The sequence below is a fragment of the Prauserella cavernicola genome, from assembly GCF_016595675.1.
Classification (GTDB): domain Bacteria; phylum Actinomycetota; class Actinomycetes; order Mycobacteriales; family Pseudonocardiaceae; genus Prauserella_A; species Prauserella_A cavernicola.
Map to the genome: position 1 here is coordinate 677,542 of NZ_JAENJH010000003.1, position 55,602 is coordinate 733,143.

60 protein-coding genes, 1 tRNA gene and 1 pseudogene (2 of these 62 cut by a window edge) are annotated in these 55,602 nt (G+C 66.9%); 29 read left to right on the forward strand and 33 right to left on the reverse strand.

The window, feature by feature from the left end; genetic code table 11:
• The 9 genes from JHE00_RS16590 to JHE00_RS16630 form a co-directional block, all read left to right on the forward strand.
• Positions 1–605, forward strand: the 3' portion of a protein-coding gene (locus JHE00_RS16590) for an NADH:ubiquinone reductase (Na(+)-transporting) subunit F (RefSeq protein ID WP_200318947.1). 445 nt of this gene lie to the left of the window's left edge; the window shows 605 of its 1,050 coding nt (coding positions 446–1,050); its start codon lies off the left edge, out of view; its stop codon occupies positions 603–605.
• Complete coding sequence (locus JHE00_RS16595; RefSeq protein ID WP_200318948.1) at positions 602–1,771, forward strand: ferritin family protein; 1,170 nt, start codon at positions 602–604, stop codon at positions 1,769–1,771. The genes JHE00_RS16590 and JHE00_RS16595 overlap by 4 nt, the downstream gene beginning before the upstream one ends.
• Positions 1,768–2,139, forward strand: a complete 372-nt coding sequence (mimD, locus tag JHE00_RS16600; RefSeq protein ID WP_200318949.1) for a propane 2-monooxygenase effector subunit MimD — start codon at positions 1,768–1,770, stop codon at positions 2,137–2,139. The genes JHE00_RS16595 and mimD overlap by 4 nt, the downstream gene beginning before the upstream one ends.
• Before the next feature lie 10 nt (positions 2,140–2,149).
• Positions 2,150–3,187, forward strand: coding sequence for an amidohydrolase family protein (locus tag JHE00_RS16605; RefSeq protein ID WP_200318950.1), 1,038 nt, complete (start codon positions 2,150–2,152; stop codon positions 3,185–3,187).
• Positions 3,184–3,924: a metal-sulfur cluster assembly factor gene (locus JHE00_RS16610; protein WP_200318951.1), complete on the forward strand. Its 741-nt coding sequence runs from the start codon at positions 3,184–3,186 to the stop codon at positions 3,922–3,924. Before JHE00_RS16605 ends, JHE00_RS16610 begins: the two co-directional genes overlap by 4 nt.
• Positions 3,921–4,946: an NAD(P)-dependent alcohol dehydrogenase gene (locus JHE00_RS16615; RefSeq protein WP_200318952.1), complete on the forward strand. Its 1,026-nt coding sequence runs from the start codon at positions 3,921–3,923 to the stop codon at positions 4,944–4,946. Before JHE00_RS16610 ends, JHE00_RS16615 begins: the two co-directional genes overlap by 4 nt.
• A 25-nt stretch (positions 4,947–4,971) precedes the next feature.
• Positions 4,972–6,663: a chaperonin GroEL gene (gene groL, locus JHE00_RS16620; RefSeq protein ID WP_200318953.1), complete on the forward strand. Its 1,692-nt coding sequence runs from the start codon at positions 4,972–4,974 to the stop codon at positions 6,661–6,663.
• 33 nt (positions 6,664–6,696) lie between these two features.
• Positions 6,697–7,395, forward strand: a complete 699-nt coding sequence (locus JHE00_RS16625) for a GPR1/FUN34/YaaH family transporter (protein WP_200318954.1) — start codon at positions 6,697–6,699, stop codon at positions 7,393–7,395.
• A 68-nt stretch (positions 7,396–7,463) separates the two neighbouring features.
• Positions 7,464–8,279, forward strand: coding sequence for an endo alpha-1,4 polygalactosaminidase (locus JHE00_RS16630; RefSeq protein ID WP_307831966.1), 816 nt, complete (start codon positions 7,464–7,466; stop codon positions 8,277–8,279).
• Positions 8,280–8,287: 8 nt separating this feature from the next.
• Here the strand turns inward: JHE00_RS16630 and JHE00_RS16635 are convergent, their stop codons facing one another.
• A complete protein-coding gene (locus tag JHE00_RS16635; protein WP_200318955.1) occupies positions 8,288–8,860 on the reverse strand; it encodes a helix-turn-helix domain-containing protein in 573 nt (190 codons plus the stop codon).
• A gap of 49 nt (positions 8,861–8,909) precedes the next feature.
• Between JHE00_RS16635 and JHE00_RS16640 the strand changes: the two genes are divergently transcribed.
• Positions 8,910–9,749 (forward strand): class I SAM-dependent methyltransferase, encoded by an 840-nt coding sequence (locus JHE00_RS16640; RefSeq protein ID WP_200318956.1) that lies wholly within the window; start codon positions 8,910–8,912, stop codon positions 9,747–9,749.
• Here JHE00_RS16640 and JHE00_RS16645 read toward each other — a convergent pair.
• The 8 genes from JHE00_RS16645 to JHE00_RS16675 form a co-directional block, all read right to left on the reverse strand.
• Entirely contained in the window at positions 9,746–10,678 is a 933-nt protein-coding gene (locus tag JHE00_RS16645; protein ID WP_200318957.1) for a zinc-binding dehydrogenase, read from the reverse strand. The two genes, JHE00_RS16640 and JHE00_RS16645, sit on opposite strands and share 4 nt — an antisense overlap.
• Positions 10,679–10,690: 12 nt before the next feature.
• A complete protein-coding gene (gene hutI / locus JHE00_RS16650; protein WP_200318958.1) occupies positions 10,691–11,848 on the reverse strand; it encodes an imidazolonepropionase in 1,158 nt (385 codons plus the stop codon).
• Entirely contained in the window at positions 11,845–13,194 is a 1,350-nt protein-coding gene (locus JHE00_RS16655) for a formimidoylglutamate deiminase (protein WP_200318959.1), read from the reverse strand. The genes hutI and JHE00_RS16655 overlap by 4 nt, the downstream gene beginning before the upstream one ends.
• Positions 13,191–14,408, reverse strand: a complete 1,218-nt coding sequence (locus tag JHE00_RS16660; protein ID WP_200318960.1) for an allantoate amidohydrolase — start codon at positions 14,406–14,408, stop codon at positions 13,191–13,193. The genes JHE00_RS16655 and JHE00_RS16660 overlap by 4 nt, the downstream gene beginning before the upstream one ends.
• Positions 14,405–16,072, reverse strand: a complete 1,668-nt coding sequence (gene hutU / locus JHE00_RS16665) for a urocanate hydratase (RefSeq protein WP_200318961.1) — start codon at positions 16,070–16,072, stop codon at positions 14,405–14,407. Before hutU ends, JHE00_RS16660 begins: the two co-directional genes overlap by 4 nt.
• Positions 16,073–16,161: 89 nt before the next feature.
• A complete protein-coding gene (locus JHE00_RS16670; protein ID WP_200318962.1) occupies positions 16,162–16,494 on the reverse strand; it encodes a hypothetical protein in 333 nt (110 codons plus the stop codon).
• A 101-nt stretch (positions 16,495–16,595) separates the two neighbouring features.
• On the reverse strand, positions 16,596–16,727 hold the full coding sequence (locus tag JHE00_RS35575; RefSeq protein WP_268958287.1) for a hypothetical protein: 132 nt from the start codon (positions 16,725–16,727) through the stop codon (positions 16,596–16,598).
• 111 nt (positions 16,728–16,838) lie between these two features.
• Entirely contained in the window at positions 16,839–17,576 is a 738-nt protein-coding gene (locus tag JHE00_RS16675) for a hypothetical protein (protein WP_200318963.1), read from the reverse strand.
• Between the two features lie 286 nt (positions 17,577–17,862).
• Here JHE00_RS16675 and JHE00_RS16680 point away from each other — a divergent pair, with 286 nt between their 5' ends.
• On the forward strand, positions 17,863–19,719 hold the full coding sequence (locus JHE00_RS16680) for an alkaline phosphatase (RefSeq protein WP_200318964.1): 1,857 nt from the start codon (positions 17,863–17,865) through the stop codon (positions 19,717–19,719).
• Between the two features lie 100 nt (positions 19,720–19,819).
• On the forward strand, positions 19,820–20,824 hold the full coding sequence (locus JHE00_RS16685) for a COG1470 family protein (RefSeq protein WP_200318965.1): 1,005 nt from the start codon (positions 19,820–19,822) through the stop codon (positions 20,822–20,824).
• Between the two features lie 3 nt (positions 20,825–20,827).
• Here JHE00_RS16685 and JHE00_RS16690 read toward each other — a convergent pair whose 3' ends face one another.
• From JHE00_RS16690 to JHE00_RS16705, 4 genes are all read right to left on the reverse strand, one after another.
• Complete coding sequence (locus tag JHE00_RS16690) at positions 20,828–23,218, reverse strand: ATP-binding cassette domain-containing protein (RefSeq protein WP_200318966.1); 2,391 nt, start codon at positions 23,216–23,218, stop codon at positions 20,828–20,830.
• A 102-nt stretch (positions 23,219–23,320) separates the two neighbouring features.
• Complete coding sequence (locus JHE00_RS16695) at positions 23,321–23,731, reverse strand: VOC family protein (protein ID WP_200318967.1); 411 nt, start codon at positions 23,729–23,731, stop codon at positions 23,321–23,323.
• A gap of 10 nt (positions 23,732–23,741) precedes the next feature.
• On the reverse strand, positions 23,742–24,185 hold the full coding sequence (locus tag JHE00_RS16700; protein WP_200318968.1) for a helix-turn-helix transcriptional regulator: 444 nt from the start codon (positions 24,183–24,185) through the stop codon (positions 23,742–23,744).
• Positions 24,186–24,247: 62 nt separating this feature from the next.
• Complete coding sequence (locus JHE00_RS16705; protein WP_200318969.1) at positions 24,248–25,456, reverse strand: L,D-transpeptidase; 1,209 nt, start codon at positions 25,454–25,456, stop codon at positions 24,248–24,250.
• Between the two features lie 198 nt (positions 25,457–25,654).
• On the opposite strand from JHE00_RS16705, the gene JHE00_RS16710 reads away from it, so the two are divergent.
• Positions 25,655–25,730 (forward strand) — tRNA-Lys (locus JHE00_RS16710).
• Between the two features lie 18 nt (positions 25,731–25,748).
• On the opposite strand, the gene JHE00_RS36085 is transcribed toward JHE00_RS16710, so the two are convergent.
• The 7 genes from JHE00_RS36085 to JHE00_RS16745 form a co-directional block, all read right to left on the reverse strand.
• On the reverse strand, positions 25,749–26,135 hold the full coding sequence (locus JHE00_RS36085) for a tyrosine-type recombinase/integrase (RefSeq protein ID WP_372440465.1): 387 nt from the start codon (positions 26,133–26,135) through the stop codon (positions 25,749–25,751).
• Positions 26,136–26,974: 839 nt separating this feature from the next.
• The gene (locus JHE00_RS16720) at positions 26,975–27,127 is read right to left on the reverse strand and encodes a helix-turn-helix transcriptional regulator (RefSeq protein ID WP_372440456.1); all 153 of its coding nucleotides are present in this window, start codon (positions 27,125–27,127) and stop codon (positions 26,975–26,977) included.
• Positions 27,128–27,169: 42 nt separating this feature from the next.
• Positions 27,170–28,696, reverse strand: a complete 1,527-nt coding sequence (locus tag JHE00_RS16725; RefSeq protein WP_307831968.1) for a replication initiator — start codon at positions 28,694–28,696, stop codon at positions 27,170–27,172.
• 15 nt (positions 28,697–28,711) lie between these two features.
• Entirely contained in the window at positions 28,712–28,966 is a 255-nt protein-coding gene (locus JHE00_RS16730) for a hypothetical protein (RefSeq protein ID WP_200318972.1), read from the reverse strand.
• A 44-nt stretch (positions 28,967–29,010) separates the two neighbouring features.
• Entirely contained in the window at positions 29,011–29,841 is an 831-nt protein-coding gene (locus JHE00_RS16735; protein ID WP_200318973.1) for an FtsK/SpoIIIE domain-containing protein, read from the reverse strand.
• Positions 29,842–29,853: 12 nt separating this feature from the next.
• Entirely contained in the window at positions 29,854–30,588 is a 735-nt protein-coding gene (locus tag JHE00_RS16740; RefSeq protein ID WP_200319369.1) for a hypothetical protein, read from the reverse strand.
• Between the two features lie 225 nt (positions 30,589–30,813).
• On the reverse strand, positions 30,814–31,260 hold the full coding sequence (locus tag JHE00_RS16745) for a hypothetical protein (RefSeq protein WP_230424199.1): 447 nt from the start codon (positions 31,258–31,260) through the stop codon (positions 30,814–30,816).
• A 74-nt stretch (positions 31,261–31,334) separates the two neighbouring features.
• Here JHE00_RS16745 and JHE00_RS16750 point away from each other — a divergent pair, with 74 nt between their 5' ends.
• Positions 31,335–32,084, forward strand: coding sequence for a helix-turn-helix domain-containing protein (locus tag JHE00_RS16750; RefSeq protein WP_200318974.1), 750 nt, complete (start codon positions 31,335–31,337; stop codon positions 32,082–32,084).
• Positions 32,085–32,090: 6 nt separating this feature from the next.
• Positions 32,091–32,561, forward strand: coding sequence for an NUDIX domain-containing protein (locus tag JHE00_RS16755; RefSeq protein ID WP_200318975.1), 471 nt, complete (start codon positions 32,091–32,093; stop codon positions 32,559–32,561).
• Positions 32,562–33,752: 1,191 nt separating this feature from the next.
• On the opposite strand, the gene JHE00_RS16760 is transcribed toward JHE00_RS16755, so the two are convergent.
• Both JHE00_RS16760 and JHE00_RS16765 read right to left on the reverse strand, forming a co-directional pair.
• A complete protein-coding gene (locus JHE00_RS16760; protein WP_200318976.1) occupies positions 33,753–34,301 on the reverse strand; it encodes an HD domain-containing protein in 549 nt (182 codons plus the stop codon).
• Positions 34,302–34,329: 28 nt separating this feature from the next.
• Positions 34,330–35,457 (reverse strand): hypothetical protein, encoded by a 1,128-nt coding sequence (locus JHE00_RS16765; RefSeq protein WP_200318977.1) that lies wholly within the window; start codon positions 35,455–35,457, stop codon positions 34,330–34,332.
• A 325-nt stretch (positions 35,458–35,782) separates the two neighbouring features.
• Between JHE00_RS16765 and JHE00_RS16770 the strand changes: the two genes are divergently transcribed.
• Positions 35,783–36,019 carry a helix-turn-helix domain-containing protein gene (locus JHE00_RS16770; protein ID WP_200318978.1) on the forward strand — a complete coding sequence of 79 codons (237 nt, stop codon included), beginning with the start codon at positions 35,783–35,785 and terminating at the stop codon, positions 36,017–36,019.
• 14 nt (positions 36,020–36,033) lie between these two features.
• Here JHE00_RS16770 and JHE00_RS16775 read toward each other — a convergent pair whose 3' ends face one another.
• A complete protein-coding gene (locus JHE00_RS16775) occupies positions 36,034–39,846 on the reverse strand; it encodes an NACHT domain-containing protein (RefSeq protein WP_200318979.1) in 3,813 nt (1,270 codons plus the stop codon).
• A gap of 1,094 nt (positions 39,847–40,940) precedes the next feature.
• On the opposite strand from JHE00_RS16775, the gene JHE00_RS16780 reads away from it, so the two are divergent.
• The 5 genes and pseudogenes from JHE00_RS16780 (at position 40,941) to JHE00_RS16795 (ending at position 43,901) form a co-directional block, all read left to right on the forward strand.
• Positions 40,941–41,111 carry a hypothetical protein gene (locus JHE00_RS16780; RefSeq protein WP_200318980.1) on the forward strand — a complete coding sequence of 57 codons (171 nt, stop codon included), beginning with the start codon at positions 40,941–40,943 and terminating at the stop codon, positions 41,109–41,111.
• Between the two features lie 238 nt (positions 41,112–41,349).
• Entirely contained in the window at positions 41,350–41,673 is a 324-nt protein-coding gene (locus JHE00_RS16785; protein WP_200318981.1) for a transposase, read from the forward strand.
• A gap of 192 nt (positions 41,674–41,865) precedes the next feature.
• Positions 41,866–42,009: an IS110 family transposase gene (locus JHE00_RS35110; RefSeq protein WP_230424202.1), complete on the forward strand. Its 144-nt coding sequence runs from the start codon at positions 41,866–41,868 to the stop codon at positions 42,007–42,009.
• 18 nt (positions 42,010–42,027) lie between these two features.
• Positions 42,028–42,945, forward strand: a pseudogene (locus JHE00_RS16790) (IS110 family transposase); the annotation flags it as partial.
• Positions 42,946–43,175: 230 nt separating this feature from the next.
• The gene (locus JHE00_RS16795) at positions 43,176–43,901 is read left to right on the forward strand and encodes an IS3 family transposase (RefSeq protein ID WP_268958288.1); all 726 of its coding nucleotides are present in this window, start codon (positions 43,176–43,178) and stop codon (positions 43,899–43,901) included.
• A gap of 30 nt (positions 43,902–43,931) precedes the next feature.
• On the opposite strand, the gene JHE00_RS16800 is transcribed toward JHE00_RS16795, so the two are convergent.
• From JHE00_RS16800 to JHE00_RS16815, 4 genes are all read right to left on the reverse strand, one after another.
• Entirely contained in the window at positions 43,932–44,090 is a 159-nt protein-coding gene (locus tag JHE00_RS16800; protein ID WP_200318983.1) for a hypothetical protein, read from the reverse strand.
• A 142-nt stretch (positions 44,091–44,232) separates the two neighbouring features.
• The gene (locus JHE00_RS16805) at positions 44,233–45,024 is read right to left on the reverse strand and encodes a hypothetical protein (RefSeq protein WP_200318984.1); all 792 of its coding nucleotides are present in this window, start codon (positions 45,022–45,024) and stop codon (positions 44,233–44,235) included.
• Positions 45,005–45,610 (reverse strand): hypothetical protein, encoded by a 606-nt coding sequence (locus tag JHE00_RS16810; RefSeq protein WP_200318985.1) that lies wholly within the window; start codon positions 45,608–45,610, stop codon positions 45,005–45,007. The genes JHE00_RS16805 and JHE00_RS16810 overlap by 20 nt, the downstream gene beginning before the upstream one ends.
• Entirely contained in the window at positions 45,607–46,215 is a 609-nt protein-coding gene (locus tag JHE00_RS16815; protein WP_200318986.1) for a DNA cytosine methyltransferase, read from the reverse strand. The genes JHE00_RS16810 and JHE00_RS16815 overlap by 4 nt, the downstream gene beginning before the upstream one ends.
• Here JHE00_RS16815 and JHE00_RS16820 point away from each other — a divergent pair.
• Positions 46,169–46,414: a hypothetical protein gene (locus JHE00_RS16820; RefSeq protein ID WP_200319402.1), complete on the forward strand. Its 246-nt coding sequence runs from the start codon at positions 46,169–46,171 to the stop codon at positions 46,412–46,414. The two genes, JHE00_RS16815 and JHE00_RS16820, sit on opposite strands and share 47 nt — an antisense overlap.
• A gap of 12 nt (positions 46,415–46,426) precedes the next feature.
• Here JHE00_RS16820 and JHE00_RS16825 read toward each other — a convergent pair whose 3' ends face one another.
• The gene (locus JHE00_RS16825) at positions 46,427–47,167 is read right to left on the reverse strand and encodes an SDR family oxidoreductase (protein ID WP_200318987.1); all 741 of its coding nucleotides are present in this window, start codon (positions 47,165–47,167) and stop codon (positions 46,427–46,429) included.
• An 87-nt stretch (positions 47,168–47,254) separates the two neighbouring features.
• Here JHE00_RS16825 and JHE00_RS16830 point away from each other — a divergent pair, with 87 nt between their 5' ends.
• Positions 47,255–47,806 (forward strand): TetR/AcrR family transcriptional regulator, encoded by a 552-nt coding sequence (locus JHE00_RS16830; RefSeq protein ID WP_200318988.1) that lies wholly within the window; start codon positions 47,255–47,257, stop codon positions 47,804–47,806.
• Between the two features lie 438 nt (positions 47,807–48,244).
• Here JHE00_RS16830 and JHE00_RS16835 read toward each other — a convergent pair whose 3' ends face one another.
• The 3 genes from JHE00_RS16835 to JHE00_RS16840 form a co-directional block, all read right to left on the reverse strand.
• Positions 48,245–48,757: a site-specific integrase gene (locus tag JHE00_RS16835; RefSeq protein ID WP_230424207.1), complete on the reverse strand. Its 513-nt coding sequence runs from the start codon at positions 48,755–48,757 to the stop codon at positions 48,245–48,247.
• Positions 48,758–48,859: 102 nt separating this feature from the next.
• Positions 48,860–48,973, reverse strand: a complete 114-nt coding sequence (locus tag JHE00_RS35115; RefSeq protein ID WP_230424209.1) for a helix-turn-helix domain-containing protein — start codon at positions 48,971–48,973, stop codon at positions 48,860–48,862.
• 174 nt (positions 48,974–49,147) lie between these two features.
• Positions 49,148–49,369, reverse strand: a complete 222-nt coding sequence (locus JHE00_RS16840) for a hypothetical protein (protein ID WP_200318989.1) — start codon at positions 49,367–49,369, stop codon at positions 49,148–49,150.
• 77 nt (positions 49,370–49,446) lie between these two features.
• Between JHE00_RS16840 and JHE00_RS16845 the strand changes: the two genes are divergently transcribed.
• The 6 genes from JHE00_RS16845 to JHE00_RS16870 all read left to right on the forward strand — a co-directional run bounded on the left by JHE00_RS16845 (position 49,447) and on the right by JHE00_RS16870 (position 54,984).
• The gene (locus tag JHE00_RS16845) at positions 49,447–49,626 is read left to right on the forward strand and encodes a hypothetical protein (protein ID WP_200318990.1); all 180 of its coding nucleotides are present in this window, start codon (positions 49,447–49,449) and stop codon (positions 49,624–49,626) included.
• 451 nt (positions 49,627–50,077) lie between these two features.
• Entirely contained in the window at positions 50,078–51,364 is a 1,287-nt protein-coding gene (locus JHE00_RS16850; protein WP_200318991.1) for an Nramp family divalent metal transporter, read from the forward strand.
• A 61-nt stretch (positions 51,365–51,425) separates the two neighbouring features.
• Positions 51,426–52,559, forward strand: a complete 1,134-nt coding sequence (locus JHE00_RS16855; protein ID WP_200318992.1) for a mandelate racemase/muconate lactonizing enzyme family protein — start codon at positions 51,426–51,428, stop codon at positions 52,557–52,559.
• A gap of 15 nt (positions 52,560–52,574) precedes the next feature.
• The gene (locus JHE00_RS16860) at positions 52,575–53,273 is read left to right on the forward strand and encodes a GntR family transcriptional regulator (RefSeq protein ID WP_200318993.1); all 699 of its coding nucleotides are present in this window, start codon (positions 52,575–52,577) and stop codon (positions 53,271–53,273) included.
• A 77-nt stretch (positions 53,274–53,350) separates the two neighbouring features.
• A complete protein-coding gene (locus tag JHE00_RS16865; RefSeq protein WP_200318994.1) occupies positions 53,351–54,124 on the forward strand; it encodes an SDR family oxidoreductase in 774 nt (257 codons plus the stop codon).
• A gap of 17 nt (positions 54,125–54,141) precedes the next feature.
• The gene (locus JHE00_RS16870; RefSeq protein ID WP_200318995.1) at positions 54,142–54,984 is read left to right on the forward strand and encodes a fumarylacetoacetate hydrolase family protein; all 843 of its coding nucleotides are present in this window, start codon (positions 54,142–54,144) and stop codon (positions 54,982–54,984) included.
• A gap of 51 nt (positions 54,985–55,035) precedes the next feature.
• Here the strand turns inward: JHE00_RS16870 and JHE00_RS36090 are convergent, their stop codons facing one another.
• Positions 55,036–55,302, reverse strand: coding sequence for an aldo/keto reductase (locus JHE00_RS36090; protein WP_200318996.1), 267 nt, complete (start codon positions 55,300–55,302; stop codon positions 55,036–55,038).
• A 233-nt stretch (positions 55,303–55,535) separates the two neighbouring features.
• Positions 55,536–55,602, reverse strand: partial view of a DUF1801 domain-containing protein gene (locus JHE00_RS16880; protein WP_200318997.1) — the 3' end only. Its footprint extends 389 nt past the window's final position; the window shows 67 of its 456 coding nt (coding positions 390–456); its start codon lies off the right edge, out of view — the gene reads right to left on this strand; its stop codon occupies positions 55,536–55,538.

Below are 55,602 nucleotides of genomic sequence, written 5' to 3' on the forward strand. Positions count from 1 at the left end.
CCGGCACCGGCGAGACCCGCTCGTTCTCCATGGCCAACACCTCCAGCAGGGAAGGCGGCCTGCTGGAGTTCGTCATCAAGATCTACCCCGGCGGCCTGTTCTCCGGCTTCCTGGACACCGAGGTCGCGGTCGGTGACCGGCTGGAGATCAGCGGGCCGTTCGGGGTCTTCACCCTGCGCGACGCGCCCGACGCGCCGCTGGTCTTCGTCGGTGGTGGTGCCGGGATGGCGCCGATCCTGGCGTTGCTGCGGTCCATGGCCGAACGCGGCATCGACCGCAAGACGACCTTCTACTACGGCGCCCGCGGCCGCCGGGACCTCTGTTTCGACGAGGAACTGACGGCGCTGGAGGAGAAGCTGCCCGGCTTCCGTTACGTGCCCGCGTTGTCCGAGTCTGGCGACGACGACGGCTGGACCGGCGAGACCGGTCTGATCACCGACGTCGTGCGCAGGCTCGAGGGTGACCTGACGGGCATCGACGCGTACGTGTGCGGGCCTCCACCGATGGTCGAGGCCGCGCTCGAGCTGTTGCCGCAGTTGGGCGTCGCCGACAAACGCGTCTTCTACGACAAGTTCACGACTACCGCCGAAGGGACGACCCCATGACCACCACGCATGAACGCAGCGTGCCGAAGCCCGTCTTCACCGACGCGGAGGCGGGCGCGAAGGTGTTCCCGGACTCGGAGCTGCGCCGGTTCAACTACTTCACGCCGCAGAAGCGGAAGCAGAGCCACTACGAGGACGTCACCGTCGAGGTGCAGCCGGACCCGAGGCACTACCTCACCCAGGGCTGGCTCTACGCCTTCGCCGACGGCAGGGGCGGCTACCCGCTCGAGTGGACGGTGCTGAAGGCATGGGGATCGGACCGGCCGATACCGGAGCGCAGCCCCGGCTCGGGCGGCAAGGGCTACGACTGGCCCGCGCTCGGCTGGCACGAGTTCCGCGACCCCAACGAGGAGTGGGAGCTCACGCTCTACCGCTACAACGCCAACGTGGTGCGCCAGCTCAACCAGAACGTCGACGCCGCACGGCAGGCCAAGGCCTTCGACCAGTGGAACCGCAACTGGCGGAACTTCGTGGCACAGCACGTGGGCGCGTGGATGCACGTGGACCACGGGCTCGGCCTGTACCTGTTCGCCAACGCCAACCGCAGGGCGCCGACGAACATGCACAACAACGCGATCTCGGTGAACAGCATGCACCGGATCAGGGCCGCGCAGGACCTCGCGCTCTACAACCTCACTCTCTCCGAGGAGATGGAGGACTTCGACGGCGCCGCTCACCTGACCACGTGGAACGAGGACCCGGCGTGGCAGGGCGTGCGTGAGGTGACCGAGCAGCTCACCGCGATCGACGACTGGTGCGAGGCGATCTTCGCGGCCAACGTCGTGTTCGAGCCGCTGGTGGGGGAGCTGTTCCGCAGCAACCTCGTCCAGCAAGCGGCGCCTGCCAACGGTGACTTCGTCACGCCGACGCTCATCGGTGCGGAGGAGTTCGACTACTCGGAGCGCGACCTCCGGTACACGCGCGTGATGTTCGACCTGCTCGTGAACGACCGCGAGTTCGCCGACCACAACCGCGGCCTGCTCCAGCAGTGGCTGACGCGCTGGGTGCCGCGCTGCCTCTCCGCCGCGCGCACGATGCAGCCGCTGTGGTCGCAGCCCGATGCCAAGCCCCCACGGTTCGAGGACGGTCTCGACCGCGCCAAGAGCCGCTTCAGCGGAATCCTGTCCGATCTGGGACTGCAAGCACCGAAGGAGCTGGGCCAGTGACCACGTTCAAGACCGCCGAGAGCCCGTTCAAATCCGACAACACCGCGTCCAACCGGTGTGGGTTCACCTTGATGAACAACCAGGTCGGCGCGATCGTGGCGGAAGTGATGGAACAGCGGGACAACGTCACCATCACGCCGCTGCCCTCGATGATCCGCGTCGACGCCGACGGCCGCATGGACGTGATCTACAGCGAGGTCGACGAGGCCGCGGGCGAGGAGGAGGGCTGGTTCAACTCCGCCGAGTTCGAGGAGAGCATGTCGACCCACTACGGCCGCATGGTCCACCTCGACGACCGCACGATCATGTTCGCCAACCCCGAGGACGCTGCCGAGTACCTCGACTTCGACCTCAAACCGATCAGCTAGGGGTCAACATATGTACACAAAGGATGGTGAGAAGTACTTCGTCGTCGACGCTCACACGCACTTCTGGGACGCCAGCCCCGACAACTGGGTGCCAGGCCAGGAGGAGTACGCCAAGGGCTGGATCGAGTGCTTCCACGCCTACCAGGGCCTCGGCCCCGCTGAGACCCACTGGCCGCTGGACCGCTTCCAGAAGTACTCGGAAGAGCTGATGATGCACGACCTCTTCGACGAGGGACACGTGGACATCGCGATCTTCCAGCCGACCAACCTGCGGCAGTGGTACACCAACGGCTTCAACACCACCGAGGCCAACGCCGAGCTGTCCGAGCGCCACCCCGGCAAGTTCGTCGTCAACACCTACTTCGACCCTCGCGAGGGCGACGCGGGCATGCGGGCGTTCGAGGAACGGGTCAAGCGCTACGGCTGCAAGGGCGTCAAGCTCTACACCGCGGAGTGGATGGGTGACTCGCGCGGCTGGAGCCTGAAGGATCCCGAGGCCGCGAGGTACCTGGAGAAGTGCCAGGAGCTCGGCGTGCGCAACATCCACGTGCACAAGGGCCCGACGATCTGGCCGCTGGACAAGGACGCCTTCGACGTCTCCGACATCGACCACGTGGCGACCAACTTCCAGGAGCTCAACTTCATCGTCGAGCACGTGGGCCTGCCCCGGATCGAGGACTTCTGCTTCATGGCCACGCAGGAACGCAACGTGTACGCGGGCCTCGCCGTGGTCGTCGGCGGGCTCATGCACGCGAGGCCGAAGTTCTTCGCGAAGGTCATGGGCGAGCTGATGTTCTGGCTCGGCGAGGACAAGCTGATCTTCGGCGCCGACTACGCCATCTGGGAACCCAAGTGGCAGGTCGAGGGCTTCGTCGACTGGAACATGCCGAAGGACGAGGAACTGTCGGACTTCGCGCCGCTCACCACGGCGCAGAAGAAGAAGATCCTCGGTCTGAACGCGGCCAGGCTCTACGACATCGATGTGCCCGCCGACCTTCGGCTCGCCGAGCCGCCGGTCGTCGAGCCGGTCGGCGTGCCGGGACCATGACGGCAGTCGACCTCCCTGGGGCCCGCGCCGGCCGGACCGCCGCTGTCACCTCGGCGGTCTGGTCGGCGCTGGGCACCGTCCGGGATCCCGAACTGGACGAGCCACTCACCGACCTCGGGTTCGTGTCACGGGCCGAGGTGAGCCGAGCGGGCAGAGCCGTGGTGCGGCTGCGGCTGCCCACCTACTTCTGCGCACCGAACTTCGCCTTCCTCATGGTGGCCGACGCCTACGACGCGGTGTCAGCCGTGCCGGGGGTGCGAGAGGCCGACGTCGCGCTCGACGACCACTTCGCCGCCGATGCGATCAACCGCGGCGTTGCCGCGCGGGCGGGCTTCGTCGCGTCGTTCGAGGGGGAGGCGGTCGACGAGCTCGACAGCCTGCGCGCCGACTTCGTGCGCAAGGCCGTGCTCGCCGGCACCGACCGGGTGTGCAGGGCCGTGCTCGCGGCGGGCACCGACCGGGAACGGCTGACGGAGCTCACCCTCGGCGACGCGCCCGAAAGCCCTGACCGCGAACGCTTGCGCGACCGCAGGCGCGAGCTCGGCCTGCCATGCGCCGACGACGATCCGCTGCTCGTCGATCCGGTCTCCGGCTCCGCCGTCGAACCGGCGAACCTCACGCGGCATCTGGGGTTCGCCAGGCTCACGCGGACGAGCCAGGAGGCGAACTCCGGTGTCTGCCGAGGCATGTTGCACGCGCGCTATCCGCACAGCGAGGACCGGGAGGACACCAGATGAAGGCCGTCCGACTGCACTCCTACCACGAGCAACCCGTCATCGAAGAGGTGCCGGAGCCCACGGCAAAGGAACCGTTCGACGTCGTCGTCAAGATCGGGGGCGCCGGGGTCTGCCGCACCGATCTGCACATCATCGAGCAGCAGTGGGCCGAGAAGTCCGGGGTGACACTGCCCTACACGATCGGCCACGAGAACGCGGGCTGGGTGCACGAGGTCGGCCCGGCGGTGTCCAACGTGGAGGTCGGTGACACCGTGATCCTGCACCCGACGCCGACGTGCGGGCTGTGCCACGCGTGCAGGGCCGGCGACGACATGCACTGCGTCAACAGCTCCTTCCCCGGTATCAACGCCGACGGCGGCATGGCCGAGTACCTGCTGACGTCGGCGCGCGCGTGCATCAAGCTCGACCCGGAGACCAGGCCCGAGGACGTGGCGGCGCTGGCCGACGCGGGCATCACCGCCTACCACGCGGTGCGCAAGGCCGCGCCGCTGCTGTATCCGGGCACCGTGTGCGTCGTCAACGGCGCCGGAGGTCTCGGGCACATCGGCATCCAGTCGCTCAAGGCGCTCACCGCGGCCACCGTCGTGGTGGTGGACCGCAACGCCGACGCGCTCGAACTCGCGGGCACGCTCGGCGCCGACGAGACCGTACTCGCCGACGGCAAGCACGTGGACGCCGTGCTCGACCTCACCGGCGGCAACGGCGCCGAGGTGGTGCTGGACTTCGTCGCCGAGCAGGGCGCACAGCAGGACGCGTTCGCGATGACCCGCAGGGCGGGCTCGCACTTCGTGATCGGTTACGGCAGCAACATCGACATCCCGACAATCGACATCATCTCCACCGAACGCAACGTGGTGGGCAATCTGGTGGGTACCTACAACGACCTCGCGGAACTGATGGTGCTCGCCCAGGCGGGCAAGGTCACCCTGCACACCAAGAAGTATCCGCTCGACAACGCGCTCGACGCGCTGGCCGATCTGGACGCGGGCCGGGTCCGCGGCCGCGCGATCCTCACCCCCTGACGCTTCCCCCTCGAGGAGACTCACGATGGCCAAGGAACTTCGCTACGGCCCGCAAGCCCGCGAGCTGCTGCTGTCCGGTGTGGACAAGCTGGCCGACGCGGTGAAGTCGACCCTGGGACCCAAGGGCCGCAACGTGATCATCGAGAAGATCACCGGCTCGCCCGTGGTGACCAACGACGGCGTGACCATCGCCAGGGAGATCCACCTGAAGAACCAGTTCGAGAACATGGGGGCACAGCTGGTCAAGGAAGCCGCGATCAAGACCAACGACGTGGTGGGCGACGGCACCACCACGGCGACGGTGCTCGCCCAGGCCATCGTGCGCGAGGGCATGAAGGCCATCGGCGAGGGCGGAAACCCGGTGCTCGTCAAGCGCGGCATCGACCACGCCGTCGGCATGCTCGTGGAGCACCTGGAGAAGGCAGCACACCCCGTGGCGACCGAACACGACTACGCCAGGGTCGCCGCCATTTCGGCCAACGACGACGACGCCGTTGGCGCGGTGATCGCCAAGGCGCTGCACACCGTGGGCGAGGGCGGTGTCGTGACGGTGGAGGAGTCGCCGAAGATCGGCATGTCCGTGGAGTTCGTCGAGGGCTTCGAGTTCGACAACGGCTACCTCTCGCCGTACCTCGTCACCGACCCCGGAAGGCTCGAGGCGGTACTCGACGACCCCTACATCCTGCTGTGCGCCGAGAAGGTGACCAAGGTCCAGCAGCTGATGCCGGTGCTCGACAAGATCATGCGGGCGCCGCGGCCGCTGGTGCTGATCGCGGAGACCGTCGAGGGCCCGGCACTGAGCATGCTGGTGCACAACCACGTGAATGGCACGTTCCAGTCGGTGGCCGTGCGGGCGCCCGGTTTCGGCGACCGCAGGCTGCACAAGCTGGAGGACATCGCGGCCGTTGTGGGCGGATCTGTGCTGTCGAGGCAATCCGGGTTCACCATGGAGACGATGACTCTGGAACAGCTCGGCAGGGCCAAGCAGGTGCGGGTCAACGAGAACCTCACCACGATCGTCGGCGGCTCAGGCGCGGCGGACAAGGTGGAGTTCCGCGTTTCGCAGCTGCGGTCGGAGCTGTCCAGGGCGCAGTTCGGTATCGACGAGGACGTACTGACCGAACGCATCGGGGCGCTGACCGGCAAGGTCGCGATGATCCGCGTCGGCGCGGCCACGCCGGCCGAGTTGAAGGAACTGCAGCACCGGGTCGAGGACGCCCTGTCCGCGACGCGGGCCGCGATGGCGGAAGGCATCGTGGCGGGCGGCGGCGCTGCGCTGCTGCACGCCGAGAAGGTGCTCGCCACAACGGGACTGGACGGTGACTACGCCACCGGCGCCGACATCGTCCGGCGGGCGCTCGCCGAGCCCGCGTCGCTCATCGCGGGCAACGCGGGGTACGCGGCGAGTGAGGTGATCGAGCGGACCAGAGGACTTGGTGACGACGAAGGGTTCGACGCCCTGCTCGACCGCTACGGCAACATGATCGAGCTCGGCATCATCGATCCGTTGCGGGTCTGCCGCTCGGCGCTGCAGAACGGCGCCTCGGTGGCGGGACTGCTGCTGACCACGGACTCCCTGGTCGCCGAGGAACAGACGCCGTGGGGTGGCAGCGCGGCGTTGATGACCGAGTTCGGTCCGCTGGACGAGGGGCTGCACCAGCCGTCCCCCGATGCCAGTACCCCGCAGTCGCTAGGGATGGGGCCTTCGGTGGGCTGAGTCCCTTGTTTCCGGGAACAGAGGTTGATCGAAATGACACACATTGGGCACGAGAAGATCACGGTTCCCGAGTCGCCGGAGGCGCTCGGTCGTACCGGGGTGCCGCCTTCCGCTCCCGCGGAGCCGACTCCCACCGGGGTGGTCGTCGGCGCGGGCGGTGACCCGCTCATCGTCGGCTTGCCGATCTTCGCGGTCGGGTCGCTCGTGCTGGGGGTGGTGTTGATCGGCGCGGTGCTGCCCGCGACCGCACTCGGCGCGGTGGTGCCCATCGTGCTGGCCGCCACGGGACTCTTCCTGGTGGTCGTCACGGTGTGGGCGGCGATGCTCGGGCAGTCCATGGTCGCCGGTATCACCGGTACGTTCGCCGGGTTCTGGCTCAGTCTCGGCGCGCTGCTGCTGGGTCTGCAGCACAACTGGTACGGGATCGCGGCCGACCAGGTCGCGGGTACCCAGGAGATCTTCTTCATCGCCTGGGGCGCGCTGTTCCTGTTCCTGCTGATCCCGTCGTTGCGGCTACCCGCCATCTACCCGGCGATCGTGCTGCTCGTGGTGGCCGCGCTCGGGTTGGCCGCCGCGTCGGCGCACACCGGCAACACCACGGTGCTGGAGATCGCGGGCTACTTCGTTCTCGGATTCGCGTTCCTCGGCTTCTGCGCGTTCGTCAACGTCGCGCTCACGGCGTCGGGAGCGAAGAGAGCGTTCCCGCCGATCGGCAAGCCGATCATGTCCTGACAGTCGTCGACGAGGAGGGCCGGTGCGTGGTGGCACCGGCCCTCCTGACGTGCTCTAGCGTTGCGCACGTGATCAGACGCGTGCGGGGACTGCTCGCGACGGCGCTGCTGGGCGCCGTCGTGGCGTGCGGGGCGCCGACGGGACAGGCCGGACAGGCGTGGCCCGAGGGTGCCCGGTTCGACTACCAGCTCGGCGCGGCCTACCCGCCCGGCGACGGTGTGGGCCTGGTGGTGCGGGACAGCACCGCCGAGCCTGCCGAGGGCGCCTACAACGTCTGTTACGTCAACGGATTCCAGTCCCAGCCGCAGGATCGGGACCTGTGGCTCGAGGACAGGCGCGACCTGGTGCTCTCCGGCGATGACGGCGAACCGGTGACCGATCCCGCGTGGCCGGACGAGCTGATCCTCGACACCTCGACCCCGGCCAAGCGCGAGCGGCTCGCCGAGTTCGCGGGCGAGGTCGTCGCCCGCTGCGCGGACTCGGGGTTCCAGGCCATCGAGGTGGACAACCTGGACTCCTACACGCGCTCGGCCGGAGCCCTCGACGTCGAGGACAACCTCGCCCTGGCAGCGGAGCTGGCCCGCATCGCACACGAGCACGGTGTCCTCATCGGACAGAAGAACGCCGCCGAGCTCGGCGAGCGGGGACGCGACGAGGCCGGGTTCGACTTCGCGGTGGCCGAGGAGTGCGTGCGCTGGGACGAGTGCTCCGCCTACACCGACGTCTACGGCCAGGCGGTGCTCGACATCGAGTACACCGACGATCTGGAGGGCCCGTTCCGCGAGGCGTGCGAGCGGGTGCCGACGCCGCGCTCGACCATCCTGCGCGACCGCGACCTCGTGGGCCCTGACGAGCGGGGCTACACCTACGACGCCTGCCCGTAGGTCAGCCGTCAGTCCCGGTGCCGGTGGGCACGTTCGCCCTCGCGATCGAGGATGCTCAGCAGCTCCACCGGCCCGTCCACGGCGCTGATCGCGTGCGGCAGCATCGTCGAGAACTCCGCAGCGTTGCCCTCCTGCACCAGCACCGTCCGCTCGCCGAGGTGCAGCCGCGCGGTGCCCGACAGCACGGTGAACCATTCGCGGCCGGGGTGCACGCGCAGCTCCTCGGGGCCGGTCGGCCGGTCGGGGGTGATGCGCATCTTGGCCACCAGCACGCCGTGCGGGGCCCGCTCGCGCGAGAGCAGCCACGTCGTGACGCCCCGGGTGTGCTCGGGCTGGGGGCGAATCACCACGTCGTCGTCCTCTGCCGACTCGACGAGTGAGTCGAGTGTGGTGCCGAGCGCCTTCGCGATGGGCACCAGCTGGTCGAGGGCGATCCGGCGGTTGCCGGTCTCGATGCGGCTCAGCGTGGAGGGACTGAGGTGGCAGCGGGCGGCCAGCGAGTCCAGCGACCAGCCGCGGGCCACCCGCAGGCTGCGGATCCGGCTGCGGATCACGGCGTCCAGCGCGGCATCTTGCGTCATACGCAAGAGTATATGCCGATAGCGCAGGAGCGCGGTTACCGTCGAACGCATGACCCAGCACGCGCACTCGCACGGACACCAGCACGCACACCACGAGGAGCACCTCGCCGACCTGCTCGACCTGGACGCGGCACTGTTGCGCGGCTACCTCGACGAGGTCACCGCGTGGCTCGAATCGCACCTGCCTGGCGAACCGAGCGCCATCGCCGACCTCGGTGCCGGGACCGGGACCGGCAGCGTGGCGCTCGCCCGCCGCTTCCCCTCGGCACACGTGAGCGCGCTCGACCGCTCGGAGCTCATGCTCGACCGCGTCGCGACGGCCGTCCGCGAGCACGGCGTCGCCGAGCGCGTCAGTACCGTGCGCGCGGACCTCGACGACGGCCTGCCCGCGCTCGGCACGGTGGAGCTGGCCTGGGCCTCGTCGTCGCTGCACGAGGTCGCCGACCCCGGCCGCCTGCTGCGCGACGTCCACACCGCGCTTGCTCCTGGCGGTGTGCTGGTGGTGGTGGAGATGGACGGCATCCCGCGCTTCCTGCCCGACGACCTCGGTCTCGGCACGCCCGGTCTCGAGCGGCGCTGCCACGAGGCGGTGGCGCGCGCGGGCTGGAACGCCCACCCCGACTGGCGCTCGCACCTCGAGCGCGCCGGGTTCGAGGTGACCGGGCAGCGCCGGTTCGAGCTCGCGCCCGACCCGGCTGCCGAGGGGACGGTCCGCTACGCCCACGGCTATCTGAGCCGCATCCACCGGGCCCTGGAGTCCGAACTGGACACCGACGATCTCGGGGTGCTCGACCGGCTGCTGTCCGCCGACGACCCGGAGTCGCTCGCGCACCGCACCGACCTCGAGCCGCGCACCAGCCGCACCGCCTGGGTCGCGCGTCGGAACTAGGGCGCGGTCACCACGACCTTGCCGAACAGCTCCGGCGAGCTCAGCCTGGCGAACGCCGCCTCGGGCTCGGTCAGCGGGAACGTCGAGTCGACGAGCGGGCGCACCGGCAGCTCCGCCAGGTGGGGACGCACCGCGTCGGCCAGCCGTGCCAGCTCGGGCAGTGTCCTGCCGCGGAACGTGGTGCCGATGAGGCTGAGCCGGTTGCGGGCCAGCAGTTCCAGGTCCAATGTCGTCGTGGCGCCGCCGAGCCTGCCGATCTGCACCACGCGAGCACGCGGCGCGGCCAGCGGGAGCACGGCGGCCAGGGTGTCGCCGCCGACGTGGTCGAGCACCACGTCGAACCCGGCTCGCGTGGTGTCGCCCGGCAGCACGAGCACGTCGTCGGCGCCCGCCGCGAGCACCGCCGGGGCGCGTTCGGGCCGCCGCGTCGTGCCGGTCACCCGGCTGGCGCCGAGGTGCGCGGCGAGTCCCACCGCGAACAGCCCCACGCCGCTGGTCGCGCCCACCACGAGCACGGCGTCGCCCTCGCCGAACCCGCCCCGCGTGAGCGCGTCGTACTCGGTGAGCAGGGCGCTGGGCAGGGCCGCGGCCTCGGTCCAGGACCAGCCCGCCGGGCGTGGCAGCAGCAGGCGATGGTCGAGCGTGACGAACTCCGCGCACGTGCCGCCCGCCTGGCCCACCACGGCGTCGCCCGCCGCCCAGTCGCCCGTGGGCTCCACGACCTCGCCCGCGAACTCGAAGCCCACCCGGTCGGCGCCCACCGTCCAGCCCGCGTCGTCGGGCACGTAGCCGCCCTCGCGCATCAGCGCGTCCGCGCGATTCAGCCCGGCGGCGCGCACCCGCACCAGCACCTCACCCGGAGCCGGGACGGGCCGCGGCACCCGCGCGATCTCCCAGCGGGGTCCCGTCACCGTCAGTACCGCGCGCATGGCTCCAGTGGATCACACCGGGGTGACGACCTCGCGCACCAGCGGCACGCCGGGGCGGTAGGCAAGGTGCAGGTACGACGGCGCGTCGAGCAGCGCGAAGTCCGCCCGCCGTCCAGGGGCGAGCACGCCGACGTCGGGACGTCGCAAAGCCGCCGCGCCGCCCGCGGTCGCCGCCCACAGCGCCTCCGCGGGCGTGAGGCCCATGTCCCGCACGGCGAGCGCGATGCAGAACGCCATGCTGGAGGTGAACGAGCTGCCCGGGTTGCAGTCGGTGGCCAGCGCGACGGTGACCCCCGCGTCGAGCAGCCGTCGCGCGTCCGGCCACGGCGAGCGCGTCGAGAACTCCACGCCGGGCAGCAGCGTGGCCACGGTGTCGCCCGCCGCGAGCGCCTCCACGTCGTTGTCGGTGGTGTAGGTGCAGTGATCCACCGAGGCCGCGCCCAGCTCCACCGCCAGCCGGATGCCCGGCCCCGGGCCGAGCTGGCCCGCGTGCAGCCTCGGCGTGAGCCCGGCGGCCATCCCCGCCTCGAGCACGGTCCGTGCCTCGTCGACGTCGAACGCGCCCCGGTCGCAGAACACGTCCACCCAGCGGGCCAGCGGAGCGCACGCCCGCAGCATCGGCCCCGCCACCAGCTCCACGTACTCGTCGCGCCGGTCGCGGAACTCCGGCGGCACCACGTGCGCGCCCAGGAACGTCGTCTCCGGCGTGAGCGCGGACGCGACGGCCAGCGACCGCACCTCGTGCTCGACGGAGAGGCCGTAGCCGCTCTTGCACTCGAACGTCGTGATGCCGCCGCGCAGCATCTCCCTCGCCAGCCGGGCGGCTCCGTGCGCGAGGGTCGCGTCGTCGGCCTCGCGGGTGGCGGCGACCGTCGTGGCGATCCCGCCCGCGCCGTAGGGCGTCCCGCTCATCCGCGCGGCGAACTCGGCGGAGCGCTCGCCCGCGAACACGAGGTGCGCGTGGCTGTCGACGAACCCGGGGATCACGCTCGACCCCTCGCAGTCCACGCTCGTGTCCGCGGCGGGAGCGGAGCCGCGCTCGCCGACCCAGGAGATGGTGTCGCCCTCGACGGCCAGCGCCGCGTCCGTGACGACGCCGAGCGCGCTGCCGTCGCCCTGTGCGGGATCGTTGGTCACCAGCTCACCGATGCCGGTGTAGAGCACGCTCATGCCTCGAGCACCTCCCGGATCGCCGAGGCCAGCTCGCCGGCCGGATCCTCGATCGTCACGTGCCTGCGGTCGGCGACCACCGTGCGGCCACCCACCACCACGTCGGTGACATCGGCAGCCGAGGCCGCGAACACCACGTTCTCCACGGTCGCGCCACCGCCCGCGGTGCGCACCGAAGCACGGTCGACGGCCACGAGATCGGCGCGCATCCCCGGGGCCAGCTCGCCGCCGTCGGGCCTGCCGAGCGCGCGGTGACCGTCCACTGTGGCCGAGCGGAGCAGCCGGGCGGCCGGGATGACGCCACGTTCGCGGCGTGCCAGCCGCTCGTCGAGCTCGACGGCCCTTGCCTCCTCGAGCAGGTCGATCACCGCGTGGCTGTCGGAGCCGAGACTGAACCCGCCGCGGCCGGCGAGCAGCTCGGCCGCGGGACCGATGCCGTCGCCGAGATCGCGTTCGGTGGTGGGGCAGAAGCACACGCCCGTCGCGCTGCGATCGAGCTCGCGCACGTCCTCGGCGGTGAGGTGGGTGGCGTGCACGGCGGTGGTACGCGGCCCGAGCGCACCCGCGTCGCGCAACAGCGCGGTGGGCGTGCGCCCGTGCACGGCGCGGCACTGCTCCACCTCGGCGGTCTGCTCCGACGAGTGGACGTGCAGGGGTGCGTGGTGCCGCTCGGCCCACTCCACGACGTCGCCGAGGTGTTCGGGCGGCACCGCGCGCACCGAGTGCGCCGCCGCGCCGACGAGCACGCCGGGGTGTTCCTTCACCTGCCGGGCAAGCGCTTCCGCGCGTTCGGCCCAGCGGGCGCCGTCTCCGTCGCCGAACCTCCGTTGTGGACCGTCGGCCAGCGGTGCGCCGTCGACGCCCGCGGTCAGGTAACACGTGTCGAGCAGCGTCAGCCGCACGCCCGCGTCGGCGGCGGCCTCCACGAGCGCGAGCCCCATCGCGTTCGGGTCGGCGTAGGGGCGCCCGTCGTGGTCGTGGTGCAGGTAGTGGAACTCGCCGACCACCGTGACGCCGGCCATCGCCATCTCGGCGTAGACGGCGCGCGCGAGCCGCAGGTAGCTGCCGGGGTCGAGTCGCCCGGCCACGGCGTACATCAGCTCGCGCCACGTCCAGAACGAGCCGCGCCCGCGTTGCGTGTGCGAGCGCAGCGCCCGGTGGAACGCGTGCGAGTGCGTGTTGGCGAGTCCGGGCAGCACGACGCCGTTCAGCCGTAGCGCGGACGGCGGCCGGGCGACTCCCGTGCGGACACTCGTGATCAGGCCGTCCTCGGCCGAGACCAGCACGCCGTCGGCGACGGTGTCCCCGCCGAGCCAGGCGTGCTCGCACCACCACTGCGCCGTCATCGGGTGACCCAGTCGATCAGCACCTCCGCGAGCGCCCGCGCGCCGTGCTCGCAGTCGGCCTCCTCCGCGTGCTCGGCGGGGGAGTGCGAGATGCCGGTGGGGTTGCGCACGAACAGCATCGCTGTGGGCACCAGCGCCGAGAGCACACCCGCGTCGTGGCCGGCCGCGGTGGGCAGTTCGGGCACCTCGCCGAGGATCCGGCGCAGCCGTCGTCTCGGCTCCTGGCCGAACTCGACCACGGGCGTGCGCGACTCGGAGCTCACCTCGACGGTCGCGCCCTCCTCGGCGGCGAACCGCTGAGCGTCGGAGGCCAGGCCCTCGACGAGCGCCTCCAGCGCGGGTTCGGTCGCCGCGCGCGCGTCGAGCCAGGCGTGCACGTGAGACGGGATCGCGTTGGTGCCGTTGGGTTCCACCCGCACCCTGCCGAACGTGGCGACCGCCTCGTGCAGCTCGGCGCCCGTACGCGCCGCGCGCACCGCCGAGGCGAACGCGAGCATCGGATCACGCCGGTCGGCCAGCTGTGTGGTGCCCGCGTGGTTGGCCTGCCCGGCGAAGCTGAACCGCCAGCGCCCGTGCGGCCAGATCGCCGTGCCGATCGCGAGCGGCCGGTCCAGCTCGTCCAGCGCGCGGCCCTGCTCCACGTGCAGCTCCACGAACACCCCCACGCGATCGGCCAGCGTCGGGTCGGCGCCGAGCGCGTGCGGGTCGCGTCCCTGCCTCGTCAGCGCCTCGGCGAGCGTGACGCCGTCGTTGTCGCGCAACGCCAGCGCCCGCTCCGGCTCCAGCGTCCCGGCGGAGAGCCGGGAACCCGCGCACGCGACGCCGAAGCGCGCGCCCTCCTCGTCCGAGAACGCGACCACCGCGACCGGAACCGAGGGCACCACCCCGCGCTGCCTGGCGACGTCCACCGCCGCGAAGCCCGAGACCACGCCGAGCGGGCCGTCGAACGCGCCGCCGTCGGGCACCGAGTCCAGGTGCGAGCCGGTGACGAACGCGCCGCGCGGATCGCCGCTCCAGCCTGGCGGCGACCACCACGCCCACAGGTTGCCGTTGCGGTCCTCCTCGACGTCCATCCCACGCTGCCGGGCGCAGTCGGTGAACCACTCCCGCAGCGTCAGGTCCGCGGGCGTCCAGGCGTAGCGCCGGTAGCCGCCGGTGCCGCCGTCCCTGCCGATGCCGGACAGCGACGGCCACAGCGTCGTGAACGAGCTCATCCGTGCTCCCGCATCGGCACGCGCACGCCGCGCTCGGCGGCGATGTCGCCCGCGTGCTCGTAGCCCGCGTCGACATGGCGGATCACGCCCATGCCGGGATCGTTGGTCAGCACGCGTTCGAGCTTGCGTGCGGCCAGTTCGGTGCCGTCGGCGACACACACCTGCCCGGCGTGGATCGACCGGCCCATGCCAACTCCGCCGCCGTGGTGGATCGACACCCACGACGCCCCGGACGCGGTGTTCACGAGCGCGTTGAGCAGCGGCCAGTCGGCCACGGCGTCGGAGCCGTCGAGCATCGACTCGGTCTCGCGGTAGGGCGAGGCGACGGACCCGGAGTCGAGGTGGTCGCGACCGATCACGATCGGCGCCGACAGCTCACCCGAGGCCACCATCTCGTTGAACCGCAGGCCGGCCAGGTGCCGTTCGCCGTAGCCGAGCCAGCAGATGCGCGCCGGCAGGCCCTGGAAGGCCACCTTCTCGCCCGCCATCGTCAGCCAGCGGCGCAGGTGCGCGTTGCCGGGGAACAGGTCGAGCACGGCACGGTCGGTGGCCGCGATGTCGGCGGGATCGCCGGACAACGCCACCCAGCGGAACGGGCCGAGCCCCTCCTCGAACTGCGGCCGGATGTAGGCGGGTACGAAGCCGGGGAAGTCGAAAGCCCTGCCGTAGCCAGCTTTGCGCGCCTCGTCGCGGATCGAGTTGCCGTAGTCGAACACCTCAGCGCCCCGGTCGAGGAAGCCCACCATCGCCTCGACGTGCGCGGCCATCGCCGTGCGCGCCTCCTCGGTGAAGTACGCCGGGTCCTTCTCCGACGCGCTGCGCATCTGCCCGAACTCGATGCCCAGCGGCAGGTACGAGAGCGGGTCGTGCGCGGAGGTCTGGTCGGTCACCACGTCGATCGGTGCGTCGCGGCGCAGCAGCTCGGGAAACACCTCGGCGGCGTTGCCGAGCACGCCGATGGACAGTGGCCGCCGCGCGTCGCGCGCCTCGACCGCCAACCGCAGCGCCTCGTCGAGGTCGGCCGCCTGGACGTCCAGGTAGCGGTGCGCGATGCGCCGCTCGATGCGGCTCGGATCGCACTCGACGCAGATCGCCACGCCGTCGTTCATCGTGATGGCCAGCGGCTGCGCGCCGCCCATGCCGCCCAGCCCCGCGGTGAGCGTGATCGTGCCCGCCAGGCTTCCGCCGAAGCGTGTGCGGGCGACCGCGCCGAACGTCTCGAACGTGCCCTGCAGAATGCCCTGCGTTCCGATGTAGATCCACGAACCCGCGGTCATCTGGCCGTACATCATCAGCCCCGCGGCGTCGAGCCTGCGGAACTCCTCCCACGTCGCCCAGTCGCCGACGAGGTTGGAGTTGGCGAGCAGCACACGAGGAGCCCACTCGCTGGTGCGCAGCACCCCGACGGGCTTTCCGCTCTGCACCAGCAGCGTCTCGTCGTCGGCGAGCGTGTGCAACGTGCGCACGATCGCGTCGAACGCGGGCCAGTTTCGCGCCGCGCGGCCGGTGCCGCCGTAGACGACGAGGTCGTCGGGGTGCTCGGCGACCTCGGGATCGAGGTTGTTCATCAACATGCGCAGCGCGGCCTCCTGCTGCCAGCCCCGGCAGGAGAGGGTGCTCCCGCGAGCGGCTCGCACGGGCCGTGGACCGGAGTTCGACGCCATGTCTCCAGCAGACCGCACGCGCTGCCCCGGCTCCACGGAACGCGGCGACATTGCGTCTCGGATCCGAGACGCGCCTGGATGGCGAGTGCTCAGCCGTTCAGTGCCACGGTGACCGTCACGCGGCCCCGGTCGTCGCGCGTGGCGACGGCGTGGCCGGCGCGGTCGACGTCGTCCAGCTCCAGTGACAGCGGGCCGCCGTCGCCGGTGAAGTTGCGCCACCACCGTTTCGCGTCGGGCAGGCGGACGGGGATCGTGACGGTGTCCTCGCGCCGCCGGAACGCGACCGGTGTGCTGAAGGTCCGGCCCGACCGCCTGCCCGTGTAGGTCACGATCGTCAGGCGTGCGCGCAGGAACCGCCCCCAGCGTGGGGACGAGCGCCTGGCCACGACCCACCTGTTGAACGCATCGACGAAACGCCGCACCGGACCTCCTCGGTTCCCTGTCACCGTGCCGACGCTAGCCGCGCGGGGCATCTGTTCGGCCGGAAGTGAGAGCGATGAGTGCCGAGGTGTCTCGCCTGCACCTAACGCGAGGCGGGGCCTTTGGGTTTGTGGTCGCGCGGCTTCTTGCGGGGCGGATCGCCGTCGCTCGCGCGCGCCGGTCCGGTGATGAGCGAGGTCCAACGGGTGAGCACGGACAGCAGAGTTCGGATCATGCTCCGTCCTTCCGCTCGGCGGGTGCCGGAAACGTCGCACATTCCGAGCCGGCCAGGACCGTCGGCGAGCGATTGATGCGTCCCCGTTACCGAGCGGGCCCCCCTCGCGGGTCAGTGCGGCGGCAGGCCCGGCCTGTTGGGCACCCGCGGGCCGATGAGCGCTCCCGCGAGCGAGAGCGCCGTGCCCGCCAGGAGCAGCCACGGGCCGGGACCGAGTTCGCTCAGGTACTGGCCGTTGTCGGTGAAGATCACCAGGCTCACGCCGTGGTAGAGCAGGGCCAGCGCGGGGAACGCGGCGATCAGCGCGCGGGTCGGTCCGGTTCTGCCCTGCAGCAGGCTCGACTTCGTCAGGCCGCCGCGTTTGGCGATCTTCTCCCGCGAGCGCAGCACCCCGAGCGACCACAAGATGGGCGCCACCGCGGCCACTCCGAGCGCGATGAAACCGGCCCTGCGGAAGTAGATCCAGAGCCAGAGGTCGGTGTCGCTCGCCAGGGCCGAGCGGAGGTCGATGAAGCCCGCCTCTCCGACCCAGGCCAGGACGAACACGCCGAGCACGGCCAGCACGATCCCGATGAGCGCCGGGATCGCACCCCAGCCCGGCAGCGTCAGTGGCGGTTCCTGCTGCGGCTGCTGTCCCGGGTACTGCGGTCCCGGGTATTGCCGCGGCGGGTACTGCCCGCCCTGGAACTGCTGCGGGTAGTGCTGCTGGAACTGCTGCGGCTGTTGGTACTGCTGCTGCGGATACGGCTGCTGGTACTGCTGTGGGTGCGGCTGCCGCGCCGGGTACTGCCCCGGTTGCCAGCCGGGCTGCTGCTGCGGATAGCCGTGTCCGGGGCCCCCATGCGTCATGCCGGACAACCTAACCCGCCCGGCGCGCCCCCGTCCGCGATTGCGCCGAACTCGCCGACCCCCGGCCGTCCACAGTGGCCTCCGGGCTCCGGCACAAACAAACACACCGGCCCGGTACCCGGTCAAACCCTGCCCTACCTGCGAAAAGAGCGTCCCCGTAGGCAGAGGTTCACTCAAACGAATGATGAAGATCGTCTTCATGTCACCTCTGCGGGAAAAAGTGCAAAAGCCGCGTAGCGGAAAGCCTCGCGGACCATCCGGCACAACCTCACGGAACGAGGGATCAATGAGAAGCAGAGTGCACACCCGCACTCGGAACCTCGTCGTCACGGGAACGGCACTGGGCATCGCCGCCGCCATCACCCTGCCGACCGGCGTCGCCAGCGCCGCCGAATCGCCCGCCCCGAAGAACATCATCGTCCTGATCTCGGACGGCGGTGGTTACAACCACTTCGATCTGGCCAGCCTCTACGAGCAGGGCCAGAGCTACCACCAGGTGGACGTCGACCCGGCCACCGGCGCAGTCGAGCGCGTGCCCGGCACGCCCACCCAGGTCTACGAGCAGTGGCCCGTGCAGGTCGCTCAGTCGCACTACGCCGCCAACGGCCGCGGCGACTACGTCACCGAGCGGGCGTGGGGCGATTTCGGCTGGGTCTCCTCGGGCGCCACCGACTCCGCCGCCGCGGCCACCGCGCTCGGCACGGGCGTCAAGACCAACAACGGCGTCATCGGCTTCGACCCCGAGGGCGAGCGCCTGCTCACCGTCGGCGAGCAGGCCAAGGAGGTCGGCAAGAAGGTCGGCCTCGTCACCTCGGTGCCGTTCAACCACGCGACGCCGGCCGGTTTCATCGCGCACAACGCCGACCGCAACGACTACCAGGGTCTGGCTACCGAGATGATCGACAGCGGCGCCGACGTGATCATGGGCGGTGGCCACCCGAACTTCACCGACGCGCACACCAGCCGTGCGTCGAACTGGACGTGGATCTCGCAGCCCGACTTCGAGCGCGTCAGCTCGGGCGGTACGGACTTCTCCTACGTCGAGAGCCGCGGCGACTTCGAGGCCCTCGCCGAGGGTGCCTCGGTGCCGGACAAGGTCTTCGGGCTCGCGCAGGTCGCCGAGACCCTGCAGTACAACCGTCCCGGCCTCGGTAACGACGACGTGCTGCCGGGTACCGACCCGCGCAACGACGTCCCCGGTCTGGACACCATGACCCAGGGCGCGCTCAACGTGCTCGAGCAGGACGACGACGGCTTCTTCCTGATGGTCGAGGGCGGCGCCGTCGACTGGGCCGGCCACGCCAACCAGACCACGCGCGCCGTGGAGGAGCAGGTCGAGTTCAACGACGCCGTCAACGCCGTCAACGACTGGGTGGAGCAGAACAGCAGCTGGGAGGAGACGCTCGTCCTGGTCACCGCCGACCACGAGACCGGCTACCTCGCGGGCCCCGGCTCGAACCCGGCGTGGACGCCGATGACCGGTGCCGCCGGTGAGCTGCCCCAGGTCTCCTGGCACTCGGGCGGCCACACCAACGCGCTCGTTCCGTTCTATGCCAAGGGCGCCGGTTCGGACATCCTGCAGGCGCGTGCCGACAAGTGGGACACCGTCCGCGGCGCCTACCTCGACAACACCGCGATCGGCGAGACGGTCTTCGACCTGCTCGGCCACGGCCCCGCCGCGGGCGAGTCGTCGGTGGCGCTGGAGGCCGACGTGCCGCTGTCGGCACCCGGTGGTGCGCTGAGCATGGTCGTCGACGGTGTGGACCCGGTCGTCTTCGCCGGCGCGTCCCGCGAGCAGTCGGCCGCGCTTCCCGAGGTGACCGTCGTCGACAGCCGCAACGAGGTGCAGGCACGGGGCCAGGGCTGGACGGTCTCGGGCTCGGCGAGCGAGTTCGCCGCCGGTAACCGCAAGTTCGGCGCCGAGAACCTGCGCTGGGACCCGCGGGTCGTGCGGTCCGAGTCGAACGCCCCGGCAGGCCCTTCCGCGACCCTGGAGGGTCCCGCGGCGCTGGCCGACACCGACCGCGTCAACCGCTACGGCACGACCGTGCTGAGCGCCGACCTCGGCCTCTCCGTGCCGCAGCAGGCGAGCAGCGGCCGCTACGGCAGCGAGATCACCTTGACGTTGTTCGCCAAGGACTGAGCTGCCCCGCCGGCGGGTGGGAATCGTCGAGGGACGGTTCCCACCCGCGTTCGTCCCGACCGAAACCGCCGCGCCCTCGCGCGGCAGGAAGGAGCAGTGCGTGCCCACCGCCCTGCCACGGCCGCGCGGGAGAGTTCTCCTCGCGTTCGCCGCGACCGCGGCCGCCGCGCTCGGTCTCACTCTCGGCCCGCTGGTCCCGGCTGCCTTGGCCGCCCAGGTCGAGTGGAGCGTCGCCCCCGCGAACGGCGACGGACCCGACGGCCGGATCTCGCTGCGGCACGTCGCCGATCCCGGCGCGACCGTCGGCGACGCGATCGCCGTGACCAACCTGGGTGCGGAGCCCGCCGAGTTCTCGGTCGCCTCGGGCGACGGTGTGCTCGGCGGCAACGGAGCCTTCGACATCGCGCGGGGCGAGCCGACCGGTTCCGGGTCGTGGATCCGCGTTGGCGGGCTCGACGACGGCGGGCTCACCCTCGCCGGCGGCGAGACGCGCGTGCTGCCGGTGACCGTCACCATCCCGGACCGCGCCACGCCTGGTGACCACCCCGCAGGCATCGCCGTGGGCGTCTCGAGCGCGCAGGACGGCGTCACCGTCCAGCAGCGCATCGGCGTGCGGCTGCACCTGCGGGTCGCGGGCGAGCTGGAGCCGGCGGTGGACGTGCGCGGTGTCGAAACGTCGTACACGCCGTCGTGGATCCCGTTCGTGCCCGGCACTCTGCGCGTGGACTACGAGGTGGCCAACACCGGAAACGTGCGGCTGGGCGCCACCACGACCCTGGACGCCGCGGGCCCGCTGGGCCTCGCCTCCGCCGAGCACACGGGCCGCGTGGACGAGCTGCTGCCCGGCGACGACGTGGCCCGCTCCGCCGAGGTGACGGTCTTCCCGCTGTTCGCGCTCTTCGGCGACCTCACCGCGACGCCGCTGGCCGTCGGCGAGGACCAGGTGCCGCTGCCCGCGGCGGGAACCCACTCGTTCACCAGCGTTGCGGTGCCCTGGCTCGAACTCGCCGTGCTCGTGCTCGTCGGCCTGCTCGTCCGCCGCGTCGTGCGCAGGCGCCGCGCCACCGCGAGCGAGCCGGAGCGCGAGCCCGTGGCGGCGCGGTAGCGCTCAGGCGCCGACGTACTCGGCCAGGTGCTGCCCGGTGAGCGTGGAGCGCTTGGCGACCAGGTCGGCCGGCGTGCCCTCGAACACGACCTCCCCGCCGTCGTGACCGGCGCCGGGGCCGAGGTCGATGATCCAGTCCGCGTGCGCCATGACCGCCTGGTGGTGCTCGATCACGATCACCGACTTGCCGGAGTCCACGAGCCGGTCCAGCAGGGCCAGCAGCTGCTCGACGTCGGCCAGGTGCAGGCCGCTCGTGGGCTCGTCGAGGACGTACACGCCGCCCTTTTCACCCATGCGCGTCGCGAGCTTGATCCGCTGGCGCTCACCGCCGGACAGCGTGGTGAGCGGCTGGCCGAGAGTCAGGTAGCCCAGCCCGACGTCGGCCAGGTGCGTGAGGATCCGGTGCGCCGCGGGAGTCTTGGCGTCGCCGTCGGCGAAGAACTCCTGCGCCTGGGCCACCGACATCCCGAGCACCTCGCTGATGTCGCGGCCGCCGAACTTGTACTCGAGGACCTCGGCCTGGAACCGCTTGCCCTCGCACACCTCACACGGTGCGGAGACGCTGGCCATGATCCCCAGGTCGGTGAACACCACGCCAGCGCCGTTGCAGTTGGGGCAGGCGCCCTCGGAGTTGGCGCTGAACAGCGCGGGCTTCACGCCGTTGGCCTTGGCGAACGCCTTGCGGATCGGGTCGAGCAGCCCGGTGTAGGTCGCCGGGTTGCTGCGCCGTGAGCCGCGGATGCCGGTCTGGTCGATCGCCACCACGCCGTCGCGGCCCGACACCGAGCCGTGGATCAGCGAGCTCTTGCCCGAACCGGCCACGCCCGTGACGACCACGAGCACCCCGAGCGGGATGTCGACGTCGACGTCACGCAGGTTGTGGGTGCCCGCGCCGCGTACCTCCAGCTGCTCGGAGAACGTGCGCACCGACGGCTTCAGCTGCGCGCGGTCGTCCAGGTGCCGCCCGGTGAGCGTGTCGCTGCCGCGCAGCGCGTCGACGGTGCCCTCGAACACCACCTGGCCGCCGTCGGTGCCAGCGCCGGGACCGAGGTCCACGACGTGGTCGGCGATCGCGATCGCCTCTGGCTTGTGCTCCACGACCAGCACCGTGTTGCCCTTGTCGCGCAGCTGCAGCAGCAGGTTGTTCATGCGCTGGATGTCGTGTGGGTGCAGCCCGATCGTCGGCTCGTCGAAGACGTAGGTGACGTCGGTGAGCGACGACCCGAGGTGGCGGATCATCTTGGTGCGCTGCGCCTCGCCGCCCGACAGCGTGCCCGACGGGCGGTTCAGCGACAGGTAGCCGAGCCCGATCTCCACGAACGAGTCGAGCGTGTGCCGCAGCGCGCCCAGCAACGGAGCCACCGACGGCTCCTTCAGCCCGCTCACCCACTCGGCGAGGTCGCTGATCTGCATCTCGCACGCGTCGGCGATGCTGATGCCCTCGATCTTCGAGGCCCTGGCGTGCTCGGCCAGCCGGGTGCCGTCGCACTCGGGGCACGTCTGGAACGTCACCACCCGCTCGACGAACGCGCGGATGTGCGGCTGCATCGCGTCGACGTCCTTGGACAGGAACGACTTCTGGATCTGCGGCACCAGGCCCAGGTAGGTCAGGTTGACGCCCTCGACCTTGATCTTGGTCGCATCCTTGTAGAGCAGGTCGTCCAGCTGCCGCTTGGTGAACTTCTTGATCGGCTTGTCCGGGTCGAAGAATCCACAGCCCCGGAAGATGCGGCCGTACCAGCCCTCCATGCTGTAGCCGGGGATGGAGACCGCGCCCTCGTTGAGCGACTTGTCCTCGTCGTAGATCTGGGTGAGGTCGATGTCGTTGACCTGGCCCCGGCCCTCGCAGCGCGGGCACATGCCGCCGGTGATGTTGAAGGTGCGCCGCTCCTTGACGGTCCGCCCGCCCTTCTCGAAGCTGACAGCGCCGCCGCCGCTGATCGAGGCGACGTTGAACGAGAACGCCTGGGGCGAGCCGATGTGCGGCTTGCCGAGCCGGCTGAACAGGATGCGCAACATGGCGTTGGCGTCGGTGGCGGTGCCGACCGTGGAGCGGGGGTCGGCGCCCATCCGCTCCTGGTCGACGATGATCGCCGTGGTGAGCCCGTCCAGTACGTCGACCTCGGGCCGGGCCAGCGTCGCCATGAAGCCCTGCAGGAACGCGCTGTAGGTCTCGTTGATCAGCCGCTGCGACTCCGCGGCGATAGTGCTGAAGACCAGTGAACTCTTGCCAGAGCCGGAGACCCCGGTGAACACCGTCAGCCTGCGCTTCGGCAGCTCGACGCTGACGTCCTTGAGGTTGTTCTCCCTCGCGCCGTGGACCCGGATCAGGTCGTGGCTGTCGGCGAGGTGCGGCGCGGGCGCCTGGGGGGCCGGTCTCGTGGCCTTGCTCATCATGTCTCCATCCGCGAACGGATTCTGCCGCTCATTCGTCTGTCCGGTCCGGCATCGGGGGGCCGGTGGCGGCCCGACTCCCGCCACCGCCCCGGGATGCGCTCAGCGCAGCTGCTGGATACGGATCATGTTGCCCGCGGGGTCGCGCACGGCGCAGTCGCGAACGCCGTACGGCTGGTCCGTCGGCTCCTGGATCACGTCGGCTTCGCTGGCCTGCAGGCGCTCGAACGTGCCGGTGAGATCCTTGGTGGCCAGGAGGATGCCCCCGTAGGTGCCCTTGGCCATCATCTCGGTGATGGTGTTGCGCTCGTCGTCGGTGATGCCGGGGTCGACGCCGGGCGGGTGCAGCACGATGTTGACGCCGGGCTGGTCTGCGGGGCCGACCGTGAGCCAGCGCATCCCCTCGTAGCCCACGTCGTTGCGGAGTTCGAAGCCGAGCGTGTCTCGGTAGAAGGCGAGAGCGGCCTCCGCGTCGTTGTGCGGGAGGAAGCTCGAGTGAATGGTGATGTCCATGTCGATGAGCCTATGAGCGCCCGGTGACCTGCGCTTCTCGATTCCTGATCGGTCTGGTGACCTGTTTCGACACGCACGACGGCATGCCGGCGGTCGCCTGCGCCGCCTGGGCGCGGTAGGTGCTGGGCGGCACTCCCACCAGCTCGGTGAACCGGGTGCTGAACGTGCCCAGTGACGCGCAGCCGACCTCGAAGCAGACCTCGGTGACGCTGAGGTCGCCGCGCCGCAGCAGCGCCATCGCGCGCTCGATACGCCGCGTCATCAGGTATGCGTAGGGCGACTCGCCGTAGGCCTGGCGGAACTGCCTGCTGAGGTGGCCCGCCGACATGTTCACGCCGCGGGCGAGCGCTTCGACGTCGAGCGGCTGCGCGTACTCGCGGTCGATGCGGTCGCGGACACGCCGCAGCAGCGCGAGATCGCGCAGGTGCTGCGCCGAGGCGGGTTTGCTGCTCACCTGCGAAATCGTGCCACAACATGGTGGCCTGGTCGGCAAAGTCGCCGATTCGGGTCCTGTTACTACTCGGCCGAGCCCGCGACCCAGTCCTCCCACGACAGCTGCCAGACACTCCAGCCGTCGGTGGGTTCGAGGGTCTGCTCACCCGCGTTCTGCACGGTGATGACGTCGCCGGGCTGAGAGTTCTCCATCAGCCACGCGGCGTTCTCGGGGGAGAGGTTGATGCAGCCGTGGCTGGTGTTGGTGTTGCCCTGGTAGCCCACCGACCACGGAGCGGAGTGGTAGAAGATCCCGCTGTAGGACATGCGCACCGCGTACTCGACCCATAGCCGGTAACCCTGGCTGCTGTCGATGTCGACGCCGTAGGTGCTGGAATCCATCGTGTAGCCGTTGTGCTCGCTCATGACCGTGTAGGTGCCGTTCGGGGTGGAGCTCGACGGCTTGCCCATGGAGATCGGCATCCGCCTGACCTCCTGGTCGTTGACGTACACCCGCATGTGGTGGGTGCCGCCGTCGGCGATCGCGACGACCTTGTCGCCGATGGTCAGGTCGGCGGCCTTGTCCTCGGCTCCGAAGGTGCCGCCGCCGAGGTGCTTGCCGTAGATCATGGCGTCCGCGGACACCGTGGTGCCCGGCTGCCAGTAGTCCTTGGGCCGCCACGTGGCCTGGTCGTCGGTGAACCAGTGGAACGCGCCCTCGGTGCGCGGTTCGGTGGTGACCCGCAGCGCCTTCTCGGCGGCAGCCTTGTCGGGGACGTCACCACTGAACGTGAAGATCAGCGGCATGCCGACGCCGACCTCCTGGCCGTCCTGGACGTTCATCGAGACGCTCAGGGTCTGGGAGGGGGTCGCGGTGGTGAACGTCGAACTGTCCGTGACGGGCTTGCCGTCCTCGCCGGTCGCCGTGGCCTCGAGCGTGTAGGTCTTGCCGTAGCCGAGCGGCTCGGCCGACTCCCACGCGGAGCCGTCCTCGGTGATGCCTCCCTCCACGACCGTTCCGTGCGTGCCGACCAGCGAAGCCTCGGTGATCGTGCCGTCCGCGGCGGTCGCGCTGAACAGCTGCCCTGGCGCGACGTCCTGCGCGCCCTCGTCGACCGACAGGCTCAGTGAGACGGGCTTCACGGGCGCCGCCGTCGGCGACGGCCCCGAGGTGTCCCCGTCCGAGCTGTCGCTCGCGGCGGACGTGCACCCCGCGAACAGGGCGCCCGCCAGCGCCACGCTCGTAACCAGTCGAACCCCAGAGAACGGGCCGCGCTCACCCCGACGCTTCATCGGCGACCATCCAATTCGTGATATACCCCAGTTGTGTGACCAGTCTGCCCCATTCGTCGCACTCCGTGGGCCGTCGTGGCCAAGTCGTGCCCAAGGGGGCCGCCGGGGGTGCCCGATAGTGGCGTGCAACCCCCGTGCTAATGTTTCTCTCGTCGCTAAGGGGGAACCACGAACACCTGGTTCCACGTCGCGCGGCATGCGCCATTAGCTCAATAGGCAGAGCAGCTGACTCTTAATCAGCGGGTTCGGGGTTCGAGTCCCTGATGGCGCACCATCACTCCAGGCCAGCTCACTAGCTGGCCTTTTTTCTTGATCTTGGTGCCGTTTTACTGCCGTTTTTCGGGGCTCCGAGTGCGTCCAGAACCGCCGCCGGATGGCGTGAGACCTGCTTGCGACCGACGTAGGTGTCTGTGGTCTGTGACACGCGCGAGTGGCCCAGCAAGTCACTGGCTTCTCGGGCCGGAAGTACGTCCGTGACCAGGGTGGCGACGGTACGCCGGAATGTCCGGGGCGTGAACCAGTCCCCGATGCCATGCCGCTTGCGGAAGCCCCGCCAGTCTCGCCGCAGGTTGCTCGACTCCCGCAGGCCGCCGAGCGTGTTCGGAAAGACCCAGCCGGTCAGCTCCTCGGGCGGTACGCCCACGGCACCGGCCACCCGGTCCCGTCGATCCCAGAGCATGTCCACCAGCCAGTCGGCCAAGGCCGATGCCGCGCTGCGCGTTCTCGCTCTTGCCCTCGTTGACCTTCTTGCCGCTGACCTTGCTGCGGACCATGTTGCCGTCGACCCAGGCCACCTTCTCCTCGAAGTCGATCAGTTCCCACCGAACCGCGATGGTCTCGCCGGTCCTGTTGCCGGTCCCGCCGAAGTAACGCATGAGGTCCGGCAGATCCTGACGGCAGGCGATCTCGTCTCCATCGGCCTTGGCGAAGATGCCCAGCACCTCATCCACCGTCAGCGCCCGAGGTCGTGCCGAGCGCTTGCGGTTCTCGATCGGCCGTGCCTCGCGGACGGGATTCACCTTCAAGGCCCCGTGTCGCACCGCGAGGCCGCACAACCCGGACAACACCGCCCGGCAGGTGCGCGCCGTGCTGGCGGAGTACTGGCCGTCGATCCCATGGATGATCTGGTCTCCGCGGCCCGGCGTGAGCTCATCGACCCGCAGCCCCTCGACGCGAGGGCGCAGCACCGTCCGCCACCGCTGCTCGTAGGTGTCGTACGAAGTGCCGCTGCGCTTGCCCGCGTCCACGAGCTCCCGGAACTCCGCAAGCCATCGGTCCGCGACCTCGACGACCTTCGAGTCCGAGGTGATCTCACCTATGGCGATCTGCCGATCCTTCACCCGCTCCCGCAGCTTGTTCGCAGCCTTCGCCTTGCCATCCGCCCAGCAGCGCACCTTGCGCACCCGGCCGTCCACGTCGCGAAACTGACACGACGCCATCCAGCCAGCACCGTCTCGATTCGTCGTGATCTTGCCGTACGTGCCGACCGGCAAACGCGGTCTTCCATGTCCCTCTCCGTCAAGCCACTTCGTTGTCCAGCGATTCGAACCAGGCGGTGACGTCCTCGGCCTTGTATCGCAGATACTTGCCGACCCGCTTGGCCGGAGGGCCGTAGTCCCGTGTGCGCCAGTCATAGAGCGTGCTCACCGGGATGCCGAGGTAGTCCGACACGTCATCTACTGTCCATAGTCGACTCACTGGTTCTTCCTTTCCCTACTTGGCAATGGCTGCTTGGGTCTCCTCCTTCGCGATCTGTCTCCGTTCGCGGGCCTTGGCGGCCGCGGTGTTGGCCAACGCGGCGTCGCCGATGGTCAGCCAGCCCACGCCGTCGAACAGCCAGGTCAGCGTCACGGCGGCGTCGTCGCCGGTGAGGTCGCGGTCAGCCGGTGTCGAGTCGGGGTGCTCCGGCGGTTCGCCGCGTTGGTATGCCTTCCGCACGGCTCGAAGCGCGGTCAGGGTGGTGGAGTAGCGGCGGCTCTTGGTCGAGAAGTGCCCGCCGAAGCCCAGCATGTGGGCCCATTTCTGGAGCTTGCCCCAGCTCTCGGCCCAGTCCTCTCGCTCGGCCTTGGTGTCGCGGTAGAAGGGCCGCTGCCCGAGTCGCCAGCAGGCGGTGAGCTGGCGGGCCTGGTGGGTGTCCTGTTCGCCGTAGAAGGCGGCTGACGCGGCCGTGAGGCGGCGGGAGACGTGCCCGGCCTGTTCGGTGGCCTTGGTGGCGTACTTGGCGAGGTAGGCGGCCACAGCAGTGGTGGTGAGTGTTCCGCGGTCGTCGCAGTCGGTCGGTGCGAGCCGGACGGAACGGATGTCGACTTGTTTGCCCCAGCGGATGACCCAGCCGAGCCGGTTCCTCGGGTGCGGGGCAGTGGTGAACTGGGTGACGGTCGCAGCGTGTTCGAGGTAGCTGCGCAGCAACTCCGGTGTGATCGAAAGGTCCGGCGCGAAGATTCTATCGCGATCGTCGGGGTCGTAGCCGTCCAAACGCACCAGAGCGTGGAAATGCACGACTCCCCGTCGCTGGTACTCGGCGACCTTGGCGTAGGACAGCCGCACCTTGACGCCGCGATCGGCGCCCGCCTGCCGCAGTTTCCGGTTCAGGCCGATGGTGGTGCGTCGCCACAGTTCCCCGGCATGGAGGTTCCACACGGCCTGGTGCTGGTAGTCGTAGCAGTCCCGGCAGATGGCCTCACCGAGGCGCGAGTCGTCCTCGGAGTGCCGCTGGAGACAGACGACTTGTCGCCCGTGCTCGCACACGGTGCCGAGTCGGCGGGCCCGGCAGGGGCGCACACGTCCGTTGGAGCCGACCACGCGGGTGTGAACGGGGCCGAAGGCAGGGGCGGTGAGTGTGACGAAGAAGCACGGGTGTCCGGTCACGGTGTCCGGGACGCCTTTGCCGCCGACAAGGCCCGCCTTGACGAGTTGGTAGGTGTCGGCGCGATAGGTCTCGGCACACGCGGGGCACACGGTGGCGCGGCGGTTCTTGCACGCCACGTACACAACGCCGTCGGGCATCCCGTCGGTGACTCGGTCGATCTCGGCAGGGCGGTTCTCGCTGTGCCAGGTGGCGGTCAGACGCAGCCGCACGGGGTTCGAGCACGCGGCGGCGGACATGACGTGCGTGAGCCACCACTGGTATCCCGGTTGAGAGGCACGGGACACGGCGTCGCGGCGGACCTGCTCGGCGACGGCATCCGCCCCCAGTGCCGGGGTGGCGCTGGGGGTGAATGTCGCGGTCGAGCGAAACACAGGTGTACGGGCTCCTCAGTCGGTGAACAGGTGCACGTGGGCGGCGATGTCGGTGGTGGTGGCCCACCGGAACCCGAGCACCGCTTCACCGGTGTCGGCGTAGGTGGGGAACAACCCCGCCGTGTTGAACACGTGCACTGGCAGTGCGGCGAACGTGGCGCTGTCGGGGATGTGAGCGAGCCGGGCGGCATCGACCGCGCCGGATTCACCCGACACGAGCACCCAGACGTGGCTGTCGTCGACGGCCAGCGGTGGCGTGACGGTCAACATGAGAACAGTCCTCTCCTGCAACTAGTGGTTGGTATGTAAGGGATTCAGGCGACGATGCGGCCCGCGCGGAGCTTGCGGGCGTAGTCGACCAGTGCGTAGATCTCGTCGTCGGACAGGTAGGCCGACTTCATGCGGCGGGGGATGCCGCCTTCGGCCAGCAGCAGGCCGACTCCGCGTTCTTCGGGAGCGATGGTGGCGGCGTTGTATCCGCCGGTGGCCCAGCCCCGGCCGAGGATGATGTCCGAGCTGGAATCGGTGGTGCAGCGAAACGCCAGCCGGTAGCCGAACAGGTCCCGCAGGCTGGTGGGGATGATGTCGGCGGAGGGTCGCTGAGTGGCGGCCACGACGATGACGCCCGCGGCCCGGCCTCGAGCCACCAGGTCTCGGAGCAGCCGTACGAACGCCTCTTGTTCGTCCTTGCCGCCCATCGTGGCGGAGAACAGGGCCAGCTCGTCGAGCACGAGCATGATCACGTCGACCGGGTCTTTCCGGTCGATCTTGCGCCGCCGTACGCGGTCGAGTTCGTCGTAGCGGCGGTTCATCTCCGCCTGGAGCTCTTCAAGGCGCACGAGAGCGGTGGCGATGTCCGGACCGACGAAGACGTCGGAGAGCTCCCGCCACAGGCCGAGCTCAACCTGCTTGCCGTCGAAGAGCCAGAGGGACACGTCCGAGCACAAGGCTCCGTGTGCGACGACGTTGTTCAGGGCGACCGACTTGCCCGCGCCGGGCTCTCCGGCCATGAGGATGTTGCGGTAGATCAACTCGATGTCGACGTGGTGGCCGTCTTCGAAGATGCCCAGGTGAACCGGGTCGTAGATGGAAAGGTCGGCTGCGGACGCTCCGCCGCGCTTGCTGTTCTTTCTCCTGGTCAGCATGGGGCGGCCCTCCTAGTCGATGTAGTCGGAGAGGTCTTCGCCGTTGACGACCACCGAGGGCCGAGCAGCGTCGGGAGTCGACTTCTTGGCAGCCTTGGCCGGTTTCGCGGTGGTGCCGGTGTTCTTCCGGATGGGCAGGGGAGTGACGGTGGCGGCGGAGATGGGCTCGACACCTTCGGGGGTGGCCTGCTGGCCGCGCATCCGGGCGGAGAGCCGGGCCAGGGGTGAGGCGATGGGCTGTGGCTTGTCGAGCGGGTCCCGGCGAACGATTTCGACGGCGACCAGAGTGGAGAGGGAACGCACGCGGTGCAGGCGTGCGGAGCGGGCGAAGCAGGCCGGGGCGATGGAGCCCAGCACGTGTTCCAGTTCTTCCGCCGAGGAGCCCGCGCGGGTCCACATCCAGACCCGTTCTCCGGTCTTGGTGGGCCTGGCCCACAGCATGAACGGCAACGAGCCGTCCAGGTTCATGGTGCGGACCTTGGCCATCCGCAGACACGTCCGAAGCCGGTGCCGGTCGACGACGCACCAGAACCGGGCCAGTACGAAACGACGAGCGGGTGGCACCACGGCCACGAAGGCGACGGTGCCGCCGACGGTGAGCCACATGACCACCGTGGACGTCTCACTCTGGAACCAGACCAGAGTGACGACGGTAGCCGCGGTCAGCGCGATCTCTGCGCGCCAGCGGATCAGCATTCCGATGAGGGCGGCGGGCCAGGATTGCTTGGGAGTCCGCCAGACCTCCATGACATCGACACGCGCACCGGGTGCGCGCCGCGTAGACTTTGGCATGGCTCGTGGCCTCCAAGGCAGAGTCGGAAGACGAGAGGCACGAGCCGGACGGAACCGCCAAGAACCAGACCGGCCCGTGCTCTCTCAACAGGGATCAGCCGAAGTCGACGACCTCGGATTCGTTCAGACCGTGCTCGCGCACGGTGGCGTCACGGGCGTTCTTCGTCACGTCGCTTGCCATCACTTGTCACCGGCGGGAGCACCCGCACCGGCCGATTTCGTCGCAGGGACCGGCTTCACATCGGTGGCGCGGTACGCCACACCGTTTCGGCCGTTCTGTGCCCAGGGAATCGCCTGCAACGCAATTGGGATGACCGGCTGACCAACCGAGACCTTGGGAGGCTGGGGAGCCGCTACGGTCACGGTGATCACCTCAGCCCCGCCGTCGTCCATGGCAACCAGCTGCACTGACCACATCGGAATGTTGGTGTTGCGCTCCACGCGCTGCACACCGTTCTGGTCCTTCTTCGCATCGGCCTCACGGCCCACGGTGAACGACACACGCGAGGTGTCAATCAACAGACGCACAACCACTGCCCTCCAAGGCAATCTGTTCGGTTCGCCGCACCACAGGAATCGGGTGCGTACCTGAAACAGTGCCGTCAGAGGGTGGGACACCAGCACCACGTGGAGGGACTTCTCAGGACGTCCCTGCTACGGTCTAGACGTCCCTTGGTTCTGTGTCGGTGAGGGGGCACCACATGGCCAATGAACGACTGCGTGAGGCGCTGCTGGCGAAGGAGCTGGCGCCCGACCAGTTGGCCGAGAAGCTCGCGGTCGACCCGAAGACGGTCGAACGCTGGATCACCAAAGGCAGGACTCCGTACGCGAAGTACCGCCACCGGATCGCGGCCATGCTCGGCCAGACCGAGAGCTACCTGTGGCCCGACGCCTACAGCGAGGACGCCAAGGCCGAGATCAGCGGCTCCGAGATCATCAAGGTCTATCCGCACCGCAACGCCGTACCCGCCGACCTCTGGGACAGGCTCCTGGATCAGGCCACGACGCACGTCGACATGCTCGTTTACGTCGGCATGTTCATGACCGAGAAGCCCAACCTCCTCAACCAGCTCCGCGCCAAGGCCGACGCGGGGGCGAGTATCCGCCTACTCTTCGGCGACCGGGACGCCCCGGCCGTGGTCCAGCGCAGCGTGGACGAGGGGATCGGCGAGCGCACCATCCCCGCCAAGATCGACCACGCACTTGCCCACTTCCGGCCGCTCAACGATGCGCCGGGAATCGACATCCGAACGCACGGAACGGTGCTCTACAACAGCATCTTCCGGTTCGACGACGAGATGATCGTCAACCCACACGTCTACGGCAAGATCGCCGCCCACGCCCCCGCCATGCACCTCAGGCGGCTCTCGGCCGGCGACCTCTTCACCACCTACGCCGACAGCTTCACCGCCGTGTGGGAGAACGCCACGCCCTGCAAGTGGGAGGACTGACCGGCCGTGCCGAAGACGGACTACTACGACGACCCCGAGGCACCCCGGCCGAACAGTATCGTGCCCGCGGTGACAGCCATCGTGCGCAACGACGCGGGCGAGCTGCTGATGATCGAGCGCACCGACAACGGGCTCTGGGCGCTACCGGGCGGTGCACAGGACGTCGGCGAGAGCATCACCGATGCCGTGGTCCGGGAAGTGCGCGAGGAAACCGGCATCGAGGTCGAGGTGACCGCCCTGTCCGGCACCTACACCGACCCCCGGCACGTCATCGCCTACGACGACGGCGAGGTCCGGCAGGAGTTCTCGCTCTGCTTCCTCGCCCGCCCCATCGGCGGCCAGGCGCACACCAGCGAGGAGTCCCGGCGCGTCCACTGGGTGCCGCCGGAGAGGCTAGACGACCTGGACATCCACCCGTCCATGCTGCTGCGCATCCGCCACGGCCTCGAAGACCGAACAGCGCCCTACCTCGGCTAGGGGCGTGTCAGATAAGTAGGCGGGCTGGTTGAGACAATCCAGGGCTTGCGCGACCGGGATGTTCTGGCGCTGGAAGTGCAGAGTCAGAAGTAGGCCATCAACTGCGCCGTATACGCTGGTCAGCCTCGTAGAAGGCCGTGAAGGTGCGGCCACTACCAGTTGAGATCGCTAGTGAGGTGCACGATCTCCTGCAGCTGCGCGGTGACCGGCATCGCCGGCCACCGCGGTGCACCCGTAGCTGAGATGAGCTCTAGTGGTTGCAGGCTGTGGTGTTCCAGTACTGAGTCTCGGTAAGACTCAGCCCGTCATTAATTACCCAGGTCTGGAGCGTAAGTTGCACTTGGCCGCCTGGAACACTGCAGAAGCTGTGGCGAGTGGTTTGGTTGGTTGCCGACATCGTTTTCCAAACCACCCAAGAACTACCACTCTTGCGCTTGATTATAACGCTCACATTGCGTCCGTCTCCACGGCGATCAGAGAGCGCAAAGACGTTCTGCTTACCCGGGTGGTGCCCGTACGAGAACGAACCGCGCTGGTCGCCGCGGCTGTCAAACATTGGAGTAGTTTGGGCCTCGTCGTGAGCGGCTGCTGGTGCACTCATTGAGAGCATCAATAGTGTCACGAGCGCGAATAAAGTGGCGCCCAGCCTGCGATGTGAACTGGCGGTATTTATCGTCATTGATCTACCTCATTCGTCACGCTGACTCGATGTCGCTTTGATTGCGGAACGGCGCGTCGGTAGGCGACTCGGCTAAATCCGCGATCCGCACCATGAGGGTGAAATGTCACCCGTTCCTCTGGTGACGGGCATCAGCGTCTTCTCCTTTTCTCCAGATGCCGGGACTCTATTGCGCACAACAGCCAGTGCCAGCCGATACCGATCCGTGCACGTCCGAATGCATGGTCGGTATCAGGATTGAGCGACGCTGCTCGACCGTATCGGACAAGTCCCCATGACAGTGTGGGTCGATCTGCCCTTGACGGCTCCGGACGTTCCTGTGTAGCCGATTCCAACCGAGGGCATGGCGCGAGTTTGTGCGGGATCCGCTGGGGCTTCGGGACGTGGACTCGATTGGTGGTGCTACACGGCGGCGTTCCTGATGCGTACTCGAGGCGACCGTTCCGAATCGCTGGAGGTCCACAGTGGATGATGGAAAACCCGCATCTGCGCCAGTAGACGCCGCGATCGGGCTACCCCTCGATCTCAGCCAGCCGCCGCTGAGTCCGCTCGACGGCAGACAGCAGCTCAGCCGAGGCACCGGTGATGAATCGCGTGACCAGGTGATCCGGCCCGTACCGCTGCTTGATCTCGGCGATGCGATCGTGCGCCCTGACCGTCTCGCCGTCCGGCGACGTGGTGAGGTCGCAGTACCAAAGCGCGTCCCGTAGCGGACCGCCCTCATCCGAGTAGGCGGTCATGTGCTGGCGAAGGTCGCGCAAGTCGGCCTCGTAGGCGGCGTACGAATGATGGGCGACCAGGTGCACCAGGCGTTCGGACGCATCGACGCTGGCAAGGAAGACGGCACCGTCGACCGGATGAAAGCCCGTCTCCGCGAGGTCAGGGGCATAGCCCACGTCGTGCAGCACTGCGGCGGCTTCCAGCAGCTCGGCATCGGAACCGACGACCGCTTGAACAGTCCGGGCCTGGCGGGCGACGCCCTGCACGTGCGCCCAGCGACGAGGCAGGGACGAAGCCAACTTGTCCTCGGACACTTCGTACGCCCAGTCGACCAGCGCCATCGGGCCAACGTACCGAACAAGCCCGAATTCAGCGGTCGGAAACCTCAAACGCCACCTCAACGGCCGTCTCAATGTCCCCTACGTCGATCCCGGCCTCTCCGGCCTCACAGATGCCGAGTTCGAGCAGGTGGAACGCTCGCCGCCGTAACAGAGGCAGCGCCGTGTCGTCCCCAGCGTTCGTCCGTGCGTACAAGGCGGTGACATCCGCATCCACCGCGCGATCAATCCGGCGGATCATGGCCTCGACGTCCCCGGTTGGCGCTGGCGGTTCATCCGGGCCAGCCGACATCGACCCTCCGAGCTGGATCAAGCTGTGGCCGAGCTCCCGCCGGAACTGCGGATCGTCGACATCCCCGTCGACGAACTGCGACAGCGCGCCGATGACCTCGTAGCACTCATGCTCGACGCCACACTGTTGCGGCCGTAGACGAAGCGATCGAGGTCGAAGCGTCTCCAGGATGCCCCGTGCGCGATCATGCAGCGGTTCAACGTCACCGTCACTTGCGCTGCACATGTCGTCGAACGCTGCTTCCAACGCTTCCCACTGGCGTCGTGGCAGGTGCGCAGCCACTGAACGCGTCGGGGGAGTGCTGCCCTGCCGTTGCACCCGTTTGACGTGGCGGTTGAAGTTCGCCGATGCTCGACTAACCGCGTCGGCCAGGTCGCGCAGCTCGTCCACCGCAACGGCCCACGAACCAACCTCAAGAACCTGGGCGCCGCTGACCAACGTCTCAACACGAGCTCGCGTCTCCCCGCACACGATGTCGAGTCCGTCGAGCGGCAATCCTGCTCGCTCCAGGATCGAGGCCGACCGTTCCAGCAGGTGTACGCCAAGCGTCCGTAGTGGCCCCGTGGCTGAGCCATCGCCCAAGGTGTTGCGATCAATGAGGTCACGGACCTCCGAATGAACTGCAGCGTCCAGCCGCTCTACGGCCCTGCCCAGCTCGACCTCAGCAGCGGGCCGTAGGGCACGCACCTGCATTGCCCACTGCCGCTCTTGCTCGGTGAAGCTCTCCTCGGCGGTCAGCTCCTCGTGCGGATGCTGGGCGGCGTACAGCATCACCTCGGCCTTGCGAGTGTCATCGTCAGCCAACGCAGAGGCGATCTCGGCGCACTGCTCGGCACTCAACACAACTTCACGCTCATCCCGGCTCATGACGCATCACCTGCACCGAGCGGCCAGCCGAGGTTCCCCATGCCCATGTCAGTCCCTTCGTCCACGGTCAGCCGTCGAGAACGTGGGGCGGCCCAGGACCCGGACAACACCGAAGGCAACACGAGCCGCACCCACGATCACGTGCGGGGATCAAGCCCCACCGGCTGACGTACCCGGACCGGACCGCCTCAACATGGGCAGCGAGCGCCGATCTTACCGGCGGCCCTCCGGCACCCCCGCTACCAGCGGATTCATGCGCGCCACGGGCACAAGCCGACAGTATCCGATTTTGGGATACTCGCAACCGTTACGGTCGGCTTGCTGTGTGGAGAAGTCGATCTACTCGGCCGAGTACCAGCGCCTCTGTCAACTCCTCCGCGACGCGCGCCACGACGCAGGTCTGACGCAAGTTCAGGTGGCCTCACGGCTCGGCGTTCCTCAGTCGTTCGTCAGCAAGTACGAATCCGGGGAGCGGAGATTGGATGTTGTGGAGCTTCGACATGTCTTGGAGGCACTGGAAATCTCGATACGGATCTTGCTGGCACGCGCTGGCTATGAATAGCTAAGTGGAGGATTTCATGCTCCCTCAAACCATTGTTCACGCTCCGCAATCTTCAGAACGGGAGTCGGCTTTCTCTCCCTCTTATCCGAAACTGCGAATGCGACCGCGGTGACAGTCGCGGGAAACTTTTCGATATCTTCAAGTACCTCCTCCAAGGGGAATGCGCCGACCCTGAACGTGCCCCGGCCCCGTCGAATATCTACAGGTTCGTCGAAAGATTGAGAAACTAGTCGGTGGCATGGGTTCTTCATGTAGTCCAGTAGATGGTGCGATCTTTCCTTATTGAAAAGTTCCTCGATTAGCATGGGAAGGGCTTGCGGGAGCACGAGGTCAAGCGCGTTTGATTCTTCAAGGAAACGTTCAAAAATGACTCGCCGAGCTTCCTTGCTGGCGCGTGAGTATGCGAGAAGATAACTTGGGGTCGACACGATGGGCAACTCAGTCGCTCTCTCGCGGTCGAATGTCCTCTGCGCTACCTTCGAGAAACCTTGAGCCCGCCTGGCGAACTGAATTAGCCGACGATGCATGTGAAGGTCGATATGGTTAAAAGCGTGGTCGAACGATGGAAGCATCCGCAGCATTGTGTCCGTTGACATCCAGGAAATAGCGCAGCACAGCCACAAGACGGTCGCCTCGTTTGTGTCAGCGCGGTCCAGGTTCGTTTGCCAGAATTTGACGTTGTTTTGCTGTCTGCGAGCATATCTCATGCGCGAGGAGAGAGGCGTAGCTTCCTCAAAAAGATCCGCAGCGCCCGTGCCTCGGAATCGTGAGGAGACAACACTCGCACTCATGCAGGCGAGCTCGACCGAAGTCAGTGTGCGACCAAATCGATTTTCAATAGTTTCGATCGAGCTGTCCCAAGGTTCAATACTCTTGTTCAGATTCTGCTGCATGTTAGAGAAGATTTCATCAGAAATACGCGTGAGCTGATTATGTGCCTCGCTTGTTGAATGATGCCAGTGTTGAGACATCTGCTCGGTGAAGTCGCGCATGATATTTTGGCGTTGGATGAAACGCCAGAAGTTCGGGTTTACTGTCGCTAGAAAAGTACCAATCGTGTTTATGTAAGGAGGTAGAAATTCTAGGATAATTCCGGCATTCAAGTAGTCTCTGATGAATGCATCTAGCTTGTCAGTCGAGAGGTCCTCAAGCATATCCGGGGCCATCGCGCAAACCTGGATTCTGCGTTCTGCAAGATCGTAGTCCATTCGACTATTGTCGAGTATTTCATGAATTCTATGTGCTCCAATTTGAGAGGCGACACCAAGCCAGCCGGCGACTTCAATCCATTCCGTTCTTTCCTCTTGCGTTTTAAGAGTTTTCCATCTATTTTCCCACCGACTGCAGATGTTATCGGGCTGTTCGATACTTCGAAGTAATGCACAGAGATGGGCGGTCCAATCACCCTTATAAATACTCGAAATTTGCATCCAAAGTATCTCAGATGCAAGCTCCGCGCCGCCACCATCTGGGGACAGGGAGAAATAATCTTGCCCAGGTATGGCTCCAAAAAAATCTCGCTTCGATGCCTGGCTAAGCCACGCCATTCCAACTGGATCGAATAGTCTGTCTACTAGGAGTTTCACGGCCCTGGGTTCCTGCGCGAATACCCAGTCCTGCAACAACGCCAGCGCAAGCCGTCGTGGGTACATGCCATACTTATCTTCGGATTTGTCAATTAGTCCAATAATTCGATACGCTAAATCGGTAAGTTCTCCCTTGGAGAAAAACCCAGCAAAAAAGCGCGTCACGTTCATCCAGTAGGGATTTGGCGATATTCCATCAAATCGATCTGGTTTAGTTCCGCGCTTCTCTCGGCCTGCTGGGGAATATGGCGCAGTATTATATAGATGTCTAGCTGCAAAGTATTCCCGTAGTGGCTGGACCTCAAACTCTAAGGTTCCTTCCACGCGTGAAACCAAAGCGACCACTCGTTCGACAACTGCGTTAAAAAGGTCATCGACGAGATTCGTGCTTCTGCTCTCGCTCACGAGATAGTCAGACAGTAAGGTTCGTAATTCCGAGTGATCTAGGCGCCCAGTTAGTTGGTGGCCTTCCGCCCTGGCGTGCAGATAGTAGGCGAGGTAGCCGTGAATATTTAGCAACAGATCACGATTGTCGCGGACGGTCTTGTTTTTATCTGACTCTCGACTAAGGAACTGGTCGAGATACGCGGTGTATAGTTCCGTCCTCTTATCTGGAAGGCTTGATCCTCTCGTTAGAATGAGACTGAGCAAGATTGTTAGTTGCATAGTATTTTTTGCTAGTTCCGCCATGTGAGGCGATTGAAGCTTACTTTCTAGGATGCTTGTAATCTCATCGGCTTCGCGCTCTGGCAGACGACGCGCCTTTGCCCATTTCCCCGCGTATTTGACCGCTAGCTGCGGACCGATCGATGCCAAGCTTAGATACGTGAACCTCGACTTTGAAAGCGTTGGTGCGTTGGAAAGTGCTGTCGGTCGACTTGTGACTAGCACGGTCAAGTTATCGTGCGCTCCAGCTAGCCGATCAATGCATGCTTCTATTTCCGAAACTACGGCCTGCCTGTCGCTCAAGTCTGCAACTTCGTCCAGGGCATCGAGAATTAGCAATGTAGGCATGGACTGCACGATCGATCTGAAGTCAGAAACACTGAATTCACCGCCGCCAGAGTAGCGCCGGATGTGCCCGACAATTGCCGCTTCTAGTGATTCCATCTTCTCATGCTTCGAGCTTGGTGAACGATCCCAGGGGTCAATTCCCTGGAGCCACACAGCTAAGTCGCGCAGTTCGATCTTGATGGGAAGCATCGCTACCGTGGAAAGATGCTGCTTTGGAATGCGACTTAACGAATCACTGTCACCTAGATACATTGCACGATGTATCTGCGCGAGATACTGTGACAACGTGGATTTTCCTTGCCCAGGGGCGCCTTCGATAATTATCTTGGGCGATTCGGCGGTAAACTCAGATTCAGTGAGAAGGTTGGCTGCGCCAGTTTTTCTTGTGTGGCGCAAATAGATTTCGTCCGAAGAAGAATGACCGAAGTGACCTTCTTCGGTCGCAGTACGATTCTCGGATCTGTAAGCTGCTGCGGCTCTAATGGCACGACGCGCGAAGTAGTCGAACCTGTCCACCTTTTCCGATTCCTGGTCTGATGCGGGAAGTATTGAAACTGGAACATCAATAAAGAGATCGAACAGCTTAGTGTTAAGCATTTCGACTTGCTTGAATCGCAAAGTCTCATCATTGCGAAACTGATGGCGCAAGTATGCTTCCAAGGTGTCGCGGCTACGCCTCAAGGTTTCGGAGGTTTCTTTCGTTTCCCATACAAGACGTACGAAATCTGGACCGTTTAGCAATTGGGGGTATCGCAGCTTAAGGTCGAATTCGCCGTCGAGGCGCCGATCTAGGTCATCCCGCCACATGCAAGCGGCTGACAGTGGGTAGTGAAGTTTTAGATAGCTATCGACCTTATCTATCCTCCCTGCGTCCAGATGGCCGGTGCCAGCTACATTGGTCACCAGTAGATACTTTACTGCTCCGCGATTAACAAGTCTTTCTACCTTTTCCTTCTCTCCGCGCAGTGCGTCTATAATCCATTTTGTGGGGTCGTCTAGGCTAGACGGATCACGTGCGAATTTAACTTGAATAACTGTCTGACCCTCCATTGAGAGGCTTGAAGTAGCTGCATCGCGGCCGCCATCTGGCATTCCCACCGGGAAACAGACTAGATCGGGGTAGTTTTTCGCAAGCAGGGCCTGGACAAGATTCTGAAAATGCTCGGGTAAAAGTGCCTCATAGTTGTAGCTCGAACCACGCGCCGCTATCGGTTGGCGTGAGGACATAGTCAAGTACCTCTCATTGCACAATTCGGGCGATTACTGAACTTTGAAGACGATCCACGAGATAGGAGGTGAGAACTTTCTGTACGGTTTCAAGCCGCCCTGCCGGGCGGTCACGCGGGCCGAACTGGCGCGCGGCCGCGCGGGATCGCTCCGCTTGGCCCGGCCGCGCCGGACGCCGTCGGCCACGCGTGTTTCCCGTGCTAGGCGGCTGTCGGTGGACGCACGATCCCCACGATCGCCGGATGATCAAAGCCGGGACGGCCGCCGTCAACCCCGCTTCGCGCCGATCCCGCTGAGGGTGGTCGCCCGGTGCACGTACAGTCACGCCGCGTAGATCGTCACCGGGGCGGGATCGGTTACAGGGTTGACGGCGGCCGTCCCGGCCATGGGCGGCTGAGGATCGCGGAGATGGTGACGGCTGGGCTGTGCCTTGACTCGGCTCACGCTGCCGACTGCCGGTTTACTGCCGCTAAACCACGGCAAACGACGACCACCTGTCGTGAGTGATCGCCGTTTGCTTCTGCACAAAGCGCAGATCACGGTAGGTGTCCGGTACTGTCCGGGTCCATCCCGAGTAGTTGATCTTCTACCAGCGGGTTCGGGGTTCGAGTCCCTGATGGCGCACAGTAACCCCAGGTTTCTGACCTGGGGTTTTTGTGTTTTTCGTAGTTGCTAGGCGGGGCGGCCGGTGCCGCTGATATCTCCATTACGTCTCCGTTCTTCCTGTTGTGCTCAGCTGGCGTGGTGATACGTCGTTGGTCTCGGGATCGTTGGTTGCGAGTCGGGTCGGAGGTTTGGGGTCGCCGCCTGGTTCAGTCGCGGCGGGCTTGCGCAAGCGTTGTGCCCAGTCGATGTCCGAGCGTGCTGTGGGCCACTGTTCGGGCGTTGTGGGCAGTGACTCCATCAGGCTGTCCCGCCGCACACGGTCGCCGATCTGATCAACGGAGCCGGCCCCGTGATGCCGGGCCCGACTTCATCCTGGCGGATGAGGTGCCGTGGTGGCGGGGGCGTGGACGATCGCTGCTACCCGTCGGAGGGACCATCATGAGTGAGCCGAGGACTGACGCCCCGCCGATCGTGCTGATCCACGGCCTGTGGATGACACCTCGAAGCTGGCCAAGAAGTACCGCAATTCCAAGGCGTTGACCGAGACCTACGAGTTCCCGGACTGGTCCCATTTAACCGGTGTCGAGCCCGGTTGGGAACAGGTGGTCGACTACGCTCTCGACTGGGCGACCAGCCACGCCCGCACGCGCCAGAGCTGACTGGCATCGCCCAGCCCAGTCAGCCGACCGGGCCTTCATCGGCGCGGAGCAGCGTGTCCGGGCTCCTGTGTCCCTGACGTGCAACCTGGCGTGCCCGCGATGGAACATTTCCGGTCCGTACGCCAGGCGATATGAGCCTCGCTACCGCCGCGCATCGTCAGAGTCGCCTAATACTGCAACGGCAGTTAGGTGAGTGTGAACCGTCACGGGTTGGGGGCCGCTTCTTGTCTGAGGGAAGATGGTCGTCATCGTGTTGAAGCGTTACCCGCGTGAGGTCCGTGAGAAGGCTGTTCGTCTGGTCTTGGAGCGGCTGGACGAGTTCGAGTCGCCGTATGCCGCAGCGCGGGCGATCGCCCCGTTGGTCGATGTGCATCACGAATCGTTACGGGTGTGGGTGAAGAAGGCGCTGGAAGAGGGCTCTCAGGCCCGCGGTGAGTCCCGTGAGGGTCTGTCACCGGCGGAGCGTGACGAGTTGCTGAAACTGCGCAAGGAGGTCCGGGACCTCAAGCAGGCCAACGAGATTCTGAAGCTGGCCTCGGCTTTCTTCGCGTCAATGTCATGATCTTGGTGTCCGGCAGGGTTCGCTCGTTTCTTCGCTGCCCCAGGCGACTGGTGGCTTGTCCTGATGTGCGGCCCCGCCGGACACCCGCTGGGCGAGGATGTGGCTTCATAGGAGCGCGCCGCAGGCCCGATTGACGCGTGCCCGCCTCGCCCGGTGGTGGTGTCATTGTTCTGCAAGGAAAGGGAACCCGGGTTGAGCATGGTCGTGATCGGTGTGGATGCGCACAAACGCAGCCACACGCTGGTAGCCGTCGACGGGATCGGTCGGAGGCTGGCCGAGCGGACGGTCGGCACCACCAGCGAGGATCACTTGAAGATCGTGGAATGGGCCGGCTAGTGGCCGAACACACGCTTCGCGGTCGAGGATTGCCGGCATGTCACACGCAGGCTGGAACGTGACTTGCTGAGCGCCGGGTGCGCGGTGGTGCGGGTGCCCACCTACCTGATGGCCGCGTCCCGTCGCGGTGGGCGCAAGCCTGGGAAGTCCGACCCGATCGATGCGTTGGCAGTGGCGCATGCGGCTCTGCGCGAGCCGGACCTGGCCGTCGCGCAGCTGGATGGACCAACTCGCGAGGTGAAACTGCTGGTCGACTACCGCCACAACCTCGTCGAGCAGCGCACGGAGCTGATCAATCGGTTGCGCTGGCACCTGCACGAAATCGACCCGAACTTGCATGTCCCCGCGCGTGGTCTGCGCCGCTACTGCGTCATCGATGAGCTGGCTCGCTGCCTGGCCGGCCGCGACGGTCTTGTCGCGCGCATCGCCCGCGAACTGGTGGCTCGCTGCCGGGAGCTCACGGTGCAGATCAACGCCCTGGAGCGTGAACTGCGTGACCGGGTGCGCGTCCTGGCGCCCACGCTGCTGGAAGTCCCCGGCTGCGGGGTTCTGGGCGCCGCGGTGATTCTTGGGGAAACCGCTGGGGCGCAACGGTTTCGCTCGAAGGACGCCTACGCCCGGTTCAGTGGCACCGCCCCGATCCCCGTCTGGTCGGGTAGCAGCTCTGGCAAGGTCCGGCTCAATCGCGGCGGCAACCGCACCATCAACTGCGCCCTGCACATGATCGCCATTACCCAGGTTCGAGGCATCGGACCGGGAAAGGACTACGTCGACAAGCTCCTCGCGCGCGGCAAGACCCGCAAAGAGGCCATCCGCTTGCTGCGACGACGGCTCTCCGACGTTGTGTTCCGAGCACTTCTGGCCGACGAGCACCGCGCCGCGCTGGCCAATCGGTCGGCCACAACCGAATCCGTACCGCTGCCGCAGGCGGCTTGACATAGGAGCATCCGGGAACTCGACCCGCGACACCACTGATCGTCGCCTTCATCGACGAGTATCGCCAGGTCTACGGCGTCGAGTCGATCTGTCGTGCCCTGTCGGCGCACGGAGTGCAGATCGCGCCCAGGACCTACCGCAAAGCCCGCCGGCGGCCGCCGTCTGCGCGGGATGTAGCCAACGCCCACGTCGAGCACGCGCTGCGCGGGCTGCGTGGCCAGCCGTAGGAGATGTACGGGCGACGCAAGATGACCCGCTACCTGCGCCGCCAGGGCCACGACGTGGCGTTCTGCACCGTCGACCGGATCATGCGCGAACTGGGCATGAACGGCGTGGCGCGGGGTCATAAGCAGCGCACCACGACCCCTGCCAAGGACGGCATACGCGCCGGTGACAAGCTCAACAAGGACTTCACCGCACAGGAGCCCAACCGTGTGTGGGTCGCGGACTTCACCTACGTGGCGACCTGGACCGGATGGTCCTACGTCGCCTTCCTCATCGACGCCTACTCCCGCGCGATCGTCGGCTGGACCGCCTCGAGTTCGAAGACAACCACGTTGGTGTCCAAGGCCCTCAACATGGCCCTCTGGCGCCGTGATCATTACGGCCACCCGGTCGAGCCCGGACTGATCCACCACTCCGACGCCGGCAGTCAATACACCTCGGTGAAGTTCACCGAATCCCTTGTCCTGCAAAGACTCTCGGCATCGATCGGTTCGGTCGGTGACGCCTACGACAACGCTCTCGCCGAATCGACGATCGGACTATTCAAGACCGAAGTCATCGCCAGGCACGGGCCGTTCAAAACCCTCGCCGAGGTCGACTTCGCCCTCATGGAGTGGGTCGACTGGTACAACAACGCGCGCCTGCACTCCCGCCTGAACTACCTCAGCCCAACCGAATACGAGTCCGCCTACTACGCTCCACAACCACCACGCCGACCGGCGCTGGTCTGAAACCGAAGCCGGTCCCTCACCCGTGACGATTCAAACCGGGGCCGGCAGCCAACTGGTGAAGCCGACCATCCGATCCGCATACGCCCTGGCCGTGGACTCCGGCACGGAGCGTTCCCGCAGCAACCAGTCCTCGAACCCGTCCAGTACCTGCTGAGCGTCGACACACTGACGCACTCGATCCTTCGACACGTGATCCTCCTTGACCTGATGCCAAGCGATCACTGCGACCGCCCGGTCAGGTCAAGCGAACCTCACAAGCACCGTCGATAGCATGCAGTTGGAGAAGACCATGAGCCCGAAATGGTCACCCAAGAGGACACAGTCACGAGCCTCAATCTGAAGGTAATAGCGCTTCGGCAGCAGTCACTCCAGGTGGCAGAAGTCGAACAGTCCTCGCGGTCACGTCGTATTCGACAAGGCGACTCTTGTGCAGCTGCTTCAGGACATCCTTTCGGAAAGAAGGAAGACCAGGGTGCTCGAGCCAACGGAACACGTCACCTTCGTTCACGTCACCGGACTCCGTCAACAACAGCAGAAGCGTCTGCTGTTTCCATGTCAAACCTTTCCGTAGGATTCGTTTCTTATCCTCGTGTGCCCATATCCACGCAACCTCGCGCTGAATGAGGCCGTCCACAACGGCAGTTGCTTCATCAGTCGTCAGCGTATGAAGTAGTCGCACCAGCTCCGCCACGAGCCATTTGGCGGTGTAGAGCACCACGGTCGCATCCATGTGGTTTGGATCTACATCAGCCCCCGCATGGCCAACCCCTCGGTTGTTCCGGACGTCGTACAGGCCGATCATCATTCTCGGAATAAGGATGCGTGCTGACCGACTGTTTGGAACCTGTTGATAGGCGCTCTCCATCTCCCAGCACTTGTTCGGGAATCTACTCGGCTTCACGGCCCGTGGCGGGTACGCGCCTCCCTCCAGCCAGCCTTTGCAGATGGTGTATACAGCCTCACACAACTTGCCGCCATTGAGTTCCGAAGGCTCCCAGCGGTGCTCTCGATAATTGTTGACGATCTCGTTGAATGCATTCAACAGATCATCACGCAGCGTGGTCGGCAGAACAGAAAAAGCGTCCTGCGGCGCCAGCCCCACTTCAGACGTCGCTCTCGCCACGCAGCATGCCTTGAACGTATACAAGCCCCTCGTGAGTCACCTTATAAGTTTTGGTCGACTGCCGACTATTTCCAGACTTCTTCAGCTGGATCACCCGTTGCGGCTTCTTGCGCATGTTGCTGGACAATGCATCGGTAATATTTGCAATCGAATGACCCAAGTTCTTGAGTTCAGAGTTGAGTCGGCGTGACGCCCACGAATCCTGACCTTCGTGAACCTGCGCCCAGTAGGCAGCAACGAGTGCCTTGTCTTCGTTCGACTTAGGTGAAGCTGCGGCAAACAGCTCCGCGAAGTGTTGATAGGCGGGCGCCTCCTCCGCAATCTCCTCCTCGGTCACGTCCGAGGCTCCACCGAGGTTGCTGCCATTGGAGACGCTACTGTCGGCACCTCGCATGCTGGGCGACATGGCTATGCCGTACCTGTCTGCCGCCCAACGCAAGATACGGTGTCGTGCCTCATCTTCCAAGTCTGCGAGTGCCGTCGCAACTGACGACATAGCGTCGATCTCAGGATCCCCCATTGCTGCTCCCATTAATCGATGTGCATCAAGATACCTGCCAATAATAGCACCGATGCGTAGACTCATGTTACGTCAACATGGTGGAAGTGGGACTGAGGACGTCGCGCGAGGCAGGCGCGCCCGCCCGCTACCTCCGTCGACTGACACTCGCCGCGCTGTCGTGAAGTCCAGCATCTGGGGATCTGGATTATGTGAACTGGTTGCTTCCGTTGCGTCCGGCAGCCACTCGAACTTGCCGCGTCAGGCGACATAACTCTGCGGTCGGCATAACGGCACCCAAATGCCCGCAGAGCAGCGACGTCGCCGCTGTCTCCCAGACACCACGGGCAGGGTTCCATGTCGCTATGTGCCGGGGCACTGAGCAGTCCTCTCACGTTCTCGGCGATCACCAGCCGCGGGCGCAGCACGCTGATCGCGTGGGCCATGTGCGACCACAGGCCCGAGCGGGTGCCCGGGGCGAGGCCTGCGCGACGCCCTGCCGTGGACACGTCCTGGCACGGGAACCCACCCGTCAGCACGTCGACAGGCTCGACGGTGGACCAGTCCACAGTGGTGATGTCGGCGAGGTTCGGCGTGGCCGGCGCCGCGGAGAGCGCGCGCCGGTAGGGTCTCAGTGTCGATGACATGTGGATTTTCGCTGATCTTGGCTTTTGTGGTTTTCTCACGGTCATGTCACCCAAGATCAGTCTCAGTTTCGTGGCATTTCCTTTGTGGTTCGGCGGGCTCGGCGCGATTGCGGTGCCGTCGCGTTGTCGGCTTGGTGGAGTATGGGCCGCGCCAATCGAGCTCGCCAGCAGGATCGCGGGCGGCGAAGCGGGTGCTGCGCTGTACGAGTGGCGGGAGGCGCTCGCGGTGTACTTCGGGCACTGAACCGCAAGTTCTCTAGTCCTGCACGGTGGGGCGGATCGTGATGTCGCCGACTTCGACGTCACGCGGCTGCTCGATGGCGAACGCGATGGCACTGGCGACCGCCGCGGGCGGGATGGCGAACGCGTCCATCCTGCGCTGGATCCCTTCTCGCGCAACAGGATTGTCGATGGAGGACGCGAGCTCGGTGCCGACGAAGCCGGGCGAGATCGACGTGGTGCGCAGTGTCCCGTCGGTGGATTCTTGGCGTAGCCCTTCGAGTAGTGTGCGCACCGCGTTCTTGGTTCCGGCGTAGATAGCCATCGTCGGACTAATCTTGAGGCCGGCCGTCGACAGTGTGGTCACGAGATGCCCCTCGCCCTGCTCTCGGAACACCGGAAGCGCCGCGGCGATCCCGTGGAGCACGCCGCGGAGGTTCACGTCGATCATGGCGGACCAGCCGTCGACGTCGAGGGCGGCGACAGGGCTGATCTTGCTGATGCCCGCGTTGCCGACCAGTACGTCGAGCCTGCCGAAGTCGGCGACGGCGCGTTCGACGAGCCGGTTCAGGTCCGCCTGTCGGGTGACGTCGATCTGGCAGGCGGCCGCGCGGCCGCCCTGCGCGCGGATGTCGGCGGTGAGCCGCTCGAGGCGTTCGGTGCGGCGCGCGCCGAGGACGACGGCGGCCCCGCGTTCGGCGAGTAGGCGTGCGGTGGCCTCGCCGATGCCGCTGCTCGCTCCGGTGATGGCGACGACCTTGCCGTCGATTGCTGACATGGGAATCCTCCGCGATAGAGTGGACACGTGTCCGGTTACGGATCGGACAGTACCGGACACGTGTCCGGTTAGCCAAGTGGAGGGTTGATGAACGCAGCTCGGCGGCGCGCCGACGCGACGGAGAACCGTGCGCGCATCATCGAGGTCGCGCGTGCCGTCATCGCGCGCTCCGACGAGGTGAAGCTGAACGCGATCGCCAAGGAGGCGGGCGTCGGGCAGGGCACCTTGTACCGCCACTTCCCGACGCGGGAGGCGCTTTTCGCCGAGGTGTACGCCTACGACGTCGACGAGCTCGTCGCGGCAGCGCCCGCACTGCTGACCGAGTACGAACCGCTCGCCGCGTTGCGCCTGTGGTTCGACCGGGTGGCCGACTACGCGCGAGTCAAGCGTGATGTGTTCGCCGCGGTCGAGGCGGGCGTCCAGCGTGATCTCGCAGCGCACAGCCACGGTCCGATCGGCGACGCACTGACCGCGCTGCTCGTCGCTGGCAAGGCCGATGGCACGATCCGTCCGGACGTCGACGCGCGCGACGTCATCCTGCTCATCGGCTATCTTTCCCGGCTCGACGAGGCCGAGTGGGACGCCCGCGCGCGGCACCTGCTGGGGCTCGTCGTGGACGGCCTGCGTCGCCGGGACTAGCCGCCGGTACGCGGAACGCAAACTCGCGTGCAGGGACAAGCCGTGTGAGCCTGCCTGACACCCAACGGCCCAGACGTCCGGCCACGCTGCCACCTGTCTCAGTTATTTGGCGGATCCGCTATCCACCCGCCATCGCAACTGAGAATCCGCCAAGATAGGCACCGAGTGCTCCCTGCAACCGTAGACAGGCGCGCGGATGATTCTGGTCTCCGATTGGGCTCCGCGGCTTGAAGAGTGCCCGATACGCCGCGACACTCCTCGACACGGTGATTGATAAAAATGCTGCCGTGACGTAAATAAATGAACCCTGGTCGGCATCATCTGTTATCGGTGTGACACACGCCAGCCGCTTTCTCTTAATCAGCGGGTTCGGGGTTCGGGTCCCTGATGTCGCACCATCACCCCAGTTCAGAGCACCTGGGGTTTTTGCTTTCAAGATCACGGCCAACCGTTACCCAACCTTTTGGCCGCTGACTCCGTACCTAGCCCGTCTTGCAGCGCCGCGGCTGTCTCCGGGTTCGCGACTTTGCGCCCGACATTCACGTCCTGAGTCAAAGACGGCCGCGCGTGCCCGAGCTGGTCGGCAATCTGACGAGGCGTGAACCGGGCCTCGTCCAGAATGGTCGCGCATGTCTTGCGGAAGACGTGCGAGGTCACCCAGGCGAAGCCGTCGGTGCCCCGTGTCGTACGCAGGTCCCGCCGGGTGTTGCTTGGATCACTCCAACCGCCGAGCGAATCCGGAAAGACCGGGACGACGCTACCCGGACGCAGGTCCCGATCCAGGGCGACAAGTCGCCGACGACGACGCAACATGTCGACCGCGGCGGAGACCTTCGTGTCGGCCGAGTCCTCCTCCCCAGGTGATGCGCCGGGACGATCCCGCAGAGCTGCCGACAGGTTGTTGGTCGCCGTTGTCTCTGCCGGGCCCGACTGTTCGACGAGGCGAGTCACGCCGTCGTCGGTCGCGGTACTTGGCGCGTGCGACGAACCCACCACCGTTGTTGTTCGTGAACTTCACTTTCCCTTGCAGGCCAACAGGAAGCCGCGGGCGCGCTATTGGTAGAGGGTCTTCTTGGGGACGCCGAGGTAGGCGGCGAGGTCATCGGTGGTCAGGAGTTTGCTGTTCACGACGACCTGCGGGTGTTGTTCGGCCACTCGGTCGGCCATCGGGGATACGCGCTCTCTGGACGACCGAACGCTCGAGCAGTTCCGGCGCGCCAGCCTCTCGCATCTTCTCGCCGTGTCGGCGAGATGGGAACCCATGATCCGACGGATGCCCATGATCGCTCCGGGGGCCGGAGCGCATTGCACGAAGACGAACGTGCTTAGACGCCGGTCGCGTTACTTGTCGTAGGCGGACGGCGACGATCCAGCGTTATTCCCAGACGTTGCCATCGTCTGCCACCAGTCCGCGCCCGCCATCATTTCCTTGATCTGGCTGTCAGTGAGGTCCGGATGGGCATCGGCGGTGTGCTCTTTGATGCTTCGGAACAGGTCTTCGTCGTCCGCGCCGGTGAACTCGATCCTATCGTGCGACGGATCTACACAGTGGAATCCGCGCATTGGTCCTCCCTCCGAGGATTGACCAATCGATACAAGTGTACGGCGGCGGCAGGGGTTGCGTCTGCTTCTCCCTTTTCATGGCGGGGAGAAGGGTCTACATCTGGACCGTGGGCATGGTGCAGGGACTGATCGACGATGCGCCGGCCTGCGCCGACCTCGTGACTCGGATCGTGCACGAGGAGGAGATCATCCGAGGACGATTGGCGCCGACGCTGGGCGATGCTCTCGCGGACCGGATGCCCACCCCGGCCACCTGAGCGATCCTCCTCCCCACGTAGGTGGGATCAACAAGCGACCGGGCGCGGCGTCCGCGATCTCGGCTGGTCGTCAACGTCTGGTCTCCCGGGCCGCGCTGTCGGTTCCATCCGTTGCGCGGCAACGGATGAGCGCGCGGTGTCGCCCGTGTCGGAGTCCGGACCGGCGACGGTTCCCCGATCATTCGACTGGCCCTGCCGGGAAGCGGCGGCGGACCCGCCGGTCGTGAGCAGATCGCGCGCAGCGTCGACGTACTCATGACCGCCCGGCCCCTGGCAGTTCACGTTTGCTCTGCTCCACCTCCTTGTCGAGATCCGAGATATGGAATACGGTATCTCGCCAAGACCAGCATGGCGACGTAACGATGCGTAGTCCGGTCCCGGCTCCACCGGGTTTCGTGCTGCCTGCGTCCTACGCCACCAGGTACAACGCACGACCGGCCGGGAGGGCTCAATGACTGAGAACGCGGCGTCCGGGACGCCGACGGAGGCCGACGAACGGCCGCCGCCTCAGGGCTGGCGCCGACTACGCATGGTGGGGCCGGGCCTGGTCATGGCGGCCACCGGTATCGGCGCAGGCGACATGGTCAACGGGCTCAACGCGGGCACCAACTACGGCGTGCTGCTGTTGTGGGCGATTCTGCTCGGCAGCGTTCTGAAGTACCCGTTGAGCGAGGGGATCGGACGCTTTTACATGGCGACGCGAAAAACGCTGGTCGCCGCATGGCACGACCTGAGCCCGGTCGCGTCCGGTTATTTCATGGTTTTCTTCGTACTCGCGACATTCATCACCTCGGCCGGAGTCACCTCTGCCGCGGGGCTGGCGATGTCGGCACTGTTTCCCGGCGTGATGCCACTGTGGGCCTGGGCCGCCTCGCATGCGCTGCTCGGGTTCCTGCTCGTGTGGTTCGGCCGGTACGGATTGATCGAGCGGGTCATGACGGTGCTCGTCCTGGTCCTGTTCGTCACCGTGGTCACGCTGGCGTTCCTCACCGAGCCGGACGTCAGCGAGCTCGGCTCGGTCCTGCTGCCCAACGTGCCCGACGGGGCCGCACTCGGGATCCTGGCACTGATCGGTGGGATCGGCGGTTCGCAGGCTCTGGCGTTCTATCCGTACTGGGTCCGTGACCGGGGCTGGAACTCCCCGAAGTGGATCCCGATGATGCGCATCGACCTCGGCTCGGGCTACGTCGTGACCGGTGTGTTCATGGTCGCGATGATGTTCGTCGGGGCCGGGCTGCTGTACGGAACCGGTCAGGACATCAGCGGCGCCACCGGCCTGGTCTCGTTGGCCGACCCGATGGCCGAGCGGCTCGGCGTGCTCGCGAAGCAGCTGTTCCTCGTCGGATTCTGGGCGGCGGCGACGAGCACGATCTTCGGCGTGTGGCACGGCAGTAGCCATTTGTTCGCCGATTTCGTCCGGGTGATCCGAAAGGTTCCCGAAGAGCACGCGCAACGAATTCTCAGCCCGTCCGGAAAATGGTTCCGCTCCTATCTGCTGTTCACCACGTTCCCGCCGATGGTGCTGCTCGTTCTCGACCAGCCGGTGCTGCTCGTGGTCACCTATTCCGCGCTCGGAGCCGTGTTCTTCCCCTTCCTTGCTGGCACGCTCATGTGGTTCCTGAACTCTCGCTCCATTCCGGATGCGTACCGGAACCGGTGGCTCGGGAACCTCGCCATCGCGGGGAGTGGCCTGTTCTTCGTCGTCTTCGGCGTGCTGGCCGTGCTCGGCCTGGTGTAGTGGCGTCGCCACGCAACTTGGAATACGATATCTCGTACATCGATCAAAGGTAGGTGAGTCAGTGTCCATCACTGCGGTGCGCGCCCGAGGGGTCCGGATCCCGGTGAAGGCTGGCATCAGCCAGTCGACCCGCAAGCTCGTCCAGCGGGACTACGTCATCGTGACCATCGAGGACTCCGAGACCGAGGCCGTGGGGGTCGGCGTGTCCTACGTCGGCACGGCGGGCGGCCGCTCGGCGGCCGAGGCGATCGACGACGTCCTGGCCTCCACCCTGCTAGGCGCCGACCCCGGCGACATCGCCGGGCTGTGGGCACGGCTCTACCAGGAGAGCCTGATGCAGGGCCGCCGCGGAATGGTCGTGCGCTGTCTCGCGGCGATCGACATCGCGCTGTGGGACCTGGCCGGCAAGCGCGCCGGTCAGCCGCTGGCCCGACTGCTCGGTGGCCGTAGCGGCGGGATTCCGGCCTACGCCTCCGGTGGTTACTACCGCGCGGGCGACCCCGACCCTGCCGCCACCGTGCGGGCCGAGATCGAGCTGAACCGCTCGCTCGGGTTCGTCGACCACAAGATCAAGGTCGGCGGCCTGCGCCCGACAGAGGACGCCAAGCGCGTCGCGGCCGCCATCGAGGTGATCGACGGGACCGGCAGGCTCGCGGTCGACGCCAACAACGCGTACGGAACGCCCGCCGAGGCAATCCTCGCGACGCGGATTCTCGAACGGGCCGCCGGCGACGCGGGCCTGCGGTGGATGGAGGAACCACTGTCGCCCGAGGACATCGCGGGCCACGCGCGCATCGCCTCCGCGGTCGACACGCCGGTGGCCACCGGCGAGATCCACCAGACCAGGTGGGAGTTCCAGAGCCTGCTCACCCAGAACGCGGCGGCGATCCTGCAAGCCGACGCGGGCGTCGTGGGCGGCGTGTCGGAGTGGCTCACGATCGCACGCACCGCGCTGACCTTCGGCGTTCCCGTGGCGCCGCACTGGCACGCGAACCTCCATGTGCACCTTGTGGCGGCCAGCGAGAACGGCCTGGTCGTCGAGCACTTCTCGAAGGACAAGGGCATCTACAACCTCGAGGAGATCATGACGCCGGAGAGCAGGCTGGCCTTCGTCGACGGGCAGGTCATCGTGCCGGAGCGGCCCGGCATCGGTTGGGAGTTCGACGAAGCCATGATCGGCAAGTACGAGCTCTAGTCAGGGGTGTCTTTCGTGACCAATGGTGGGGATGCCGGCCGTTCGAGCGAGGTTCCGTTGCTCGCCTCGCTCGAACGGCCGAGGAAGCTGGGCGACATCGTCCTGGATCAGGTGCGCGAGCTGATCGTGTCGAAGCGTCTGGCTCCCGGTTCGCGGCTCAGCGAGGCGAAGATCGCCGGCATCCTCGAGGTCAGCAAGACCCCGGTCCGGGAAGCCTTGCTGCAGCTGCGGATGATCGGTCTGGTCGAGATCGTGGACGGTTCCGCGCACGTCGTGGTGCCGTCGGCGATGCTGATCCGGGAGGCATACGAGGTGCGGTCCGGCCTGGAGGCGCTGACCGCCCGGCTGGCCGCCCAGCGCGCGGACGTCGGCCACCAGAACGAGATTCTCGCCGCGGCCGACGCCTCGCACCTGGCCGCCAAGAACGGGGACCGGCGCGCCTTCGCCGAACACGACCACCGCTTTCACTGGAGCATCGCTGTCGCCTCGGGCAACGACACCGCCCGGAACCGGGTCGAGGAATCGCTGATCCTGTGCCAGACGTTGCGGCAGCGCGACGTGCTGTCCGAATGGGACTCACAGGTCTGCGGGGAGGCGCATGTGGACATCGCCAACGCGATCCGCGACCGGGCCGCGGGTGCCGCGGCCGAGCTGGCTGCCGCCCATGTCACTTACGTCATGGCCAAGATCCTGGCGCAGTTCACGAACGAGTAACCGATCAGTGCGCGCCCGCCAGCCCCGGCTGCCGGGACAGGGTGAAGCGCGCACGGCAAGGAAAGGTCTCACGTAATATGGATTACGGGCTCACCGGGAGTGTCGCGGTGGTGCCGGGCGGCACCTCCGGACTCGGGCTCGCCACGGCGCGGGCACTCGCGGCCGAAGGCGCGCGTGTGGCGATCGGAGGCAGGCGAGGTGACCTGGCCGCCGAGCTCGCGGCCTCGCTGCCCGCCGCGATCGGAGTCGGCGTGGACATCATGGACCCCTCGGGCCCGGCCGCGCTGGTCGAGGCGGCGCGCGAGGCGTTCGGTCCGGTCGACGTTCTGGTGCTCAACGGGGGAGGGCCGCCACCGGGTTCCGCGGCGGAGCTGACCGTCGACGACGCCACCGCGTCGGTCGAGCGGCTGCTGCTGCCACACATCCGGCTCGTGGAGGCGGTGTTGCCGGGCATGCGTGAGCGCGGGTGGGGCAGGATCGTCGCGATCGGCTCGAGCGGCATCCAGTCACCGATCGACGGGCTGGCGGCGTCGAACACCGGCCGGGCCGCGCTCGCCGGCTACCTGAAGAGCCTCGCGAGCGAGGTCGCCGCCGACGGGGTGACGGCGAACCTCGTGCTGCCGGGCAAGATCCGGACCGACCGGCTCGTCTCGCTGAACGAGGCTGCCGCCGCCCGCCAGGGCGTCGACGTCACCGAGGTGGACGCGGCGTCGAAGGCGAACATCCCGGCGGGCCGCTTCGGCACCCCCGACGAGTTCGGCGCGGTCGTGACGTTCCTGGCGAGCAGGGCGGCGTCCTACGTCACCGGCACGCAGATCCGTTGCGACGGCGGCCTGGTCCGCACGCACTGACCAACCGAGGAGAACTCATGCGCTTGGCAACCATCCGCACTTCCGCCGGTGAGGTGGCGGCGATCGTCCACCCCGAGCGCGGGGTGGCGTCCGTGTCGAACCTGGTCGGCGAGGCCGCGGGAGACGTGCTGTCCCTGGTCGCGGGAGGCCGGTTCGCCGAACTGAGCGAGCGGGCGGATGCCGCCGCCGACGACGTGTTCGTACCGCGCGAGTCGGTCACGTTCGCCGCGCCGTACCGGCATCCCCGCAAGATCTGGGGAATCGGGCTGAACTACGTCGACCACGCGGCGGACCTCTCGGAGCAGGTTCCCGAGGAACCGGCGTCGTTCATCAAGGGCGACCATACGATCATCGGCCCCGGCGACGCGATCCCGGTGCCGAGGCACAGCGACCGGACCACCGCCGAGGCCGAACTCGGCCTGGTGATCGGGAAGTACTGCCGCGACGTGTCCGAGGCCGAAGCGCTGGACCACGTGTTCGGCGTGTGCCTGGTGCTCGACCAGACCGCGGAGGACATCCTCGAGCGCAATCCCCGGTTCCTGACGCGGTCGAAGAACTTCCCCGGGTTCTTCTCGTTCGGCCCGGAGATCGTGCCCCTCGACGAGGTCCGCGGCTCCCTGGCCGACGTCGAGGTGTCGACCGTGCTCAACGGCGCGGTGCACCGGACGAACACGGTGGCGAAAATGCGCTACTCACCGGAGTTCCTGGTCAGCTTCCACAGCGCGGTGATGCCGCTCTACCCCGGCGACATCATCTCCACGGGCACCCCCGGGGCGGCTCGGATCAGCCCCGGCGACGTCGCCGAGTGCCGCATCCCGGGCATCGGCACGCTCACCAACCCGGTGGTGGGGTCCAGCTGACAGCGACCGGTGTCGGTTCTGGCCGGGCCGCTGGTCCGGCTTTACCGGTCATCATGGTGTCGGAGTCCACGCATCGGTCAGGAGCTTCGACTCGGCGGCGGTCAGCGTGACCGCCCCGGCGGCAACGTTCGAGCGGGCGTGACTCACGCTCGTCGTGCCCGGGAGCGGGACCACGTCGAGGCCGTGGGCGAGGCTGTGTACCCACGTGATCGCGACCTGGCCGGCCGTCACCTGGTGTGCCGTCGCGATCTCCTGAAGGAGTACCTGCCTGTGATCATCCGACGGGCTGGCCGTTGCTGCCACTGACACGCGCGCCATCGCTGGTGCCTGTGTCCAGGGAGACGTTCCATTCCTCGGTGATGGTGGCTGTGCCTGCCTCGGTGACGGTGTCTTCACGTCCTCGGAGACGGCTGCGGAACACGTGTGCCGCGGCGATTACTGCGACGAGGTAAGTAATCGGCCACCACCGCCTCGTTCCTGACCGCGTGCCGGGCGTAGGAGGATGCGTGGTCCCGACGTGCCGGCGCATCCTCCGCCCTGCCAGCGAGCCGTCAACTCGTGGCCTTCTTGACAAGTGCGGTGATCGCCTTTTCCGCTTTGTCGCCCAGTTCGGTCACG

Coding starts and splice junctions, on each gene's coding strand:
- JHE00_RS16625 (WP_200318954.1), top strand. CDS start 6,697: ATGACACACATTGGGCACGAGAAGATCACGGTTCCCGAGTCGCCGGAG.
- JHE00_RS16845 (WP_200318990.1), top strand. CDS start 49,447: ATGGCGGGGAGAAGGGTCTACATCTGGACCGTGGGCATGGTGCAGGGA.
- hutU (WP_200318961.1), bottom strand. CDS start 16,072: ATGGCGTCGAACTCCGGTCCACGGCCCGTGCGAGCCGCTCGCGGGAGC.
- JHE00_RS16595 (WP_200318948.1), top strand. CDS start 602: ATGACCACCACGCATGAACGCAGCGTGCCGAAGCCCGTCTTCACCGAC.
- JHE00_RS16850 (WP_200318991.1), top strand. CDS start 50,078: ATGACTGAGAACGCGGCGTCCGGGACGCCGACGGAGGCCGACGAACGG.
- JHE00_RS16645 (WP_200318957.1), bottom strand. CDS start 10,678: ATGCGCGCGGTACTGACGGTGACGGGACCCCGCTGGGAGATCGCGCGG.
- JHE00_RS16655 (WP_200318959.1), bottom strand. CDS start 13,194: ATGACGGCGCAGTGGTGGTGCGAGCACGCCTGGCTCGGCGGGGACACC.
- JHE00_RS16820 (WP_200319402.1), top strand. CDS start 46,169: ATGTGGATTTTCGCTGATCTTGGCTTTTGTGGTTTTCTCACGGTCATG.
- JHE00_RS16830 (WP_200318988.1), top strand. CDS start 47,255: ATGAACGCAGCTCGGCGGCGCGCCGACGCGACGGAGAACCGTGCGCGC.
- groL (WP_200318953.1), top strand. CDS start 4,972: ATGGCCAAGGAACTTCGCTACGGCCCGCAAGCCCGCGAGCTGCTGCTG.
- JHE00_RS16640 (WP_200318956.1), top strand. CDS start 8,910: ATGACCCAGCACGCGCACTCGCACGGACACCAGCACGCACACCACGAG.
- JHE00_RS16605 (WP_200318950.1), top strand. CDS start 2,150: ATGTACACAAAGGATGGTGAGAAGTACTTCGTCGTCGACGCTCACACG.
- JHE00_RS36085 (WP_372440465.1), bottom strand. CDS start 26,135: ATGCTCTGGGATCGACGGGACCGGGTGGCCGGTGCCGTGGGCGTACCG.
- JHE00_RS16760 (WP_200318976.1), bottom strand. CDS start 34,301: ATGGCGCTGGTCGACTGGGCGTACGAAGTGTCCGAGGACAAGTTGGCT.
- JHE00_RS16750 (WP_200318974.1), top strand. CDS start 31,335: ATGGCCAATGAACGACTGCGTGAGGCGCTGCTGGCGAAGGAGCTGGCG.
- JHE00_RS16870 (WP_200318995.1), top strand. CDS start 54,142: ATGCGCTTGGCAACCATCCGCACTTCCGCCGGTGAGGTGGCGGCGATC.
- JHE00_RS35115 (WP_230424209.1), bottom strand. CDS start 48,973: ATGGCCGACCGAGTGGCCGAACAACACCCGCAGGTCGTCGTGAACAGC.
- JHE00_RS16815 (WP_200318986.1), bottom strand. CDS start 46,215: ATGACCGTGAGAAAACCACAAAAGCCAAGATCAGCGAAAATCCACATG.
- JHE00_RS16730 (WP_200318972.1), bottom strand. CDS start 28,966: ATGTTGACCGTCACGCCACCGCTGGCCGTCGACGACAGCCACGTCTGG.
- JHE00_RS16810 (WP_200318985.1), bottom strand. CDS start 45,610: ATGAGTCTACGCATCGGTGCTATTATTGGCAGGTATCTTGATGCACAT.
- JHE00_RS16695 (WP_200318967.1), bottom strand. CDS start 23,731: ATGGACATCACCATTCACTCGAGCTTCCTCCCGCACAACGACGCGGAG.
- JHE00_RS16795 (WP_268958288.1), top strand. CDS start 43,176: ATGTACGGGCGACGCAAGATGACCCGCTACCTGCGCCGCCAGGGCCAC.
- JHE00_RS16825 (WP_200318987.1), bottom strand. CDS start 47,167: ATGTCAGCAATCGACGGCAAGGTCGTCGCCATCACCGGAGCGAGCAGC.
- JHE00_RS16675 (WP_200318963.1), bottom strand. CDS start 17,576: ATGACGCATGGGGGCCCCGGACACGGCTATCCGCAGCAGCAGCCCGGC.
- JHE00_RS16680 (WP_200318964.1), top strand. CDS start 17,863: ATGAGAAGCAGAGTGCACACCCGCACTCGGAACCTCGTCGTCACGGGA.
- JHE00_RS16765 (WP_200318977.1), bottom strand. CDS start 35,457: ATGAGCCGGGATGAGCGTGAAGTTGTGTTGAGTGCCGAGCAGTGCGCC.
- JHE00_RS36090 (WP_200318996.1), bottom strand. CDS start 55,302: ATGGCGCGCGTGTCAGTGGCAGCAACGGCCAGCCCGTCGGATGATCAC.
- JHE00_RS16705 (WP_200318969.1), bottom strand. CDS start 25,456: ATGAAGCGTCGGGGTGAGCGCGGCCCGTTCTCTGGGGTTCGACTGGTT.
- JHE00_RS16785 (WP_200318981.1), top strand. CDS start 41,350: ATGGTCGTCATCGTGTTGAAGCGTTACCCGCGTGAGGTCCGTGAGAAG.
- JHE00_RS16840 (WP_200318989.1), bottom strand. CDS start 49,369: ATGCGCGGATTCCACTGTGTAGATCCGTCGCACGATAGGATCGAGTTC.
- JHE00_RS16660 (WP_200318960.1), bottom strand. CDS start 14,408: ATGAGCTCGTTCACGACGCTGTGGCCGTCGCTGTCCGGCATCGGCAGG.
- JHE00_RS16865 (WP_200318994.1), top strand. CDS start 53,351: ATGGATTACGGGCTCACCGGGAGTGTCGCGGTGGTGCCGGGCGGCACC.
- JHE00_RS16775 (WP_200318979.1), bottom strand. CDS start 39,846: ATGTCCTCACGCCAACCGATAGCGGCGCGTGGTTCGAGCTACAACTAT.
- JHE00_RS35575 (WP_268958287.1), bottom strand. CDS start 16,727: ATGATCCGAACTCTGCTGTCCGTGCTCACCCGTTGGACCTCGCTCATC.
- JHE00_RS16740 (WP_200319369.1), bottom strand. CDS start 30,588: ATGGAGGTCTGGCGGACTCCCAAGCAATCCTGGCCCGCCGCCCTCATC.
- hutI (WP_200318958.1), bottom strand. CDS start 11,848: ATGAGCGTGCTCTACACCGGCATCGGTGAGCTGGTGACCAACGATCCC.
- JHE00_RS16635 (WP_200318955.1), bottom strand. CDS start 8,860: ATGACGCAAGATGCCGCGCTGGACGCCGTGATCCGCAGCCGGATCCGC.
- JHE00_RS16610 (WP_200318951.1), top strand. CDS start 3,184: ATGACGGCAGTCGACCTCCCTGGGGCCCGCGCCGGCCGGACCGCCGCT.
- JHE00_RS16735 (WP_200318973.1), bottom strand. CDS start 29,841: ATGCTGACCAGGAGAAAGAACAGCAAGCGCGGCGGAGCGTCCGCAGCC.
- JHE00_RS16615 (WP_200318952.1), top strand. CDS start 3,921: ATGAAGGCCGTCCGACTGCACTCCTACCACGAGCAACCCGTCATCGAA.
- JHE00_RS16690 (WP_200318966.1), bottom strand. CDS start 23,218: ATGAGCAAGGCCACGAGACCGGCCCCCCAGGCGCCCGCGCCGCACCTC.